Origin of the sequence: uncultured Parabacteroides sp. (assembly GCF_905196875.1) — a bacterium.
Taxonomy (GTDB): domain Bacteria; phylum Bacteroidota; class Bacteroidia; order Bacteroidales; family Tannerellaceae; genus Parabacteroides.
The window spans coordinates 1-57,671 of sequence record NZ_CAJJWO010000014.1 but is presented as its reverse complement, the minus strand read 5'-3'; the positions used below and the strand labels follow the sequence as shown (position 1 = coordinate 57,671).

The 57,671-nt window shown below is 45.1% G+C and carries 43 protein-coding genes (1 of these 43 running past the window's edge); 11 read left to right on the top strand and 32 right to left on the bottom strand.

Annotated elements, in window-relative coordinates:
• The 31 genes from QZ076_RS07260 to QZ076_RS07110 all read right to left on the bottom strand — a co-directional run.
• Window positions 1–2,070: the 5' portion of a SusC/RagA family TonB-linked outer membrane protein gene (locus QZ076_RS07260; RefSeq protein WP_293711846.1), read on the bottom strand. Its footprint begins 1,233 nt before the window's first position; the window shows 2,070 of its 3,303 coding nt (coding positions 1–2,070); its start codon is at window positions 2,068–2,070; its stop codon lies off the left edge, out of view.
• A 138-nt stretch (window positions 2,071–2,208) separates the two neighbouring features.
• Window positions 2,209–3,006, bottom strand: a complete 798-nt coding sequence (locus QZ076_RS07255) for an IclR family transcriptional regulator (protein ID WP_293711844.1) — start codon at window positions 3,004–3,006, stop codon at window positions 2,209–2,211.
• Window positions 3,007–3,195: 189 nt separating this feature from the next.
• On the bottom strand, window positions 3,196–3,774 hold the full coding sequence (locus tag QZ076_RS07250) for a hypothetical protein (protein ID WP_293711842.1): 579 nt from the start codon (window positions 3,772–3,774) through the stop codon (window positions 3,196–3,198).
• A 27-nt stretch (window positions 3,775–3,801) separates the two neighbouring features.
• Window positions 3,802–5,097, bottom strand: coding sequence for an AMP-binding protein (locus tag QZ076_RS07245; protein WP_293711839.1), 1,296 nt, complete (start codon window positions 5,095–5,097; stop codon window positions 3,802–3,804).
• A gap of 5 nt (window positions 5,098–5,102) precedes the next feature.
• Window positions 5,103–6,761, bottom strand: a complete 1,659-nt coding sequence (locus QZ076_RS07240; protein ID WP_293711836.1) for a C45 family peptidase — start codon at window positions 6,759–6,761, stop codon at window positions 5,103–5,105.
• Between the two features lies 1 nt (window position 6,762).
• Window positions 6,763–8,265, bottom strand: coding sequence for an NAD(P)/FAD-dependent oxidoreductase (locus tag QZ076_RS07235; protein WP_293711834.1), 1,503 nt, complete (start codon window positions 8,263–8,265; stop codon window positions 6,763–6,765).
• The gene (locus tag QZ076_RS07230) at window positions 8,258–12,127 is read right to left on the bottom strand and encodes a 1-acyl-sn-glycerol-3-phosphate acyltransferase (RefSeq protein WP_293711832.1); all 3,870 of its coding nucleotides are present in this window, start codon (window positions 12,125–12,127) and stop codon (window positions 8,258–8,260) included. Before QZ076_RS07230 ends, QZ076_RS07235 begins: the two co-directional genes overlap by 8 nt.
• A complete protein-coding gene (locus QZ076_RS07225; protein WP_293711829.1) occupies window positions 12,124–13,320 on the bottom strand; it encodes a DUF2062 domain-containing protein in 1,197 nt (398 codons plus the stop codon). Before QZ076_RS07225 ends, QZ076_RS07230 begins: the two co-directional genes overlap by 4 nt.
• A 10-nt stretch (window positions 13,321–13,330) precedes the next feature.
• On the bottom strand, window positions 13,331–13,684 hold the full coding sequence (locus tag QZ076_RS07220; protein WP_293711827.1) for a hydroxymyristoyl-ACP dehydratase: 354 nt from the start codon (window positions 13,682–13,684) through the stop codon (window positions 13,331–13,333).
• Between the two features lie 105 nt (window positions 13,685–13,789).
• Entirely contained in the window at window positions 13,790–14,428 is a 639-nt protein-coding gene (locus tag QZ076_RS07215) for a hypothetical protein (RefSeq protein ID WP_293711824.1), read from the bottom strand.
• Window positions 14,406–15,041 carry an outer membrane lipoprotein carrier protein LolA gene (locus tag QZ076_RS07210; protein WP_293711822.1) on the bottom strand — a complete coding sequence of 212 codons (636 nt, stop codon included), beginning with the start codon at window positions 15,039–15,041 and terminating at the stop codon, window positions 14,406–14,408. The genes QZ076_RS07215 and QZ076_RS07210 overlap by 23 nt, the downstream gene beginning before the upstream one ends.
• A complete protein-coding gene (locus tag QZ076_RS07205; RefSeq protein WP_293711819.1) occupies window positions 15,034–15,747 on the bottom strand; it encodes a polysaccharide deacetylase family protein in 714 nt (237 codons plus the stop codon). The genes QZ076_RS07210 and QZ076_RS07205 overlap by 8 nt, the downstream gene beginning before the upstream one ends.
• Window positions 15,748–15,750: 3 nt before the next feature.
• Window positions 15,751–16,611, bottom strand: coding sequence for a beta-ketoacyl synthase chain length factor (locus QZ076_RS07200; RefSeq protein WP_293711817.1), 861 nt, complete (start codon window positions 16,609–16,611; stop codon window positions 15,751–15,753).
• Window positions 16,612–16,614: 3 nt separating this feature from the next.
• On the bottom strand, window positions 16,615–17,814 hold the full coding sequence (locus QZ076_RS07195) for a beta-ketoacyl-[acyl-carrier-protein] synthase family protein (RefSeq protein ID WP_293711814.1): 1,200 nt from the start codon (window positions 17,812–17,814) through the stop codon (window positions 16,615–16,617).
• Window positions 17,811–18,071 (bottom strand): phosphopantetheine-binding protein, encoded by a 261-nt coding sequence (locus QZ076_RS07190; protein ID WP_293711811.1) that lies wholly within the window; start codon window positions 18,069–18,071, stop codon window positions 17,811–17,813. Before QZ076_RS07190 ends, QZ076_RS07195 begins: the two co-directional genes overlap by 4 nt.
• A gap of 32 nt (window positions 18,072–18,103) precedes the next feature.
• The gene (locus tag QZ076_RS07185; protein WP_293711894.1) at window positions 18,104–19,951 is read right to left on the bottom strand and encodes a beta-ketoacyl synthase N-terminal-like domain-containing protein; all 1,848 of its coding nucleotides are present in this window, start codon (window positions 19,949–19,951) and stop codon (window positions 18,104–18,106) included.
• A complete protein-coding gene (locus QZ076_RS07180; protein WP_293711808.1) occupies window positions 19,936–20,379 on the bottom strand; it encodes an acyl-CoA thioesterase in 444 nt (147 codons plus the stop codon). The genes QZ076_RS07185 and QZ076_RS07180 overlap by 16 nt, the downstream gene beginning before the upstream one ends.
• On the bottom strand, window positions 20,376–20,825 hold the full coding sequence (locus QZ076_RS07175) for a hydroxymyristoyl-ACP dehydratase (protein WP_293711805.1): 450 nt from the start codon (window positions 20,823–20,825) through the stop codon (window positions 20,376–20,378). Before QZ076_RS07175 ends, QZ076_RS07180 begins: the two co-directional genes overlap by 4 nt.
• 2 nt (window positions 20,826–20,827) lie before the next feature.
• Window positions 20,828–21,913, bottom strand: a complete 1,086-nt coding sequence (locus tag QZ076_RS07170) for a methyltransferase (protein WP_293711802.1) — start codon at window positions 21,911–21,913, stop codon at window positions 20,828–20,830.
• A gap of 20 nt (window positions 21,914–21,933) precedes the next feature.
• On the bottom strand, window positions 21,934–22,833 hold the full coding sequence (locus QZ076_RS07165) for an acyltransferase (protein ID WP_293711799.1): 900 nt from the start codon (window positions 22,831–22,833) through the stop codon (window positions 21,934–21,936).
• On the bottom strand, window positions 22,826–23,071 hold the full coding sequence (locus QZ076_RS07160) for a phosphopantetheine-binding protein (protein ID WP_293711796.1): 246 nt from the start codon (window positions 23,069–23,071) through the stop codon (window positions 22,826–22,828). The genes QZ076_RS07165 and QZ076_RS07160 overlap by 8 nt, the downstream gene beginning before the upstream one ends.
• Window positions 23,072–23,089: 18 nt before the next feature.
• Complete coding sequence (locus QZ076_RS07155; protein WP_293711793.1) at window positions 23,090–24,313, bottom strand: beta-ketoacyl-[acyl-carrier-protein] synthase family protein; 1,224 nt, start codon at window positions 24,311–24,313, stop codon at window positions 23,090–23,092.
• 11 nt (window positions 24,314–24,324) lie between these two features.
• Window positions 24,325–25,053, bottom strand: a complete 729-nt coding sequence (gene fabG / locus QZ076_RS07150; protein WP_293711791.1) for a 3-oxoacyl-ACP reductase FabG — start codon at window positions 25,051–25,053, stop codon at window positions 24,325–24,327.
• Window positions 25,050–26,522, bottom strand: a complete 1,473-nt coding sequence (locus tag QZ076_RS07145) for an aromatic amino acid ammonia-lyase (RefSeq protein ID WP_293711893.1) — start codon at window positions 26,520–26,522, stop codon at window positions 25,050–25,052. The genes fabG and QZ076_RS07145 overlap by 4 nt, the downstream gene beginning before the upstream one ends.
• 219 nt (window positions 26,523–26,741) lie before the next feature.
• Window positions 26,742–28,244: a hypothetical protein gene (locus QZ076_RS07140; protein WP_293711788.1), complete on the bottom strand. Its 1,503-nt coding sequence runs from the start codon at window positions 28,242–28,244 to the stop codon at window positions 26,742–26,744.
• Between the two features lie 13 nt (window positions 28,245–28,257).
• A complete protein-coding gene (locus QZ076_RS07135) occupies window positions 28,258–29,295 on the bottom strand; it encodes a hypothetical protein (protein ID WP_293711785.1) in 1,038 nt (345 codons plus the stop codon).
• A 12-nt stretch (window positions 29,296–29,307) separates the two neighbouring features.
• Entirely contained in the window at window positions 29,308–30,381 is a 1,074-nt protein-coding gene (locus QZ076_RS07130; RefSeq protein WP_293711782.1) for a FimB/Mfa2 family fimbrial subunit, read from the bottom strand.
• Between the two features lie 42 nt (window positions 30,382–30,423).
• On the bottom strand, window positions 30,424–31,296 hold the full coding sequence (locus QZ076_RS07125; RefSeq protein WP_293711780.1) for a FimB/Mfa2 family fimbrial subunit: 873 nt from the start codon (window positions 31,294–31,296) through the stop codon (window positions 30,424–30,426).
• A 382-nt stretch (window positions 31,297–31,678) separates the two neighbouring features.
• Window positions 31,679–32,086 carry a DUF3244 domain-containing protein gene (locus QZ076_RS07120; RefSeq protein ID WP_293711777.1) on the bottom strand — a complete coding sequence of 136 codons (408 nt, stop codon included), beginning with the start codon at window positions 32,084–32,086 and terminating at the stop codon, window positions 31,679–31,681.
• A gap of 153 nt (window positions 32,087–32,239) precedes the next feature.
• On the bottom strand, window positions 32,240–34,096 hold the full coding sequence (locus QZ076_RS07115) for a tetratricopeptide repeat protein (protein ID WP_293711774.1): 1,857 nt from the start codon (window positions 34,094–34,096) through the stop codon (window positions 32,240–32,242).
• A 28-nt stretch (window positions 34,097–34,124) separates the two neighbouring features.
• A complete protein-coding gene (locus tag QZ076_RS07110; RefSeq protein ID WP_293711771.1) occupies window positions 34,125–35,393 on the bottom strand; it encodes an ATP-binding protein in 1,269 nt (422 codons plus the stop codon).
• Between the two features lie 1,350 nt (window positions 35,394–36,743).
• On the opposite strand from QZ076_RS07110, the gene QZ076_RS07105 reads away from it, so the two are divergent.
• The 11 genes from QZ076_RS07105 to QZ076_RS07055 all read left to right on the top strand — a co-directional run bounded on the left by QZ076_RS07105 (window position 36,744) and on the right by QZ076_RS07055 (window position 55,945).
• Window positions 36,744–37,331, top strand: coding sequence for an HU family DNA-binding protein (locus QZ076_RS07105; protein WP_293711768.1), 588 nt, complete (start codon window positions 36,744–36,746; stop codon window positions 37,329–37,331).
• A gap of 16 nt (window positions 37,332–37,347) precedes the next feature.
• On the top strand, window positions 37,348–40,161 hold the full coding sequence (locus tag QZ076_RS07100) for a M16 family metallopeptidase (protein WP_293711765.1): 2,814 nt from the start codon (window positions 37,348–37,350) through the stop codon (window positions 40,159–40,161).
• Window positions 40,162–40,258: 97 nt separating this feature from the next.
• Window positions 40,259–40,900, top strand: coding sequence for a hypothetical protein (locus QZ076_RS07095; RefSeq protein WP_293711762.1), 642 nt, complete (start codon window positions 40,259–40,261; stop codon window positions 40,898–40,900).
• 171 nt (window positions 40,901–41,071) lie between these two features.
• Window positions 41,072–42,784 (top strand): DUF6377 domain-containing protein, encoded by a 1,713-nt coding sequence (locus QZ076_RS07090; RefSeq protein WP_293711759.1) that lies wholly within the window; start codon window positions 41,072–41,074, stop codon window positions 42,782–42,784.
• Between the two features lie 214 nt (window positions 42,785–42,998).
• Window positions 42,999–46,208 (top strand): TonB-dependent receptor, encoded by a 3,210-nt coding sequence (locus QZ076_RS07085; protein ID WP_293711756.1) that lies wholly within the window; start codon window positions 42,999–43,001, stop codon window positions 46,206–46,208.
• Window positions 46,209–46,229: 21 nt separating this feature from the next.
• The gene (locus tag QZ076_RS07080) at window positions 46,230–47,759 is read left to right on the top strand and encodes a RagB/SusD family nutrient uptake outer membrane protein (RefSeq protein ID WP_293711753.1); all 1,530 of its coding nucleotides are present in this window, start codon (window positions 46,230–46,232) and stop codon (window positions 47,757–47,759) included.
• Between the two features lie 33 nt (window positions 47,760–47,792).
• A complete protein-coding gene (locus QZ076_RS07075; RefSeq protein WP_293711750.1) occupies window positions 47,793–49,229 on the top strand; it encodes a PKD domain-containing protein in 1,437 nt (478 codons plus the stop codon).
• Window positions 49,230–49,289: 60 nt separating this feature from the next.
• Entirely contained in the window at window positions 49,290–50,150 is an 861-nt protein-coding gene (locus tag QZ076_RS07070) for a glycoside hydrolase family 16 protein (protein ID WP_293711748.1), read from the top strand.
• A 32-nt stretch (window positions 50,151–50,182) separates the two neighbouring features.
• Window positions 50,183–52,435 (top strand): glycoside hydrolase family 3 N-terminal domain-containing protein, encoded by a 2,253-nt coding sequence (locus QZ076_RS07065; protein WP_293711745.1) that lies wholly within the window; start codon window positions 50,183–50,185, stop codon window positions 52,433–52,435.
• Window positions 52,436–52,438: 3 nt separating this feature from the next.
• On the top strand, window positions 52,439–53,704 hold the full coding sequence (locus tag QZ076_RS07060) for a glycoside hydrolase family 5 protein (RefSeq protein ID WP_293711741.1): 1,266 nt from the start codon (window positions 52,439–52,441) through the stop codon (window positions 53,702–53,704).
• 36 nt (window positions 53,705–53,740) lie between these two features.
• Window positions 53,741–55,945: a glycoside hydrolase family 3 C-terminal domain-containing protein gene (locus QZ076_RS07055; RefSeq protein WP_293711891.1), complete on the top strand. Its 2,205-nt coding sequence runs from the start codon at window positions 53,741–53,743 to the stop codon at window positions 55,943–55,945.
• Between the two features lie 82 nt (window positions 55,946–56,027).
• Here QZ076_RS07055 and QZ076_RS07050 read toward each other — a convergent pair.
• The coding region (locus tag QZ076_RS07050) for a response regulator (protein WP_293711739.1) at window positions 56,028–57,671 on the bottom strand (1,644 nt) is incomplete at its 5' end.

The window sequence follows — 57,671 nt, the reverse complement described above, 5'->3', positions numbered from 1 at the left end:
TTTTAAATAATTCAGGTAATCATCTATTTTCAACTTCTTGAAATAGGACTCATTGGTGATGATATAAGCTGCTCCTACTCCATAGAAATTATTCCATCGATGTCCCGGTGCAAATCGTGAACTGCCGTCTCTTCTGAAATATCCTTCCACAGTATATTTGTCTTTATACGTATACCCCACATTGGCTAAAAGACCTTTTAAAGTATTTTCCATCTGAGTATCGGAGACTAAGTTTTTGACAGGATTTCCCAGATTAAGCGTAGAAAGACCCAGATAAGCCAGGTCACGCGCCTGGGCTGTGGCGCGGTCATACTGAAATTCTTCATGTGTAAAAGCGGCAAAAGCACGGATAGCATGGTCTTTCAGGAAGGTATTTTTATAATCTGCCGAAACAGTCATATTCAGTGATTGGTCAAAATTATTTCCATAATAGGAATAGGTATCCGCATTCCTGTTCGGGAGAGAAGGATAGGCGAAACTTTCATTCCAGTAATAGGTATCAAACCATTTCATGGTTGCCCTGGCTTTTATCCCATCATAACTTTTCTGGCCGACAGCACGGATCTTTAAGTTTTTGACCGGGGTGATATCTACATAGAATTGTGCAGACATCATATATCTCTGTTGCTTATTCTCTCCTCTTTCCTGTGCAAGCCCAATGGGATTCGGAGGTCCTCCCCAGGAACAGTAACGGCCTTCCGGAGTATAGGGAATATCCCAACTCGCACGATTGGCTATTGCACCTTCCAATCCTCCAAGATCTATGGGTTCAACCAAATTATTATAACGCAGGTTGATATTCGAACCGACCGTAATCCAGTTATTGAACTTATAATCCAATTTCACGCGGGCAAACATGGTTTTATTGGAATTATCGCCATAACGTAACATAGATCCTTCATCTATGTAACCGACAGATGTGTAATAAGAGGCTTTCTCCGTAGAACCGGACGCTGTCACATCATAATTATGAGTAATGGCAGTTCCATACATCATATCAAACCAATCATAATGGGAGAAAATCAGAAACGGGGTATCAGGAAAAGGAGCCGAACCTGAAACGATATGCTTATAATCATTGTTTTTGATATCGTTAAAAGTCAGATTGTTGTCTTTGATATAATTAATGACGGTGGGATACCCTAATATATTGTCAATACCACTCATATTCCAGGCTTTATCCATCAAAAGGTAAGTATCTATGACATTCGCCTTTTTCGTGTAAATGGAAGGTGTTTTGAATGAAGCTGTATAAGAAGCTTCCACCCTATTCTGCTTTCCTGATTTTGTAGTAATAACGATCACTCCCGAGGAGGCACGCGAACCATATACCACGGCTTCACCATCTTTCAGTACACTGATGTTCTCGATATCATTCGGATTTATACTATTGATAGCATCTATCGAACCCAGTGGTTGAGGTACTCCATCGATAACAATCAACACATCGGAGCCTGACCTGGCTGAAACACCCTGTATCTCGATTCCAACACCGCCCCCCCCTACACGTCCCGGATTAGTGCGAGAGATGATCAGGCCGGGTGCAACCCCTTGTAATAAATCCGTACCTCTCGCTGCCGGACGATTCTCCAGCATTTTTGTATCGACTGTTGCAACGGAACCGGTCAGATTTTTCCTTTCTTTAGACTGATACCCAACGACGACAACCTCGTCTAGCTTATGAGTATCTTCCTGTAATGTGATAGAATAAGTAGCAGGATCGCCAACTTCCAATATTTCTTTCAAATATCCGATATAAGAGATCACCAATACAGCGCCTTTGGTAACTTGCAAAGAAAAGAATCCTTCAATATCAGTTATTGTCCCGATAGTTGTCCCCCTAACCGAGACATTTACTCCGACGAGCGGTTCACCTTCTACGTCTGTTACTTTACCTGTAATCTCTTTCTGCTGCTTTACATCCTGCATTTCAGAGGGATGTGGTTTCTTTTCTGCATGGACTATATCTGCATAACATAATAATACAGATAATGTAGAAACTCCAAACAAAACACGTAGTATAAGACCGATTCTAGGTCTTATACCCAAAGAAATCAAAAAAAATTTCATAACTTTGTTTCTCCATTATTAAAAGGTTAATTTATAACACATCCTTCCTGCACGACCAAATGAAGAGAGGATGTTATTTTTTAATGAGAAATAAAGGCAGGAATAATGCGCAAAATTATTTCTGCCTTTTATTTTTTCCTATCCCTGATATCCTAATTTCGAAGATATCAAAGCGGAAGCTTCCTGCAATTTTCGGGCTACTCCCGAAAAATCATCTTCTGTTAAACGACCTGAAGGTCCCGAAGTCCATAAAGCTGCGACAACCATTCCAAATTGGTTGAAAACGGGTGTGGAAACACAATGCACCCCTTTCATTTCTTCTTCCAGGTCGACAGCATATCCCAGAGAAAGTATTGTATCTATTTCCTTAAGCATTTCATCACGGGATGCAATTGTCCGATCGTTATAGATCTTATACTCAATAGAATCCAATAATAAACTTTGACTTTCCTTATTCTTCGTATAAGCAAGAAAAACCTTTCCGGGGGCAGATGAGTGTAAATTGAATGTATTGCCTGAGCGTAGAAAGAAAGTAAAACTATGAGATCCGATTGCTTGCTCCAGCAACATAACCCGGTTTTCGATCAAAACTCCTAACATTATGCTCTCTTTTATCTCATCACGCAGTGTTTGCATAATAGGCAAAGATATTTCTACCATATTGGCTTCGCCCAAAGCCTTTAATCCCAAGCATAATAATTTTTTGGTCAAATAATAACGGGCAGTCGCTTCATTTTTTGTGATATAGCCCATCTCCTGCAAAGAACCTAAAACCCGGTATACCGTAGTTTTAGATAACTGTAATATTTGAGTGGCATCCAATAGGGAAACTCCTTCGGGGTAAACAGTCAGTAGTTCCAACAAATCGAATCCTTTTTTCAACATCGGTATGGAATAATTGAATTCCGAGCTATTTAGAGTTTGATTTATTTTCATGGTTTCATATATGAATATCAGGTTTATATTTCACAAAATAAAATACATATAATGAATAATCAAAGCATAAATACAATTATTGGCATATTTAGCAGCATTATTAACACTGATTAATAAAAAAATGACTCCCCGGATTTATTTAAAATCCAGGAAGTCATCCTTGCTTTTTATCTATTTCTATAGAAACAGTTACTTGATCTTCTTTATTTTATTCAGTGTCTTATAAACGGAATAAGCCCAGAAATTACGAAGTCCGAACCCTCTGGCTTTCTCTGTAAATTGCTTATTAAAAACAATATCTTTAGTAACGATATCAAACACTACAACATTATAAGTTGCTTGTCCTTTTTCTTTATTAAGCAGGCCGGCAATAAAAACAGAGCCAAACCCCTGAGCATTTCCTGTATCAAAATGACGGATATGCTCTGCAATTTCTTCATTAGTCAATTCATAACCGGCATTCTGAGCCACAAAATCAGCTTTCTGTATCTGTTCGATAAGATCCTGGGCGGTTGTTAGGTCCAACGTAACTTTTGCATCGAAAGCCTTATCGAGATCATACTTTTTAGGTTCACGCTGAAACAGCGTATTTATCCCATAAAACGCGTCTTTAAACTGTCCTGTCGTTTCATCGGCACCGTACACCTTAGCCATAGAAAAGTCAACCCCGAAAAAAGTCAATTCTTCTATGTCCTTCAAATTTGCTTTATCCTGCGCATTCACAAAGCTTGCCAGAAATAAAAACATCAATACCATCAACTGTTTCATACGATTACATTTTAAATTAGTACTAAATTATCGCAAATCTATAAATTTAATTGCTTTCCTGCTCATCTGCGGCATCTGAATTTTAGCCACATAATCAGGAGAGGCAAACTGAATGGTCGGTGCCACCCGTACTTTCGACCGGAACAGATCCTTGATTTGTTTGGCGAAAGCCTCCGTTTGCAAATCGCTTCCTACCCGGATCAGAATATCGTCGGTCCCCAGATCATTTGTATAGACTTCTACTACATAATTTTTTACTCCGGGAATATTGTCGAGGATATCATATAAAGCCGGTGGATAAAGAGTGGTTCCTTTATACTTTATCATTTGCCCCTTACGCCCCAATACCGAACTAAGCCGCATCGTATTCCTCCCGCAGGAACACGGCTCCGTATAATGATAACAGATATCGCCTGTTTTAAAACGGAGCAGAGGCATTCCTCGTACACCCAGTGTAGTGATTGTCACTTCACCTGCTTCCCCTTCTGCAACAGGCTGGTTCTTGTCATCCAGAAATTCGACAATGATCAACTCTGGCTGCAAATGACCTCCCCGGCATGCCTCACATTCTGTAAAAGAAGATTGCATTTCCGTGGATGCATACGTGGATTGCAATAAAGGGGTCTGCCATTTTTCATGGATACGTTGTCCCAATGTATTCAGGGAGAAATCAGGATTACGTAAAGCCTCTCCGATACAAATAGCTTTCCTTATGGAAGAATTGTTATAATCGATCCCGTTAGCCTCTGCATATTCAATCAGTTTTATCAGAAAAGAGGGAACAACCATACAAAAAGAAGGATGTATCCGATGAATCGTGTCCCACTGTAATTCAGGTATCCCGTTACCGACGCGAACGACTCCTGCCCCCAGTTCACGGGCTCCCATATAATAGGCCAGGCCCGCCATAAAACGCCGGTCGAGCGTGGTCATCAACTGCATGACATCTTCCCGCGTGCACCCCGCCGTTGTAAACGATAGATATTCGTTATAAGACAGACGGTCCAGGTCACCTGAAGTCAGAACAAATGTAACCGGATCACCCAATGTCCCCGAAGTTGTCACATAATCGATAATCTCTGCCCTATCCACACAAATAAAGTCTTCATTATGCAGTTGCAGGTCTGTTTTGGTCGTAACAGGCAATTGCTGTAAATCTTCCAATGTGCGAATACTGGATATATCAATCCTCTCCTCGCGGAACATACGTTGATAAAAGACCGAATGTCTATTCAGGTATTCCAGTTCATCGGCAAGCCGAAGTTCCTGATACCTTTTGATCTCCGCAGGAGTTTTGAATTGTATGTCGCTAAACTTCTCCATTTCGTTTATTTTTTAATTCTTTTTTCCAGTACAATACGTTCATCTTCTTTTGGTATTTCTTTTGTTAAAGCGGTCTGCCAACAAGAAACGGCCTTATCTGCAGCACCGAACAGATGATAATAATCTCCTGCCAACTGCCAGGTATAATAGAATTCCGGGTTGGATATTATAAACTGACGGACCGTCTCTTCATCGAGAGGGATACCGTTACCGATACTGTGCCGAATCTCCTTCGCCAACTTCTTATAGGTCAATAATTGCTGATAAACCGGACTATTCAAAAAGGTATCCGCAGGCAAAGAAAGACTATCGATGCATAATTCTTCCGTATCAGACGGATGGGCAAAAATCGCATTCAGATCATAGGCAACATATTCACCTAATTGCCAGGGAGCAGTCGACACCCACATCAGTCGTTTAGCCGGTTCAAAGATCACCGAATGATGGGCTATAAACTGGTTAAGTGCTTTCTCGTTGGTCAATCCGATATTCCGGCCTTCCTTTCCGAACCGATTACGTAATATAGATGCAGCTTTCGAAACATCTACCGGGATATTTTCATCCAACAATTCATCTAACCGGGCATACCGGTAGGGACTATCGGAAGTGGCTATATTCTCCTTATTCCGGACATCCTCTTTAAATATGTCCGACTGATAATGGTTCGTACAGATAATACGATTTGTTTCCGAACCGAACAGGGCGATCCGGTCGGTCGATTTCTCGATGATGGCGGCCTTCCCGTCTTTTGCCGAACCAATCAATAAAGACTCGGCAACAAAAGTTTTATGTTTCTGTGCAATCGCATACGCCTCTTCTATGGTGGAAGCATATTGAAGGATCTCGCGTGCTAATAAAGAGATAGGCATGGCTGCCGATACCGGCATGGTCGATTTAGCAGCATTGATGGTAACTGTCAGTCCCGTTTCATTCATCCCCGACAACACACCGGTCATGCCCGCCCAACCTACGGATGCAAAACAATATCCATCGGATGGCCGGTAAAACGAAACCAGTTTATTACGGGCAAAATCATCGCCCACATAAAAGTCGAAATTACGCCCTATCAATAAAGTTGAATCCGCACTTTCATTTCCCCAGACACCAAAAGAGCTACATCCGACCAGCATATAGTCCTGCATAGCATGGCCGATATCATGTGCGGCATGATAATTCAACTGACGTTCGTAAGGAGTACCGATCGCATCATATTCGTGGGAACAAGAAAGAGATATTCCATAGATCTCCGTCCTGTATTCTTCCGGTATATATTCGCCCAGATTACGGTTAAAGAGGATCAGGAAGAAACGCAAGAACTTCAGATAACTGTCTGAAGGAATGATCTGGCGTATCTGATCGACAAAAACCTCTTCCTGGTAATGAAGCAAATCTTCTGCCAGTTTCCCGAAAGCAACTCCCCTTTCGACCGGATTCCCCTGCAACGACATTTCCCACAACCCGCTTTTGCTCTGTCGCAGATGATTCGGGCCATACGTACGCAAGCTATCTGCCTTTACCAGAGAATAAACTGGCAACGATTGTCTGTCGATAACCGGTTGTTTCATATCCGCCGTCAGATAAAGGACAGAGGAGGCGATCAAAAGCAGTCCGACAAAACAAAAAACGGACAGGATCAGGTATTTTATTATCTTCTTTATTTTCATATCAGGCATCTCCTATCTTCCGGGCCAGATATTCCGCCCCTAACAGTTCCGCACAAGTCAGCATTGAAGTCAACGTTACCCCTAAAGCACCATGTACATTCAGACTTTGTCCGGTCAGGAACAAATTAGATATACGCGTACGGGGTGGAATCAATGTTATCAACGGATTTTTATAACTCTTCATTATTCCATAGGCCGAACCACCGGGAGTACCGGTATAATCCCTGTAAGTAAGAGGGGTAGTAGTCACTATTTTCTCGGTATTCTGCGAAATACCCGGACAATATCGTTCGGCAAAAGCTATTAACTGCTGTGCTTTTTGCATTTTAAACTCTTCATAATCGGCACCCCGTCTTCCGACAGTCGTATCTTCCCAGTTTTCCACCTCCGACAGATACATGGGAGAAAGCAGACAGATCACATCGGTATACTGCTCCTGGGCAGAAGACGGTTGCATCGAGACCATACAAGTATTAATCCGGGTATCTTCGGGATACCGGGTGTTATACCAGGCATTCTGATCTCCCAACAAAAAGAGATTCCGGTTACAATACCGTGTACTCTCCCGTTTCTGAAGGAGATAGACAGAAAACAATCCGTATGAATTAGGCAAATGTTGCAAACGGGATAGGGTAGCCTTCCGTATCAACGGAGATTTCTCCACCAGGCTCAACGTATTGAAAGGATGCAGGGAAGAGATAACATACCGGGATTCCAGTTGTTCCGAATGATTGATCTCTACGGCTTTTATTTCGTTTCCGGACAAACAAAGTTTACTAACTTCTGCGCCGGTCAGTACTGTCCCACCGTTTTGCCGGATCATGTCAACCAGAGCATCTGCCACCTGCATACTTCCGTCGACAAAGCGCCAGGCTCCCTGAAGGTACGAATTCGTAATGATGGCATGATGATAAAAAGTAGAAACCGACTGATCGCCCCCATACAATAGAACGCTACCGGATAACACCTGTCGCAAAGTTTCATCCGGAGTAATCCCCCTGATCTGTTCCCAGGCAGAGACATAAAAATTATCCATATTGCCGGAAGATAGTTTTCCTTTCCTCAACTGTTCCACACTGATCGAATGACCGACAGCCTCCAGCATATCGATATAGCGGTAAAGAGCTTCTTTTTCTTTCGGGAATTCACAGGCCAACGTATCTGCAAACCGCTCATGCCCCATAGCAAAAGGATAAAACTTATCTTTATAGCAGATCATATCGAAAGCCTCTTCATCCATCCGCCGCATCTTCAACTTATCCATTATTCCGAAATAAGTGAAGTATTGTCGCATAATTTCACCCTCATCCATACTGCCGATATAATGAATGCCGGTATCCAACATCCTGCCATACCGTTTAAAAGATTGAAAGCAACCACCGGGTAAAGGATTCTTTTCGAGCACACAGACATTATACCCTTCTTTACTCAAAGTTACACCACAAGCCAGACCACCCAGTCCGCTGCCTATGATAATAACATCATATCGGCTACTGCTACTCATGCACACACTCCTTTCTTCGCAGAACATAGATCATATTGGATGTAAAACGATCGTTAGCCTGCTGCTCTATCTCCATCCGATGTCGTTCTGCGAGCCGGATAAACATTTCATGCGTCGGAAAATAAAGATCATTTTCCCTTTTATTGAATTCCAGTAAACGGGTAGAAAGCAACTCAGTAAACCGGGTCACCCGGTGTTTAACCGTACCTCCGGCATCACCGTCGCGAATAACCAATATACCACCCGGCAATAACTTACTGATACAAGCGTCCAACAAACGTTCCTGGGATGAATAATCCATATAATGGAGTATATCATTCATTATAAACACATCACTGGGCGGAAGATCATAGTCCACCGCATTAACACAAACAAAACAGATACGGTCATTCCTGGAAAAATTATGATTCGCAACGGCAATCTTATCCGCATCATAGTCAATACCCAGAACAGTCCGTTCTTCCGAAAGCATGGCAAGCATGTAAGAAAGCGGCCCCAACCCACAACCGATATCTGTAATACGGGCTTTACGCGGAATAATCCGGTTAAAAAATTCATATTTATCCTCCATGAGGACTTTAATACGAATATACCATTCCTCCACCGGGCCTTTATAAATATAATTGGCAACCAACTGCCTGTAAAAATAAGGATTATCCGAATTCGAATAAATATCGCAAGTCTCCTGATAAGCATTACGGAAAACGGCTGCGATGGCTTTGGAACGTTCCTGATACGTCACGCCAAAACTTGTATCAGCATTGGCTATGCGAGGCAATATACGGGTACACAATACCCCTCGCTTCACATAGAACGGCTGCCGTTTCGAAATGATCATTCCCGTTCCGTAGAGAACGACCGGCAGTATATCCAACTGTAACTTTTCAGCCAGATAAAAAGCACCTTTATGAAAACGATGTACTTTACAGTCTGCCGAACGCGTCCCTTCCGGGAAAACAACCACCGAATATCCCTGAGAAACCTTATCACGAAGATGGTGCAGGACCTTTTCATACCCATCTTCCGTCTGCACAAAATCAGCATATTGCACAATTTTTCCAAAAACAGGGGAATGCCATACCCACCTGTTCGTAACCATCACCAGCTTCGGTGCCAGGGAAAGCATGACCAGTATATCTACAAAAGACTGATGGTTAGCAATGATCACCGACGGCTTCTCAAAAGTTTCATTACCCGGATTTATTTTCTCACGCCGGGCTATCCAGGCAGCTTTCAGGAAAATACGGAGCATATACATCATGATCCGGCTGAATAACCGCTTTTTTCTATTCCTTCCTGCAGGTAGCAATATCAACAGAAGCGCTACTCCCATCATCAATAAACAGCCGGTGACAAACAAGCCAAAAAACCACACTGTGACCAAAAGTGCGGACAAAGTATACGGGAAATTTCCTTTTGAGGCAGGCCGGGAAATAAAAAAGCGGAACAGGATCGGCAAGATCGTATAAGAAACCAATACGACAGAGATCATTCCCAGGATCGAAATTACTGAGATCGACTGTAATGCAGGATGTTTCGCAAAAACCAGTACTCCAAGTCCTACAACCGCAGTAAATGAAGAGAAAAAGATAGCTGTCTTATGGGAAGTAAGCATCTTTTTTCCCGTCCGGTATTCCTGTTGCAGACCATCCATGATAAAAATACTGAAATCATCTCCCAAACCGAAGATAAAGGTCGAAAGGATGATATTCACAATATTGAACTGCGTACCAGTCACTGCCATCAGCCCCAGGATGATCACCCAGCTGACAGCCATCGGAGTAAAAGTCATCAACGTCAATTCGATCCGTCCGTACGAGATTAATAAAGCGAAGAAGATCAGAAACGAGGAGATATAAAGGATCAGATAAAAGTCATCATTGATAGCCGAGACCCACTTATTAGCAAAATAACCGCGATCAAAAATCACCAATCCGTCATTATCGTCAAAACGGTCATAAACAAACTCTTTATCATCCTCATTCAAACGAACCTGCGTGATAAACATGGAAAGTGAATCGGCCGAAGAAGCCCAACTGTCGAGCAACGGCAAAGAAGAATCGCCGGAAGTAAAGTCGCAAGGGCTATATTGTTTATCCAGAAGGGTAAAAAAGTCATCAAAAGTATCGGCCCGGAAATGATATTTCCCGGCTTTCTCCCTGATCTCTTTATCGACCAATGCTTTCCGTTCAGCTGTCCAGTAGCTGTTCCAGCGGTCGATACGCCGCTGTTGCTCTGCATAAGGAATAAATATTTTTTCTGCCGAAGCAAACTCTTTAATCTTACCTTCTGCTTTCAAGGTTTCCAGTTCACGATTCGTTTCCGCATAATGTTGTAATCCTTCCTCAGAAGTATTACCTACCGAAACGAAAAGTGTCGTTTTATTATCCGACTGGAAAAGATCGTTCAAACGTTGTTCCGCCGCCTTCAGGTTAGCCGGTTCGAAGCTCAGGTTCATCATATTACTATCGAACGTCACCTTTCCCGACATATAAAGAGACAAGAAAAAGACGATCACAATCGTAATGACCAGCGGCTTATTTTTTTCATAAGCATATCCGTTGATCTTCTCAATAATACGAAGAACCCGGCCGGCCTCTTCATGTCCTTTCTTTATCTTCAGGAAATGCGGTAGGAACACCAGGCAAAAAAAAGTTGTCCCGATCAAAGCCAATGAAGAAAACAAGCCAAAGTCACGTAGCAGGTCCGAACTGGTGAAAACCAACCCAAAGAAAGCCCCGACCGTTGTAAAGCTCCCCACTGTAAGCGGATAGGCCAGCTCCTCAATCAACTGCCGAATGGACGATACATGATTAAAATGCGACAATACATGGATCGAGTAACTCAATGCCACCCCAAATACAGCGGCACCCGCCCCGATCGCAATGGCCGACACAGCACCTTTAATGAAAAAGATCAGAGCCAGTGAAAATACAGCTCCATATAATACAGGCAGTATGATCAGGATCACAGCCGAACGGCTTTTGAATACCAATGTTATAAAACCGATAATGATGATCAGGGCGATCGTCATGGTCAACATGGTATCCGATTTGATCTGCCGGGCATTATAGACACCGACCGACGGTCCCCCGAAATATTCCGCCTTTACACCGGGATAGGCGTTCATCGTTTCTTTCAGTTGCTTTTCGATCGTATCGATCAGGAATTCATTTTTCCCTGTACTCCCTGTCCCGTAATGCGGAGTAATAAAAAGCAACAGGGTCGACATATCCTTTGAAAAAATATGCCCGTCATACAACTCATAATTAGCCGTCATCTGGAAATCGCGCAGTTTTTCCAGAGAAGAAGTACCCAGACCTACCGGGTCACGGGGCAGAATATTCTTCAGTGCCACCCCTGCCGGAGAAAGCAGATTCAGATAATTACTACGCATACGGTGTTCTATTCCCTCAGGGGTCAATACGGAATCCATCCGGACATAATCAGCCTCAGTCAGGAAAACAGGCAGGTTATCATAAATAAATCCGGTCACCTCCCCTATCATGTCCTCACCCACCTCCGCAAATATATCCGTTATGTACTCAGTTCCGGCCTCTTCCAGCAAACTATCTTTCAGATTTTCTCCTGCTTCAATCAGGCGATCGGAAGAAACTGTGCCGGATACCGTATCGGCAGACGACAACATAACGATAATCTTATCTTTGATCTTCAGGTTTTGGAAAACAATCTCCGTACTCCGGGCATCCTGCGTATCTGGGAAAAAGCGGGTTACGTCTTCTTCAAATTTCACCTGTACAGCAAAGAAAAGTAATAGCAGGAAGCTACCGACCAGTAGCAGGTAACGGACAGCTACATGGCGTTCCAGATAATTATATATATGGATAAACAGCTTATTCATCCGGCAGAATGCTCAGGCTTCCGAAATAACGAAAGCAACATTAGACAAACAACACCGGCCAATAACCCGCAAATAACGGCAAAGACCATACTTCCAGCCAGATACTGAACGAACGAATCCCTGATCGTATCGAATGTCACTTCATGTACACTCAGCTTTACAGGACGATCCAGTATCCACCCTCCCGTCACATAACTCCCGAATAACAGGAAGGGAATCATTGGAGGGATACTGATATTCGATGCAACGATCGTGATCACTTTGTTCAACCCCATCAAATGGGCCAATATACCGGCAACAATCATCTGGTATCCCCAGATAGGCACAATTCCCATAAAAACACCGAACATAACCGCTAATGCGATCCGTATATTCGACTCCGGGGAATGAGTGATATTCTTCGATATGAATTTCTTTATATTCTCCTTCGTTATGCTTCGTACGCATTTCCAGGGCCAGAACCATAACAAAGCAATGGTTACGAGCACTGAGTTCAATAAACTGATACGTGTAAAATCCCGCAACGGACGAAAATGACTAACCCGTTCTCCTGCCGGTGGATAATACACTTTCACCGGAACATTCGCAACCCGTATATTCCGCCAGGCAGCCTGTACGATTATCTCCAGTTCGTATTCGTATTTTGTTGTGAAAAGACGTACTTTCTTCAGCTTGTTCAAAGGATAAAGCCTGTAACCCGACTGGGTATCAGTTAAGCGGATGCCTGTCTCCAGTGTAAACCAGAAATTAGAGAACTTATTGGCAAAGGTATTTTTTCCGGGCATATTATCAGAAGCCAGATTACGTGCTCCGATCAATAGGCTATCCGGATGCAATTCTATTTCTTTCAGGAAAACAGGGATATCGTCTGCGTAGTGCTGTCCGTCCGAATCGAGTGTAATAACATAACGGTAACCGATCTCCATAGCTGCTTTCAGTCCGGTATTCAAAGCATAACCTTTTCCCCGGTTGTTCGGATAACTGATAACACCGATTTCGGAGAATCCTTTCAGCACTTCCGCTGTATGGTCTGTGGAACCATCGTTCACCACTATAACAGGAAATGAATAAACCAATACATCCGTGAGGACCTGGCCAAGAGTAATAGCGTTATTGTACGTTGGAATCACAATAGCCAATTGCCCCTCCCGCCGGAAATGATCCGGAAATGTATATGTAGTATCTGTTACCATTTATTCGTTATTACTCCGCAACAATCGTTGCTTTTAGTTTGAGTACAGTCGTCTCACCTGCACTTACAATAGCCTGTAGCCTGTTGGTATTACCTAAAGAGAATGCAAACGTAAGAATACCATGTTCCAGCGGGTTCACGACAGAGAGGAATTTACAACTATTTATAGCTTGAAAACGCATCGGAGTATTCAACACCATCGATACGCATTCTTTCACTATGCGGAGCATACAAACACCGGGTACCACAGGCATACCCGGAAAATGCCCTTTATAAACATTATGCTCCGGATTCAGCCGGATTACACAGGTATATTCTTCATCTTGTCCCGCAACGGTTTCTACTGTATAAAAGTCAGTCAACATCCCTTTTACTATGCATTTAGTGGGACAAAGGTAGGGAAGTTTTTCTATTATTTTGGTCTGTTTCGAATCTTTTTCAGAGTATTAACCCTTCTCTGACAAGAGTTCCTACTTTATGGCATCCAAACCGATTGAAAGCCTTAATCCCGTATGTCTTATACGGATCGCTTCTATCCCGATACTGTCCGGAAGGGAGCGGAATGTCGTTTTACGAAGGCCGGCTCCCAATTTGATCTCTTGTATGCGGTTTGTTATATCGTCCACACGATAATATCCGTTGAAGCCGGGCAGGAACAATTTATAAACAATATCCGTTTGTGGTTTTGTGCAGTTGTAAACGACCGCTTTATTTTCGGGCTGTATGTTCAAACCGAAGAGGACCGAGAAGTCACGATAAAACAGATCCAGTATCTTCTTTTTATTCAATGGTTCAATACAATGATGTACCATCAAACCGTCTCTCCCGATTTCCAAATCGAAAAGGCTCAATCCGAAATGGGTGCTGAAAAGCGTACGGTAGGTTCCCTGATCCGTTTCTTTGACTAACAATAGCCCACTGAAATGCTTCCGCATGAAATCGATTGTCATATTGTATTTACACAACCCGGCAGAAGCATCCACCATAGGAAGAAGCTGTTCTTTTCCTATCCGTAATGTTTCCCCTTTCCGGCAGTCCCGTGTGATGGACGGAGCGCACGAACAGCAGATCAGTAAAAGACAGAGACTAACGGATAACAAACTTTTCATCACCGGTCAGTGTATTATATTGCTGGTTTGTAAAGTGATATTCGGTATAATCTTTTGCATTCTCCGACAGGCGCAGCGTTTGTACAGCCATATTTTTCTTATCTATCGAGATAACGATCTCTGAGATATAAGCCTGTACACTTTTAGAAACCGGACGGATCTTAACCACATAAAGAGAAGGCGACTCATAATATTCCAACTTATACGCTGATGTCATACTACTCAAATCGCCAACCATACAGGCAGCCAGCATCCCTTTCATTTCATTCATCATCTGGTTGGAACCCAGATTGACAACATTACTTTTCCCTTCGGATACGATTTTTAGTTTTTGACCATTGATAATAATCTGATAATCGACCGGTGAGGTATAATCCATCCGGATCATATTCTCCTGTTTATAATAGAAACGTCCCTTCGAGAGAATCTTCTCATTAAAAACGTCCAGAAACTTCTCCTGTGTAAAATCACTTTCAATAGAAGAGAGCGAAGCCGCTTCCTTCTTCAGCCGCTCCTGAAACTCAGCTGTCGAAACCAATGGTTTCAGATCCTTTTGAGCCACCATTGGCAAATAAAAGGCCAGAAGCAACAACAGGCATATATATCTATTCATTATCATACTCTTTTTCAAACGGACGAGGTAAATAAAACATTGTATCGAGTGGAATGACCTCATAATCGATTGTCTTTAAATATTCCAGTAAACGAGCTACCAGAGAGGCACAGCCGGGCAGGCGATCATGCAACAAAATTACAGCCCCCGGTTCGATCTGCCTGATGATACGGCGGAATACCCTATCTTCAGATTCTCTCCGCGTATCAAAAGAACGAATGCTCCATCCGATTATTGTATAGCCTAGTTCATCCGTCACGCGGGCGATAGTGGGATTCGTTACCCCAAAAGGAGGACGGAAAGCTGATAACGGGTCTGCATACGTGTACAAGGCATCTTCACCTTTCAATACTTCGTCATACATCTCATTGAATGAAAGGAACGGGAACTTCCAGGAATGGTGGTACGTATGATTTCCGATATAATACCCTTCCTTTACCATACGCTTGAAAAGTTCCTGGTTTTCCAGTACTTTTTCCCCTACACAAAAAAAGGCGGCCGGTGCCTGATACTTCTTAAGAACATCCAACACCTGCGGTGTATGTTTCGGGTCAGGACCATCGTCGAAGGTGAGACAGACCACACGTTTATCGGTTTCTCCCTTGCATAAGGCTTTCACATATACTCCCGAACGAATGCTGTAAGAGGCATAAAACAGAAAACCTCCGACACAAACCAATACGACTATCAATATCAGCCATCCCATATATTACCCTTTCTTTATTAATAAAAACGAATGATTGTCCAGGAAGGAATTATACAATAAAACAGAGTCGGAAGAACCGGTCTCCTGCATCCGGGAACACGCATACCACAAAGCAAACGACATAGCTGTCGGGAACTCTCCGCAATAGCGTTTGTATTCATCCGGTAAGACCACGCAGGCATCCGTAGTTCCATTCCGAAATAGAAAAGCTTCCATGCGCTTATCGATCTCTTCCTTCGTGAAAGAGCCGCTGAAAAACTCCATATCCCGGAGCTCCGCCATACATTTCGGCGACGGATCTCCCGACAATAGAAAGAAAGCCGCACCTTCACCGAGTTTTGCCTTTTTCCAAAACCCCAGACGGCCGAGAATGACCTCTAAAGCTGGCGTCATTTCATCGACAGCTCCGACCAAAACAGACGAAGCTTCCCCTTCCTGCAAAAGTAAAGCCGCATCCAACAAAGCACTTTCCAAAGAAAAGGCACGATGTACGTAAGTCGTATTATAGCTATGATTTCCGGTAAGCAGAGCGATCTGTGCCCCGATCGTATTAAACGTAGACTGGATAAATGCCGTGGGAGTAAGCAATTCCTCGTTATGCTCCAGTATCGTATTCATAAACTTCTCCGTATCGGCCAGGCATCCCAGCCCTGTGGCGGTCAGGATCGCATCCACACGAACAGCTGTTTCCCCGATGCATTGCAATCCGGTAGCCACCCCCATACGAACCATACGACTCATACGGCGGCGAAGGGTTGCATTGGGGATCAGGAGCTTGTAGTCAGGTTCCCTGAGCTGACAACCGTCGGTCGTCCGTTCAAAAGAGGCTGCTATTTTTTCTATATAAACCGGCTTTGTAAACATAGTTTATCGATCGAATTGCTGGAAAAGCAGAGAAGCATTGTTCCCTCCGAAACCAAAGGAGTTAGATAATACAGAGCGAAGAGTCAATCCTTCCTGATAACGGGTAACAGGGATCAATCCTGTTTCCTCTACCGGAGCGGAGAAATTCAGATTCGGATAAAGAATACCGTGTTTCAGGGAAAGCACACTGAATACAGCCTCAATCCCACCAGCGGCACCCAATGTATGGCCGGTACATGTTTTCGTAGAACTGAACGGTGGTATCCGGCCTTCGAAAAGGCGGAGAATAGCCCGGCTTTCGGAAGCATCATTATTCGGGGTCCCTGTTCCGTGAGCATTGATATAGTCTACCTCCTCCGGCCGCACTCCCGCTTTATCCAGAGCACCTTTCATGGCAAGGAAAGCACCGGTGCCTTCGTCGGAAGAAGCCGTCTGGTGAAAAGCATCGTTGGCATTCGCATAGCCTGACAACAGGCAATAGGGAGGATTGGCAAGAGTCGCTTCCGATTGAAGTACCAGGTAACCGGCCCCTTCCCCCAGATTCAACCCGGCGCGTGAGCTGTCGAAAGGGCGGCAAGGTTCCTTGTCCAGGATCATCAGGGAAGCGAAACCATTTAAGGTGAACTTACACAAGGCATCCGTCCCACCGGCAATCACCACATCGAGCATTCCCTGCCGGATCATCCGGGCTCCGAGCATAATTGCGTTGGCGGCAGACGAACAGGCCGTACTGACCGTTGTCCGAAATCCGGTAATTCCCAGGAAAGAGGCGATCCGTTCCGTACTGTCGCCGGCATCGTGCGAGGCAACATATCTTAATCGCCCATGTGCCGGATTCTCGCGGAAGGAAGGGTAAAAAGACTCCGTCAGGTCCATTCCCCCGGTAGAGGTGGAAGAAATCATACCGATACGTAATGCGCTATGCGGATCAGACAAGTCCAGCCCGGAGTCGGCCAATGCCTCGAAGGCAGCCGTCATCCCCAATAAAGCAGTACGCGATAATTCGGCGGATACCGGAATACCGAGCGCCTGCTTCAGTTCCTCATTCGTCCGCTTTACTTCGGATACAGGTTCCTTACGCGAGGTAGGAAAGAGCGTAACAGGTCCCAGCCCATTCCGCCCGTCGCGGAAAGCGCGAAGATGTTCCTCCACATTCATGCCGATACCCGACACGCAACCGATACCTGTGACACCTATTCTCATTTCGTACGGTTTGCTGTGATGTAGTCAGCCAACGTTTTTACAGAGTAGAAGATAGATTTCCCCTCCCCCGGATTCGCTATACGAATACCATAGTTACGTTCGAGTATCAGAATGATCTCGAGAGCGTCGATCGAGTCGAGTCCCAGTCCTTCATCCCCGAAAAGAGGCGCTTCGTTTTCAATCTCCGCCGGAGTTATGTCTTCCAGGTTCAGCGATTCGATCAGCGATTCTTTCAATTCCTGCATTAATTGTTCCATATTGTCTGTTCTATATTATTATTCGTTTAAAATCATTTTTGTTCCAGCCAGTCGAAACGGGCTTCATACGTATCACCCAGTAGTTCGCACCAACCGGTCAGGCAGGCACGTAGTCGTTGTTTTTTCATCACCAGCCGGGCATATTCCCTGATAAAGGACTCCGGGTAGCGGTCGTTGATAAAAAAAGTATTCTCCCCTTGTATCTTATAGCGGATGCAAATTTCGCCCATCACCACATTCGGCAAGGTGTAAACAAACACGGCCGGGCTGGCCTCCCGATCGCCCATCGTATCGATAAGACGCTGATGCTTCCGATCCGGATCCAGCGAAGACGAGGCATTGACCAACACGATCCCGACTTCCCCCGGAGCATAGCCGGTAGTTCCCCCGTTCTTTGCAAAAAGACAGGCTGCCGCTATATATCCGAGTTTACAAAGATCGTCCATCTTATAAAACTTCCGGTCATCCAGCGATAACATTTTGTAAGCCCTGCGGATAAATGTTCCAAAATCTTCTCCTGATACAGCCTCCAATAAAACTTCTCCATCCAACAGAATCCTCCCTCCTTCAACCGACACCTTGCGACAAGAGCATCTTTTCCCCTCTCGAGAGGGGGCAGGGGGTGTGTCATCTTTTCCTGTCTCCAACGATAAAACAACAGCCGCATTGCATCCTCCGAATCCTGAAGCCGTTTTCACACAGCTATTCATAGGGATCCCCCTATGCGCCGCACTTACCGACAAAGGAAAAGGAACACCGCAAATCTCAAACCCCAACGTCGCGAATACTTCTCCGCTGCGAAGTTGCTCCATGCAGGCGATCGATTCGATGATACCCGAAGCTCCGAGCGTATGTCCCCAGTACGACTTCAGGCTGTTGAGCGGCAGATGATCCAACCCGGCCAGATGAAGTGCTTTCGACTCCATCTCGTCATTATACAAGGTAGCCGTCCCATGCGCATTGACGAACGATATGGCATCCGGCTGTAAACCGGCCTCATCCATTGCCTGGCTGATCGCATAATACAGGCCATCGCCGGTACGCGAAGGGCCCGAGATATGATTGGCATCATTTGTTATCGCCCCGCCCCGGATAATCACAGGGCGATGCTCTTTCACCCGATGCGGGTCGGAGGTTATGAGTACAGAACCGCAGGCTTCCCCCAGCGACAGGCCGCCGCGTGCTTCGTCGTAGGGCCTGCATATCTCCGGACTGACTGATTTAAAAGATTGAAAGCCGGTGACAACAAAGCGGGTCAACAGATCCCCTCCGGCCACCAGTATATGTTTATATTTCCCGGCTTCTATCAACCGGGAAGCCACTATCAATGCAGATACACCGGAGATACAGGCATTGGAGATAACGATCGGTTCATTCACACAACCGAAATAATCCGCCACACGCATCGCCATCCCGAAAAGCCGGAAGGGGGTGGTCATGCTTTCCCCGATCGAGTGTCGATCCCGACCGCAATCGGGTATCGATTCCGACCGTAATTGAGTGTCGATCTCGACCGCAATCGAGTGCTCATTCCTGCCGGCGGATAATACATCGATATTTCCTTTCGTCGTGGAGAGAATCAGTCCACAGTCCGGATCGGCAGGATCGATACCGCTTTGACGGATCGTGTCCGACAAAGAGAGGATAAATAATTGCTCCATCCGGGTGTACCCGTCCAGCTTCTGCACCGAAGCGGCTTCTTTTAAACGGGTATCGTCTATACATGCAGCCATGAAAGGAGTGTCGAAAAGGGCAGCGTTTTCTACCCGCTTGATACCCGAATGGTACCCGCGGATATGGGAGAAATTCTCTTCCGTACCGAAGCCCAGCGAACTGATGATCGAGCCGGCCGTTATATAGTTGTTTACCGGATCTCCCATTTTTCTTTCCACATTTTATAAAAGTCCGGATTATTCAGTTCCAGTAATCCTGTCGCTTTGTTTACAAAGACCTGCATACTGGAACCCATAGCCACCACAGTCTCGTCGCTTTCCCGAAAGATAACGTATTCAAAAAGTATCTTAGCCGCATCCGTCCGGATATATCGCGTTTCCACAATCGCAGACTCGCCGTACTTGAGAAATTGCTTGTATTGTACGTCCAGTTCGACGATCGGTACCACATAACCTGCATCGCGTATATCCGTATAACCGATACCGTACTGTCGGCCGAAAGCCTCCCGTCCGTCTTCCATATAACGGACATACTCCCCGTGCCAGACCACCTCCATCGAATCTACTTCGCTGAATCTGACCCGCAAGGTCGTGCGGTTGGTAAGGGCTGCCTCTTGTAGTTTTCTCCGTTTCATGCGTCTTTTTTCAAAAATATTTTAAGCTGACCTTCGGCGACCGGGTTTCCGTTCACCTGCACAGTGGCCGAGATCAGAGTGATATCGAATATTTCCTGTTCCACCCGGATCGTGGTCCGTAACTCATCCCCGACCTGCGGCAACGTCTGATAGTTCATCTTATCGACCGAGCCGATAAAACCGACAGGCACTTCTTCACCGGCATTCTTATACAGATACCCCACCCGCACGGCTGCCGATTGGGCGATATGTTCCGTAATGCCACATTCATCGAGTTGCCCGTCCCGACAGAACAGGTTGGAGGCTTCCACCTTCAGCCCGGTATACGAACCGTTCTGGTCCATGCCGAAGAAACGGTCTACCATCACGATCGGCGGACGTTGCGGGATCAGTTCCAACAGCTCGTCGCCGGCCAACAGAGGGGTATCGAATGAGATTGCAGCCATATTTACTTGAGTTTACATTGCATAATACTATGTCCCAGGCCGAGCCCGTCGTGCATCCGTTCGATTGTGAGTCCGGCTTTTTCCACCAGGCGAGCCATATCACCGGAATAATACATCTTGCTGTTGCCATTGGCCATTGCCGTGAAATAAAGGCTAATCTGCGCCAGGCAATAAGAGGCCGTCTCGAAACGCTGGCGGTCCCAGAATGTCTCCATGATATACAAACGGCTGTCGGCGTTCATCGAACCCGCGACGCGTGTCAGGATACTCAGTACCTGTTCTTCCGAGAAGCAGTCGAGGAACTGGCTCATCCAGATGGCATCGAACGGTTCCGGAAAACGGGTCTCCTCATCCAACAGGTTGGCGGCATACCCATGAATACGGTCCGCTCCTTCCAGCCCCTTTGTCTGCTCCCGCATCATCTCCAGTTGCTGGGGCAGATCCATGATGGTGACCTCTACTTCCGGTGAACAGGCTACACATTGCGTCGCCCAACGCCCGGTATTGCCACCCACATCCAGCAACGTACGTACCGGACTTGCGAAAACAACCTCCAACGCTTGCTTAAAAGAGTTGTCGGAATAAAAATGGTCGAAGCCGAACCAGCTCTCCTGCACCTTTTCGGGCAGGCTGGACAAACCTTCGTAGACGGTCGGCCAGTTGCCGAACACTTTCAGGCCTTCGGGCTTGCCGGTGAGCAGGGCCTCTTCCAGGTGGAAAAGTCCCAGATAGTTCACGTCATGGTTGAAATCCATATTCACCCGTGCCATTTCATCGTTCAACAGGAACCAGCCGGCTTTCCCGAGGGAGAAACGGTCGTCTTTCAACAGGATGGTTCCGATCGTCAGCGACGATTCCAGCAACACCTGTACTGCATAGCGGGAAAGGCTTGTCTTTTCCACGATGTCATCCATCGTCAGGCCGTCCTGTGCTTCGCGGAGCATTCCGAATATCCCGAACTTGACCATCAGGCGCGACACCTGAAAGACTACCGGGCCAAAAGCGATCTCCTGTGCCAGACGTTGCGCCTGTACAGCCGAGAAACGATCCTTTGCGTATATTTCTTTTTGAGGAGATGATAATTCCATGTTCTCTCTTATTCTATCTGTTATTTCCAGAAGTCATAGTAATTAAACCATTGTTCCGGATATTGTTTTACAACCGACTCCAACGCTGATACATATTGCTTCAGCAACTCCTGCCCCGGCACTTTCCCTTTGACACGCTTTTCCGGCTGTGCCGGTACGAAGTTAAACTTATAATGCATGCACTTCTCACGGACAGCAAAGTAAAATACGACAGGTACTCCCAGACGGGAAGCCAACAGGAACGGCCCTGCCGGAAAAGAGGCTTCTTTTCCAAGGAAAGTCTCTGTAAAGACCTGCGAACCCTCCACATAACGGTCGCCCTGAAAACAAACATATTCTCCTTTACTCAATACATCCCTGATCCGGAATATATGTGTCAGGTTATCTTCATTCACGGGAATGACTTTGTAGTTCTTCCCCTTCGTGTTCTTCTCCAACAGTTCTTTGATCTTCTGATATTCGGCATCAAACATCACGATATTCATCTTCTTCCCGTATTCATCGAAAAAAGGAGCGCCGATCTCCCAGTTGCCTACATGAGCACCGATCATAACTACTCCTTCGTTTCCATTCAATACCTCCAGGAAGTCTTGATACCGCGTACCGAAATCGAAGGTATATTGTTTGTCCATCCCTGCACCGACCGCCACCTTATCGATCAGAGTTTGCCCCAACCGGTAATAATTGACCAACAGAAAACGGGCGGAACGAAGACGTCCATATCCTAACCGCTGCCGTGCATACCTCCAGATCGCACGGGTCGCCTTCGGAGCAAACGGTACAAAATAGACCACGACCAGACAAAGAAACGCATACGCCGCCTTTATCCCCAACCCTTTTATCAAGAGAATAAAGAAGAGGTAGCCGAAAGAACCTCCGCGCGTTTTACCTTTCCAGCCTGTGTCGTTGTCGTTACTCATTCACACGTAAGTCAATGAAATCGTAAAAGTCCTGGAACGTTTTGATCCCGACAAAATCCTGTGCTTTCAATGTAAACCCGAAGTTGTGTTCCACCAGTACGACCATATCCACCAGGTCAAGGCTATCGAGTTCGAGCGTCTGCATCAACAGGGCATCGGGCTGTATCAGTTCTATATCTATTTCGAACTCCTCCGATAATTTCTCGTTGATCTTTTGAATTAATTCTGTATTTGCCATTTGTTTGTTTATTGTCTGTTAAGATTTGAATTTCTTGATTATTAATGTAGAGTTGGTTCCTCCGAAGCCAAACGAGTTGGACAGGAAGGTGTCGAATTCGAGTTGTTTAGTCTCCGCCGGAATGTTCAACAAGGCGGAAGCCTCGTCGGGTTCCGTAAAGTTCAGATTGGGAGCGATAAATCCGTTCTGCATCATCAGCATGGAATAGATCACTTCGCTCGCGCCTGCCATCCACATCTCATGTCCGGTCATCGACTTAGTAGAAGCCACATACGGGGCTGTTTTCCCGAAAACTTCGGCAATGGCTTTCGCCTCATTCAGGTCGCCCAACGGGGTGGAAGTAGCATGGGCATTCACATACTGTATGTCGCGAGCTGCCATACCTGCGTCTTTTAATGCCATTTCCAACGAACGTCGCGGCCCATCTACGTTCGGGACGGAAATATGTTCGCCGTTGGAAGAAAAGCCATAGCCTACCACTTCCGCCAGGATATTTGCTCCCCGCCGCTTAGCCGACTCGTAACTTTCTATAATAACGGTTGCACCTCCCCCGCTGGGAACCAAACCGTCGCGATCCTTGTCGAACGGACGGGAAGCCTGTTCCGGCTGATCTTCCCTGACAGAGAAAGCGGCCAGTCCGTCGAAACTGCCGACCGAATACATATTTACTTCCTGTGCTCCCCCGCATACGATACAATCCTGCATACCCGAACGGATCAGGAAATATCCCATCCCAATGGCATGCGAACCGCTGGCACAGGCACCGGAGATCGTAAAGTTGACTCCGCGCAGCTTGAAAATAACCGACAGGTTCATCGTCACCGTCGAGTTCATGCTCTGAAATATAGAGCCGGAACCGACCAGTGCCGTATTCCTTTTCTCACGGATGATATCCACCGCATTGATTACAGGAGCCGTACTGCTGTCATTTCCGTAAAGGATACCGACTTCGTGGTTCAGCAGATACTCTTCGTCTATCCCCGCCTGTGCAAAAGCCTCGGCCGTTGCCAGATAGGCATATTCGCCCTGTTCAGGAAGGCCGATACGCTGGCGGCGATCCAGTACGCCTTTCAGGTTCGGTTTATCCAATAGTCCCGTTAATGCCGAGCGGTATCCAAATTCTTTGCGAACCGGATCGATACCGATACCCGATTTCCCTTTATATAAGGAAGTCTTTACCTCCTCCAGATTCTTTCCGATGCAGGAGTAAATACCCATTCCCGTAATAACAACTCTATTCATATATCTTTCTATCAGGTATATAATCCACCGTTTATTGAAATCACCTCCCCCGTAATATAGGAAGCGGCAGGCGAAACAAGGAAAGCCACCAGGTCGGCCACCTCTTCCGGTTCACCGAAACGGCCTGCGGGCACCAGCTTCTTCAGCTCCGCTTCATCCAGGTCGCCGGTCATATCGGTACGGATAAAGCCGGGAGCCACCGCATTTACCGTGACTTTCTTCTTGGCCACTTCCTGTGCCAGCGCTTTAGTTGCGGCAATAATACCGCCTTTAGCCGCCGAATAATTGGTCTGTCCCGGCATTCCTTTTATTCCTGACAGGGAAACGATATTGACAATCCGCCCGAAACGTTTTACCAGCATGTCTTTCAATAAAGGCTGTGTAACGTTAAAGAAACCCGACAAGCTGATATCGAGCACACGGTGCCATTCCTCTCCGGTCATCCAGAGCAGGAGATTATCTTTGCGAATACCTGCATTGTTGATCAACACTTCGATATAAGCATCCGGATGCTTATCCATCCACCCGCTCAGGGTGGATGTCACCGCCTCGGCGTTCGTGACATCAAATTTCAGCAGTTCGCCGTCCGATCCTTTTTCGCGGACAAGTTGCAGGGTATGTGCTGCTTCCGAATCGTTACTCTGGTAGTTTATCAATATGACATATCCCATTTCCGCCAGTCTGACACTGACGGCACGCCCTATGCCGCGGCTTCCGCCTGTTACTAATGCGTATTTCATGCAATCGGTTCTAAATTCTTGTTCTTCAACCACTCGATCATTGTTTCGATCTCCTTGTATTTGGGAGTATCTTCGGTAAACACGGGGAAGAAAGAACGTATTTCGTTATAAATATCCTTTGTACGGGGAGACAACCGATCCTGTATCTTCAGGTAATCCACCGCTTGCACGATGGCCATAAAATGGATTGCCATCACCTGGAAACCGTTCTCTATAACAGTTTTAGCCAACAGGGCGGAATTTGTCCCCATACTGACAATATCCTGGTTATCATTATTATTCGGAATGCTGTGCACATACATCGGATTCGACAGGGTCTGGCTCTCTGCCGTTGTGGAAGTTGCCGTAAACTGGGAAGCCTGCAATCCGTAGTTCAGTCCCAATACGCCCAGATTGACAAACGGCGGCAGAATGCCGTTGATACGGTCGTGGAACAGATAATTCAGCTGGCGCTCGGTCAGCATGGTTAACTTCGTGACAGCTATCTTCAGTTTGTCCATCTCAAAAGAGATATAATCGCCGTGGAAGTTACCTCCATGATATACATTTTTCGTTTCGGGGTCAACAATCGGGTTATCACAGGCCGAGTTCAGTTCATCGATCAGTACCTTTTCCGCATTGACCATCTCATCGAACACAGGGCCCAGTATCTGGGGGACACAACGCAGCGAATAATAAGGCTGCACCTTATGTTCAAATATCTTTTCCGTATGGCGACAGTATAATTCATTTTCCCGTTTACGGATAGAAGAACTTCCCGCCACCCATTCACGCATGGCACGGGCAATCGTTTGCTGCCCTTCATGCCGTTTAACGCCGTTCAGGGCAGGCGACATGAAATCGTCATACGAAGACGCGATCTCGTTCATCATCACGGATGCTATTACCGACCAGGTAAGCAACTGTTTGGCATAGATCAGGTTGACCATACCAATTCCGGTCATGACCGATGTTCCGTTCGTCACGGACAGGCCTTCACGTATCTTCATGGTAAAAGGTTTCAATCCGGTCTCCTTCATCAGCTCTGCCGTATCACGACGTTCACCTTTATAGAAAACCTCCCCTTCTCCGATCAAGGTCAAGGCCATATGTGCCAGCTGCACAAGATCGCCACTGGCTCCCACACTACCGTGTTCGGGAATATAAGGGCAAATATCCCGGTTGATAAACTCAACCAGCAATTCGACCAACTCTACATGTACACCTGAATAACCTTGTAAGAAAGTCATCAGTCGTGCAATCATAGCCGCCTTAACATACAAGGGAGACAGCGGAGCACCCGCCCCGGTCGAATGACTGCGTATAATATTATATTGTAACTGTTTCAGGGAATCATCCTCTATGCGGTACTGGGCCATCGGACCAAAACCTGTATTAATCCCATAAATGATCTTATCCGCTGAAAAATCTTTCAAAAAAGTATAGCTATGATCCACCTTTGCCAAAGCCTCTGTGGATAATGTAAGCATTCTCTGTTGAAACAACAAAGCCCGTACTTCATTCAGGGTTAAGTTAGCATTGGGGTTGTATAATACATCCTTCACCATATATTCCTTTATATTCTCGTGCAAAAGTAGCTTTTTTGCTCAAGTATACAAAGCTAAGTAACACTTTAACTTAAAGTTATAAGCCTCATCATTCCCCACAACCTCTTTTCCCGGAAAATATGAAAGTCATAGATGGACAAATCAATAAGATGTCACCGCACTCCAGCTACCCGACAATTGCAGGTTATCCACACCTAGCAAAGGTAGATTAACAGGGACGGAAACTGTAATATTTTTTATAGAGGTCAAAACTGTTCCCAATATAGCACCCAGCAGAGGTATTCCTCCCAGTATGCCATCGATATTCGCAATATTTCCAAGTTTTACACTCAGCGTAAGCGAATGGTTTCCATCGGTTTGCTGGGTATATGATTTAAGCCCTAAGTCAACAAAGGAGTAATCGGCCTTATAACGCATATTCGTCGCCACATTAGCCGTTACCGGATCTGTAATATCGATAAAAGCACCATTCAGCAAAAGAGGCCCGTCAATCGTATTCTCAATCAGAAAACCGGATATAAGCCCGTCACGTATGGCACTGATACGGCGTACATCAAAACTACCATGAAAACCACGGATAAGGATATCTTTTTCACTGTAAACACTTCCACCGGTAAAATTAAACCTGAATCTGTTCACTCCGGTATAGTAGTCTGTCACGTTATTGCTCAGATCAACCGATTTCGGGAAATTATTGATACTGACAATGGCCGTACGAGCAGAATCGCCCACCCAAGGATTCAATAAAACACCGATTCCGCTAAGCGCACCCTGCTGATTAGCATTTCCGGTCAACGCCAACCCGATCTGATTGACCAGTTGTTGCAACAAAATGTCGTAAAGAGCATTTGTTACGGGGATCAGTAAAGCATCGGCAACAACATTTACCGTAGCATCAAGAAGCGCAAGAGCCGGGATCTGTTTCAATAAATATCGCAATGAGCCGGGAGCGGTTCCTCCCACCGTTGTCTGTATATAATTCTTATAATTGATCTGTGTAACAATATTGTTAACAAGTTGGTTAAGGGCTGTCTGTGCATCCACAAAGTTACGATGCACCTTGAACATTCCAATGATCCGTTGTAACACGATATTCGGGTTCGGCACAGCAGGAGAAAAACTCACCTTTGCCTCATAATATTCCGACGTATCGGAAAAAGGGCCGTTGGGCAATACGATACGCGCATCCGACATCTGCCCTTTATAGTTCAGTAACACATCTGCCACTCCCTGTCCACCACCCGTAACAGGGTAAGGGAATAAGTTCTTATCCGTGTTTGCCAGAAAAACAGCCGTATAGACTCCCCTTGGCAAAGTATCTCTTATAGCAGATAATGGCCAGGTTGTTGTTCCGGAAGTCAGCGGTAACACCTCTTTTTCCTTTACAAACGTTCCTGATTCATTATAAACAAGGTAACGAAGATGACGAACCCGCCCATCGAGGCCACTCACAGGTGTCCGGGTCATACCGCTTTCCGGTGAGAATGTTACTACAAAATATCCCTCCGGGACAACACCGGAGCCTCCGTCATCAGGAGTCTCTGCCGGCTTTTCCGTTTCAACGGGCACCAATTCTTCCTTCTCACAGGCAGCAAAAAGCAAGAGCGGAAGCAAACCAACCCAAACAAGAATAAATGTCTTCATCTTCGTTACTCTTTTAATAGTTTTGAATACCATCCCAGGCATTATCATCCAGATTAATATTATTGGACAAGGTAAAACCCAGGTTGATTTTGTTGTAATCACCATCAATCCGTACCCAATGGTTCGGTGAGAATATTATTCGATTGCCGGAGACAACATTGGCGACATCAGCAATCTTCACCGTGTACTGCTCCGTAATACCCGCATAAATAACATCCAGATATAAAAGCGTTTTACGTGCATCCAAAGTAGGCAACATAAACGTATTGAATGTGACTTTACCGGATGCGGGAGCTAATAACCCCAGTGTCCTTACCCCGGTGTCACCGACAACCTGCCATTGAACAGGCGTACCATCGGCAGCCTTCACTGCCGTAACCAGCTGTTCGGCTCTCAAACGGATAGAGCTCACATAGGCGGGAATATTGGTAATATTCAGCGTTAATCCACTGGAAATCCTGTTTAACGTCCCTTTTATATTATTTATCTGCTCGGGTTTAAATAATCCTCCAACCGAAACAGTTCCATTATATCCATTCCCCATACAGGAAAACAGTTCGGGAACATCCGTTGCATTGATCAACTTCAAATTCACATCGGCCAGGGTTGACGGACGACCGGATATTCCCAGGTCGAAACGTCTACCGGAAGCGGCCGGATTAGCGAAGTCATAATCATTCCGGTTATAACCGATCACCATTAACTGGTATGTCGAGCCGGTAGTCATCCGGAGCATAGCCGTATTCAAAGGGAATGCATTTAGATCTATCTGTTTGGCGGACGTATAATCCGGTACAAAATTGACCGGATCATTCGCCAGGGATTCATTCGTCTTTTTAAACGGCAGGATCAATACCCGATTCACAGAAGGGGTAGCATCTCCCAACGCACGGGTGAGATTGCCCCCTTCTTCCATGATCGACAAAGGAACAGAAACCGTTCCGACTTCCTGATCGAGAGGAATATCATCCGTAGAACACCCTCCCAGCCATAAAGAGGCCAGGAGAGCGGCCCCAAAATAAAGATCTATTGTCCGACGCATAATATTCATACGACATTCAGTTTAAGGAGTCTGTAAAACCAAATCGTGAATAGCCACCCAGTTAGGAGAGATAGTGATGGTGATTGTTTGATCTGTCAGCAAGTCGATCGGATTATCGTCATCGTTCGGATCATCCGGATCTCCAACTGTACTGCCTGAAGTCACTTTTCTACCTAACGTATAAAAATGGTTAGCCAGAATATCAAAGCTCGTACCTGTTCCTGGAGAAGAAACTGCCCATGTCCTGAGTGCTGTTCCACTTGCATCGTACAAGCCTAAAGTCATTGTAATAGCACTAACAGGAACCAGATATTTACCGCTAAGCTGTGAATTCGCAACTTTGACTACACCAGACCCAACCGTATTTCCGGTATAAACATCATTCGCTGTACCTTGTATAGAAAGGTCGATATCGATAATATTGTACGGACTGGTTCCCGCTGTCGATCCGGCACCTGTAGAAAGGTTCGTCACTTTATTGGTGGCCGATACAGAAAGCCGCAGGTACTTAACAGCAGTTCCGTCTACCGTTGTCGGTACATTCTTGAAATATCCCAGAACACCGGCAATCTGACGAGTCATCTGGATACTGACACGGCTACCCTGGGCGATGATCGTATAAGGGGTAGAACCGGCAAATATCTCCGTTTCATTACCTGTCGTAGCAATAGTAGCCACCATATCTTCAAACTTAGTCGTGGAAGCAGTAGGTGATGTTATCGCAAACTGATTATCCGCTCCGACTCCAACCGCCAGGAACTTATAATCTCCCATAGCCAGTTTATTCTCTTCCGGAACGGAAAAACGTTTGAAAGTCGTACCGTCCGTCCAGCCTGCAATATTGTACGATTTCTCAAAAAGATAATCTGAACCACTCTTTTTAAAAGCATACACATCCACCTGGGTTACATGCTGAGTGGCCTCCTGGCTATAAACCGGAGCACGTGTCACCGAGCCACTCTCTATTTCATTCACTGCTGACAGTTCAAAAGTCACTGAACCGTTTTCACTCTCTACAGGATCTACGTTGTCTTCATTTGAACATGAGGCAAACATCAGTAAAGAAATTACTGATAAAAAAACAACACTTTTCATAAGCCGAAATTATTAAAGTAAATAACTAGAAAAAAGAATATATTATTTGGTGTTTAAGATATCCAAATGATGGATCATAGTCCACTCACCATCGACATACGTCCATATCTCCAATGCGTCGGTGATCTTATTATAGTTAACCTCCACCGCAGTTACCTGATTTCGATTCATTATAAGAGGTATTTCCGGAACAACAAGTTCCTTAGATGCATTCCCGGAAGTATCGGAAAAGAAACGAAGGTTTAACTTCGAACTTCCCCCCGCCACAGAAGGTGCCAGCACGGTCTCAATAAGAGGTTTAACAGGCCCAGTTTTGAGAACAGTCGTATTCCCCGTATACTTCAAATAAGGATCTACCGTATCATATAATGAAGTCACTTTTTCTTCTACCTGCGTTATCTCAGACGGGAAATTCGAACAAAGCAGAAGCAAATCACCCTTAGCTCTCTCCAGCATTAACAGGTCGGAAGAAGGCTCGGAAGTAAAAGTGATATTTTTATTGGCAACATAAGTATCTGTCAACTCATTACCATTATTATGTAAAATACCGGTTGCCGTATCCGATTGTATATTCCCCCACACAGTAAGATTATAATTACCCTGAGGCAAATTATTGAACTGAATTGTATAGAACTGGTCACTTCCACTTAATGCATTATCTGACGTTTCTTCAACAATCTGTCCGGTTTTTATATCACGTAACTGATAATGCACTGTACTAACAAATGCACGATAAGGCAAGTTTTCATCTTTTTTTACCAGCTGAAAAACACTCTCTATATTTGAATAATTCTTATCCTTTACATATACTTTTACAGTGTGTGTTATCACACAATCATCCATATCTTCTTTTATACAAGATGACAACAAAAAAAGCATACCAATGGCATGAAGAAAATACACAATTCTTCCCATAATAAAACAAATTTATCTTGTGATTAACTTAACACCTAAAATACCGACCAGAGTCATTTTAATACAAGGAAAGGACAGAGGAAGTATATTTTTGTAAATTTGAGTATAGAACAGATGATGAAAAAGTTTTGTTTAATAAGTAAATCCCCTTTTTGGTTAAATATCAGTCGTATAAAAGTTAAAGTAATAGACATTCAATTATAGCAAAAAATCATTAGAAAAAACCATTAAAACGCAAGGTAAATCAGATATAAATGATCAATATAAATAAAAAAATAGAGCCTATATATGAAATATAAACTCTATTCACTTGATTTTACCACTACCTAAATAGCTAGTCGGTTTCACACACTCTCAAAACACTTTGCAAACATCTTATTACCTATAGACTATTACTTCCTTCTTTTTCAAATATTCCATATAGGTGATCTCCCCATTGGTTTGTCAGATCCAGAACATACGTATCTGCATCTAAACCGCCTAAATCAATCATAGTATATTCTGCTTCTGAAGCCGAAACCCTCGCTTCATAAAGAACTATGCCATCTTTCGATATTCGTACAATGATATCGGAACGTTGGCTGCTACTTTGAATAGATAAGATATCACCATTAATAACAGCAGAAATAGGAACAACTCCCGAAGCAGAACGATGTCCTTCTGTCCACCAACCGCCAAATGTAACTGCGGACATTGTCTTTGCAGACAAATCCTGTACTATTAATCCACCAAAAATAAGTACAAAAAATACACATACAATCCATGTAAACATTTTTTTACCCTTTACCATGATTTTAACTATTTAAAATGATTAATACATAACAAAGATATGTATTTTGCAACAAACAAGGATAGAATCAATGTGGACATCCATAAATCGTAAAACACTATTAATAAAACAATTACAATCTATTATATCCGTAGAATACGGACAAATCAATTTTCAGTATTCCCAAATAAAAGCGTCGACTGAAATTTCCCTATCCAGGGGAGAAACCAAATGTTGGCTGATACGTTCTTTTAAACGCTGTTTCCGTTTAGTTACGGAAGAAGAGGAAATTCCCGTTAAGGTGGCTATAACGGAGTTGCCCAAATGTAATTTTATCAGGCAACAAATCCGGAGATCACTATCCGTTAATGTGGGGAAATCTTTCTGCAGACGATAAGTTAAATCCTCATAGACCATATTTACTAAATCGAATATTTCAGTCCACTTATCATCTGTTATATAACGAGGAGATACTGCCAGGTTATTTAATGTTTCTATTCGTTTTACCAATTCGTTACAAAGAAACTTTTCACGGTCATGCAATACTGTATTTTGAACTGCCAAACATTCATAAGTCTCTATCTCAATTCCTTTTTCCTGTAACTTATAAATGTAGTTCTCTATATTCTCCTGTAAAAGCTTATTTTGACCAAGTAGTGATTCATTCTTTTGGCGAATACATTCAATTTCAAAAATCCTATCCTGCAAAGATTCCTGTAGTTCCGTATTCTCTTCTATTTGCAAAGATAATGATTTGATCAGGTCTTCATTCTTTCTGATAACAGATTCATTCTCATGCAAATGAACTAAATGAGACTGTAACTGTTTTTTCGTTTCCAGAACATCACGCTCTTTACGTAATAATTTACGTTGGTAGACAAATATCAATGAACCGATTAGTATAAGCAATAAGATCAGAATGGACAAAGCACTTTTTATAAAATGACTTTTCTGAATCAACAATTTATTATTTTCATTTAAAAGCTTTTGCCGGTCATATTTTACCTGTATTTCAGCCACCTTCATACTACGATTAATATTCTCTACCGAATCCATATACATTCGATATAAATCATTATGCGCTATCGCTTCTTTATATTTTCCGAAATCCCGATACAAATAGTATAATTCCTGGCTTGCATTTTTTTTGACATATACATTCGTCGTATTCAACGCACTTTCTAAATAGTAATAAGCCGAATCAAACTGCTCCATCAACCGATATGTCTCTCCTATACCCAAACGTATCTGTGAAACATCAAGGGAACCAGATCTTTCAGCTATACCTAGCGATTTTACCTGATAATACAAAGACGAATCCAACTCCCCCATTCTGGTATATGCCATTGCTATTTCTGCACAAGCCGAAGTCAAAGCCCTTTGACTTCGACATTGTTCGGCAATATCTATTGCTTCCTTATAATATTCCACAGCCTTTTCCATATTGCCACAGATTATAGAAGCACGCCCCAAATAAGAAAAAGAGTATGATATAGTTGCGCTGTCTCCCAATAACAGGGAGTAATCATGAGCAAGCTTATAAGCTTCAGTTGTTTGAGTACATAAGTCCCTATGAAGATACAATGTTCCCAAATGGGAATTTATCAAACAGAGCAAATTATAATCCGTTGTATTCTTTGCTACATCCCGTGCACGTAAATAGAATGTTGCAGCTTCCTCTGCCCTATTCATATCGTAATTTACACGTCCTTCATAATACAAGGCTGTTGCCTTCCTCAGCGGATCATCCTGCTTTTCAAAATATTCGAGAGCTCTATTTATTAAAGAATCCGATGTATGTTTCAGGTAATTTTTATCTCGAGCCTGTGTGGTAAGCAAACACCAGGTAGCATACTGTAATTCATCTTCAGGAGACGGTATCTTCATTGAATCAAGAATAGCCAGAGCACTGTCCGGATGGCTCAACATTAAAGATTCGGCATGCACTAACTCAGGCGGCAATACTTCAGAGCGTTTATTACACATCACAAAAGTTAACAGACAGAATATAAGGTAAAAAGCGCTTTTCATTCGTTTGTCGTGTGTCATTATAAGTTAATCAGATAATTTCCGCCAGCTTCCAAGCCTGAATATGCTGTATCCCTTTATTGGAAGGAAAAGAAAAATCATCAAGAGACACAACATACTTTTCATAGTTATCCTGAATCGCTTCCAAAGAAGCATATTCGCGACGGACAGTTTGTTCGTCCGAAAGCAGATACGTACTTTGCAAATAAATAATACGATCACCTTTACTGGCCACAAAATCGACCTCTTTATCCCGCATCGCGCCCACATACACATTATATCCGGAACGTCGCAATTGTAAATAAATAAGATTTTCCAGTTTATAACCAATTCCATAGGCAAAACCAGAATAAAGATAATTCTTAAAAGCAAGATCGTTAATATAATACTTACAATTACCCGATACAGTATCTTGCCCTTTTATATCATAGCGTTCAGTCTTATGAATCAAAAAAGTATTCTCAATATAACCTATATAGTTAGATATTGTATCATAAGTAGTTTTCCTTTTATTGCTTTTAAAGAAGTTCAGAATATTAGTGATCGAAATCAGGTTGGAAGCGTTATTTACGAGATAAATAAAAATATCTTCCAGCAACTTCGGATCTTTTATACTGTTTCGTTGAATAATATCCCTTAATAAGACAGTATCTTTTATTGCCGCGATATAATTACGCTTGGTTTCATTATTGGGCAAAATAAATAACTCCGGCAACCCCCCGCTTTCCATATATTCAATATAACTTTGTCTACTCTCACTTTTACCGGTTATGCCTGCATATTCTTGAAAGTTAAATGGAAATATTTCAAAATTCACATATCGCCCGGACAGAAGGGTAGCCAATTCTCCCGATAACATTTTCGAGTTCGAACCACTGATGAAGATTTCATAGCTATCTATAAAATTCTGAGAGTAAGAGTTTACAAAATGCTCCCAGCCAGATATATTTTGTATTTCATCTATGAACAACCAAACTTTCCCATCAGGATTCAAAGCTTCTTTATACTGTTTCAACAAAGTTTCCAAATCATGATAATCCTGTACACAGTCAAAATCAGTAAATTCTTTATTGATATAAAATATATTCCGAGGATTTATTCCACTTTGAATTAACCGGTAAGCAATTTGCCGAAGCAGATAGCTTTTCCCTACACGACGCTGTCCTACAAGAACTTTGATCAGCCTATTTCCTGTGTAATCAAAAATCTTATCTGTATAACCAACCCGTATAAAACCTAATTCAGGAACATTCCCATGCCAAAAATTGTATCTACTCAGCAATGCAAAATTTTCTTCCATACTCGAAAATATTTCTTCAAATGTAAGAATATTCTTCCATACTCGAAAATATCACAGCGTCAAAATCATGTTTTCGGTCTTATTTGTGATTTGTCTACTTTACAAAAGCTCCTTTTTCAGGAAATCCGAAAGATGAAGATGCATAATCCTTTCCACATCACTCCCTCTGTTGAACTCATCCAGACTAACTACATACACTTTCTTCCGCCTGCAGACTGCGTAGTACATGTTCATTTACCCACTCGGCGTTGGCCAGCAAGTACTTTAATAATACCTTTACCAATAAAAGGTTTTATTCGTTTGCTACAAACAGGCCGCTCTATTATCTTCACAATTTTATAAGTTATACTTGATAAACGAAATAAATATAACACTTTTATCAATCATAACTTATAGAGCCATCTATTTTGTATTTTGATCTGTTCAGATCTTTTTTCTTATCTGGCTCAATCTTTGTGGCGTTAAACCGATGTATGATGCTATATATTTCAATGGGATATTTTGAATTAGTTATTTATCTCTGGCTATAAGATCTTTGTATATTTTCTCACTAGAGTACCCCAGTATTAAAGTCTCTCAGGTTATTTTCCTTATCAAAACATCTTCTAAAACAATTCTGGCAATTCTATTTATGTTTAAAGATGTTTCATATATATCTATTAAATCAGTCTTATCTAATTTCCAAATCACACAATCGTTTGAAAGGGGTATAGATTGACATTTAATAAAAAGTATAATTGTGCCAAAGGTATGGTCTTTCATCGTTTTTCTTAATGAAACTATTTTAATTAATCGGTCTATGTACGTTCATTCAGACACAATATGATTAAAACAAAATGTTCAGCATTTAAGTATTTTATAATCGGATTAATATGTTAAAAAATATTAGTCGCTTGACTATTTCATTTTATCCGGTATATTAATCCCAATTAGTCGCTATACTAGTGTCATTTTGATAATTGCAGAATTAAATTAAAGCACTAACATCTTACGACGATAATTCAGTCGATATCCAATATTGTTTTTTCAACTCCTCCGATAAGAACGAGCGGTTTATCAACTCTTTTATTAGAGGATTTTCTTTCGCATTCACAATAAAGTGTGATTCTTATAAAAGAATTCCATAATTATCCCTACCCAGAGTACAAATCCTGCTATTGTGTCGTATATTTGCTCTCATCCTTTTTTCCTACCGATAACCATCGGTAAGCTTGCGCACAATTATCGGCAGGCTTACACATAATTATCGACAGGCTTGCCGACAATTGTCAGCAGGCAATTCCGTCGGAAGGAAAAGAGGAAAGCATCGTATTGTTTTTTCAAGAACACCAGTATAAAATAAAAATAAAAATGGGAATCAGATTCAAAGTCCACGAAACGCCACAACCGAAAGGCAGAAAAGGCCCGAAGCTAAGCCATGCACGGGCATTGTGCGACAGCACGGTAAAAATGGATTATCTATGCAAAATGATTTGCTCACGGTCGACGATCTCTTCGGCTGATGTAAAGGCCGTACTCGATTCGTTTGTATGGGCGATCGGCCTTTCACTAAAAAGCGGGCAACATGTGGAACTGGAAGAACTGGGACATTTCTCGCCTTCACTACGTACACAGCCATCCGCCGACGGAAAGAAAATGATGGTAATGGTAGACAACGTAAACTTTCGTTGCTCGGAAAAGCTAAAAGAAGAACTGAGGAATGCAGAACTGGAACATATCAAAACGCCTAAAAAATTAACGTTCGATGAACGCAAAAAACGGATGTTGGATTTTCTGGAACGAAACAAACGGATTTCAACACCGGATTATGCGGGACTGAACGACTGTTCGCGTTATCGCGCAGCCGCCGACCTGAAACTATTCGTAGAAAAAAATGTTCTATCTAAAATAGGAGGCGGCACGCATGTTATGTATATATTACCGACAAATAATGAATAAGCTAATTAATATACAAATGAGACAAAAACGATCTTTTATTTTCCTCCTGTTAAGCTTCTTCAGCCTCTTTCAGCTGGCAGCACAACAGCAGGAACTGCAACCACTACCTATCGATCCGCAGGTTCGTTATGGTAAGTTACCCAACGGATTAACGTATTATATCCGTCACAACGAACTGCCGAAAGAACGGGCGGACTTCTATATCGCACAGAACGTAGGTTCCATGTTGGAAGAAGAGAACCAGCGCGGACTGGCTCACTTCCTGGAACACATGGCCTTTAACGGTTCGAAAAACTTCCCCGATAAAGGAATGGATGAATTTACCGAAAGCGTAGGTATGCGCGGCGGCGAGAACTTCAATGCTTATACCAGTTTCGATGAAACGGTGTATATGATTATGAATGCTCCGGTTACCCGCGAAAGTGTGGTCGACTCCTGTCTATTGATCCTGCACGACTGGTCGAACTTCATTACGCTGGCTGACTCCGCTATCGAAAAGGAACGCGGCGTGATCCGTGAGGAATGGCGTACACGACAGGATGCACAGGCCCGTCTCTGGGAACAACAGTTACCGAAAATGTATCCGGACAGCCGTTATGCCCACCGGATGCCTATCGGAACGATCGATGTGATCAATAACTTCAAACCGGATGAACTGCGTGATTATTATCATAAATGGTATCGTCCCGATTTGCAGGCTATTATCATTGTAGGAGATATTAATGTCGACCAGGTGGAAGCTGCCGTTAAGAAGATCTTTGCCGACATTCCGGCTCCGGTCAATCCGGCTCCCCGCAAGATGTTCGAAGTAGCGGATAATGATATGCCGCTGATCTCCATCGCGACGGATAAGGAAGCATCAAACACCATCTTATCTATCTTCTATAAACATGAGAAGATGCCGCAGGATATGTATGGAACGATTGCCAGCATGGTAAAAGATTATATCCAAAGCGTAGCGGCCACGATGATGAACGAACGTTTCAGCGAAATGGTACAGAAAGCCAATCCCCCGTTCGTTGCAGCACAGGCTTCAGACGGCGATTATATGATCTCGAAGACGAAAGGTGCCTGGTCGGTTGCCGCACTGGTAAAAGACAATGAGGTGGATTCTGCCATGAATGCGCTGGTGACAGAGACAGAACGCGTAAAACGTTTTGGCTTCACGCCTTCGGAATACGACCGCGCCCGCATCAATGTGTTGAAACAATACGAATCTATTTATAACGACCGCGATAAACAGCGCAACAGTGCCTTTACCAACGAATATGTACGTCATTTCACGGAAGGCGGATATATTCCGGGGATCGAAACCGAATATGCACTGATCGGTCAGATCGCCCAGGCGGTTCCGGTAGAGCAGGTAAACAAATACATTCAGGATATGATCGGTGACCAGAATATCGTCATCAGCCTGACCGGACCTGAAAAAGAGGGCATCACGTATCCTACGGACGAGGAATTGCTTCGCGACTTTATGAAAGCGCAACGTATCCCAGTTGAACCCTATAAGGAAACTCTTTCCAACGAGCCGCTGATCTCTGAATTGCCTGTCGCAGGTAAGATCACGGAGAGTAAAGAAGACCCGCTGTTCGGTGCAACCGTGCTGACATTAAGCAACGGCATCAAAGTGGTTTTAAAACATACCGACTTCAAAAAGGATGAAATCGTTATGACGGCAACCAGCCCGGGTGGGAGCACGTTGTTCGGTAACAAAGACATCGACAACCTGAAGGTATTCAACGAAGTCATCGATCTGGGTGGTCTGGGTAACTTCTCCTCGACCGACCTCAATAAACTTCTGGCGGGAAAGAAAGTGTCCTGTTCTCCATCACTAGGAATGGATAGTGAAAACATGAACGGTTCCTCCACACCTGCCGACCTGAAAACGTTGTTCGAACTGATCTACCTCTATTTCACCGCTCCACGAACAGACGAAGAGGCATACGCATCGTTCGAAAACCGTATGATCGCCCAACTGAAAAACGTGGAATTGAACCCGATGGTAGCTTTCAGCGACTCGTTGACCAAGGCTATTTACAATAACAACCCACGCGCCATGCGTATTGAGCCGGCTGATTTCAAAAACATCAGTTACCCGCGTATCATGGAAATGTATAAAGAGCGTTTCGGTGATGCTTCCGGCTTCGTATTCACTTTCGTAGGAAATATCGATACCGATAGCATTCGTCCGCTGGTAGAACAATATCTGGCAACCTTACCGGCCAACGGTAAAATTGAAAAAGGGAATATAAAAGAAGTCCCGCCCATCCGTAAAGGCGAATACGTGAACCGTTTCAAACGCCAGATGGAAACCCCGAAAGCTTCTGTTGTGAACTTCTATTCCGGACAGATGGATTACAACCTGGAAAACATCCTTACAGCAACCATGTTGAAGCAGGTGCTCGACCTGGTGTATATGGAAAAGGTGCGTGAAGAAGAAGGCGGCACCTACGGTGTACAAACTTCCGCCCGTATCTCCACTTTCCCCGAGGGACAAACCTTCCTGCAGGCTTACTTCGATACCGACCCGGACAAACGCGAACAGATGAACACAATCGTCCGTAACGAACTGAAACGTATCTCCGACATCGGCCCGCGTCCGGAAGATTTCAAAAAGACGCAGGACAATATCCTGAAACGCCATGCAGAAAACCTGCAGGAGAACGGTTACTGGCTGAATACACTGGATAACTACTATTATAAAGGATTCGACGGCGAAACAAAATACGTTGAAACACTGAACGGTATTACTCCGGCTAAGATACAGGCCTTTACCAAAAAGCTGCTTGGTCAGGGGAATAGTATCGAGGTGGTGATGGAGCCATAAGATTATATAACATTTTCGCCAAATTTAAAATAAGAGAGCATTTCATACGAGCTCTGTCATATTTTAAATTTGGCGATTTTATTGGAATATTTGAGATATGTATGCACAAGTAGAGAAACGTAAAGAGAATAAAAGTAGAGCAGTTGCTAATTCTGTCGCTCAAAAGAAAAGAGGTGTGAAGCAAGATTTGGGGTTTGTGGATAATCGAGTACCGGTGAGCCATAATATCGAGACTATACAACGGATCAAAACAGTGACTGTTACTAACACTATCAATAATTACGACAGTGGGTGGGTTCAATCAGAAACACTAAGTCAAGGAGTAGAAGCAGGACCAAGGGCAGAAGCACAAGCGGTGGCAAAAATCGCAGGAGGATCCTGGGTAGGAGGGCATATGGTGAACGATCGCCTGGGAGGATCCGGAGGATTCAGTAATATTGTCCCCATAACCTCTTCAATGAATAATAAACACCACACAATAGAAAATGACGCACAAAAAAAAGTAGGGAATGGAGGAACACCCTACGAAGTCAGATACTACATGGCTATTTTGCATCGAGATGACTATACCTTTACGCCATCTGGAGACAAGGTGAACAACCTTGCTGACCAATTTCAGCAAAGTTACGAGTGGAGAACAAAGGAGGTGCAAGCCGGAGGAAGTTCTGGTCGACCGAGACCATACCAAGCACCCGGACCAATAACCAGAGTTAATGGAGCCGTTCTCGATATGGATTAAAATACCTCAAAGTACAGCTGTGGGAAGACACAATAATAAATGAGCTGGAAAGTTTGAAGATCAGATAAGATGCTATAATAAAAAAAAGCAGATTGTTTATAAGTAGTAAAAAAGAGGATAAATTCATCCTCTTTTTTTATCTTTGACCCGTAAACCTTAAATTACACAACAATGTATATCCGGATAATACTATTATTTATCATTTCTTCATTCGTTTGTTCGGAGTATGCCGACGGGCAACCGGTGTCCGGCAATATCGAAAAAATGCTACAAAGCCTTGACTCGCTGCTTGCTAAAAAAGAGACCTTTGTCGTTGCTAAAGAGAAGCGGATCGAAGAACTGAGAAAAATGGAACAGAAAGTTCAGACGGAGGAAGAACAATACTGGATGAACAAACTGTTTTATGAGGAATATATGGTATATGACAGCGACTCTGCCCTGAACTATATACATAAAAATCTGGACATCGCCCAGCGACTGAATAATCGGCAATGGATAGCACAGTGGAAAATAGAACAATCTTTTATATCATCGGCCACCGGATTCCTGAAAGAGGCACTGGATGCCTTAAGTGAGATAAATGTCGAGAACCTGTCATCCTATGCCAAGACGGATTATTACGGACAGATGATGTATCTCTATTCCCATTACGGCCAATACTCCGGTGAAGATTCCCAACAAAGTTTACTTTATTATGCACAGGAAAAGATATATCGGGATTCCATTTTTTCCAGTATACAGGATAATCATCCCTATTATCTATGGTACAAAGGATGGCAATATAACGGAACTCCTATGGCAGAAGAGGTAAAAGAACAGTTAAGATTATCACTGGCTTCCGCATCGTTCGATTCCAGGAAGGAGGCTATGAATGCATACATTTTAGCTATAATGAATAGAGACGAAGGTAACGAAGAGGAATATCTTCGTTACCTTATCTTATCAGCCATGGCTGATATACGGTCGGCCAACCACGATATCGCTTCATTGGAAGAACTCGGAAAGACCCTGTATGAAAAAGGGGCCACCGACCGTGCCTATTCTTACCTGAACTATTGCCTCGGATGTGCACAACTGTATAAAAACAGGATACGCATGATCGGTATTTCTTCTGCACTGGACGCAATCCATAAGACATACGAACAAAAGAACAAAAGACAGGAGGCCGATTTGCGCCGCTATCTTTACATCGTCAGTACCTTATCGCTGGTCTTGCTAGCTGCACTGTGCTTTATTGGGCTACAGATAAAGCGACTGAAAGAATCCCAGAGAAAACTGAACGATGCCAATCAGACACTGAATACACATGTAAACGAACTGGAAAAAGCTCATACGCAACTGGCGGAAGTAAACAACCAGCTCCAGTCACTGAACAAACAGTTGCTAGACACCAACTCCAAACTGACGGAGTCAAATTACGTCAAGGAAGAATATATCGGTTATGTATTCAATATCTGCTCCAACTATATCAGTAAGCTCGATGAATACAGAAAAAATATAAACCGGAAAATCAGAACCGGTATGGTGGATGAAGTCAAGAAGATGACGGACACTTCTTCAATGGCCTCCAACGAGCTAAAAGAATTTTACCGCAATTTCGATGCTATCTTCCTGCATATCTATCCGGATTTCGTATCCGACTTTAATGCCTTACTCGAACCGGATAAACAGATCATGCCCAAAGAGGGAGAATTACTGAATACCGAACTCCGTATCTATGCACTGGTCCGTCTCGGGATCAGCGATAGTGTAAAAATAGCCGAGTTCCTCCATTGCTCCGCCCAGACAGTCTACAACAACCGGCTGAAAACACGCAGTAAAGCAGTCGTCCCCAAAGAACATTTTGCAGAAATTGTAAAATCTTTAGGGAAAATAGAGCGCTGAAACGAAGATCAGAGCCTCCTTAACTTCATATAACAACTTACTTTTTATATACGCATAAAACAAATAAAAACCTATATATCAGAAACATAGAAAACACGGATACTTACTTATCCTGTTTACCAGGCTATTGAAGCCCACAAACCACACTTTACTTTTGCCAATACAAAAAAAGTAAAAAACGATTTAGTAGTTAACTTTAAAATGTATTTATCTTATGAAGAACATTTTATTCAAACGGAGGTATTATGGAGGTATGATCCCCATCTTATGCCTGTTATTATTATTCCCGACACTTGCATTCGCTCAGAAATTCACGATCAGTGGACAGGTAAAAGACACTCAGGGCGAACCAGTCATCGGTGCAAATGTTATTATTAAAGGAACGACCAACGGGACAATTACCGACCTGGATGGTATGTTCACTATTCCTGACGTCGAGCAAAGTTCTGTCCTGGAAATCTCTTTTATCGGCTATACGCCCCAACTGGTAAAGATCTCCGATAACAAACCGTTAATCATAACACTGGCAGAAGACAGCCAGGCATTGGACGAAATTGTCGTTGTGGGTTACGGTGTTCAGAAAAAGAGTGTGGTAACAGCAGCTATCAGCCGCGTAACAGCCGATGAACTGAATGCAGCCAAGCCTTCCCGTGTAGAAGATGCACTGAAAGGAAAGGTATCCGGTGTACAGATCACGCAAAGTTCCGGCCAGCCCGGATCAGACTCAAAGGTACGTATCCGCGGTATCGGTACGGTCAACAACAGCGATCCGTTATATATCGTAGACGGCATGCCGGTAGACGGTGGTATCAACTATCTGAACCCGGTGGATATCCAGTCTGTCGAGATCCTGAAGGACGCAGCGTCAGCAGCCATTTACGGAGCCCGTGCCGCCAATGGAGTTGTACTCGTAACGACCAAGAGCGGTAAAAGCGGCAAAGCGACGATCAACTACGACTTCAGCTACGGATGGCAGAATCCCTGGAAAAAGAAAGCGGTCCTGAATGCACGTGAGTACATGACCATCATGAACGAAGCGCAGGTAAACGACGGTAACGCTCCTCTTTACTCACAGGAAGAAATCGCTTCGTCCGGTAACGGAACCGACTGGCAGGATGCCACTTTCAATTACGACGCTCCGGTTCAGCAACATCAGGTAAGTATTAACGGTGGTAGCGACAAAATGCAATATTTTCTTTCTTTAGGTTATTTCAACCAGGAAGGTATCGTAGGCGGCGACTATGGTAAATCCAACTACGACCGCTGGAGCCTTCGCTCCAACTCTACCTATGAAGTGTTTGAAGCACAAGACCGTAAATTTCTCAACAAATTGAAGGTAGGTGTCAATATCGGTTATTCGAGAGGTACGAATTCTACTGTCGAAAGCAACTCGGAATACGGTTCCATCCTGGGAAGTGCCATCACTTTCTCCCCCCTGGTTCCTATTTATGCCAACGAAAAGGAATCGGCTGAAATTCTGGAAAAATATCCGACAGCTGTCGTAGATAAAAACGGACGTGTATTCTCACTGCCGCCTTCCGGTTATCAGGAATTAGCCAACCCGGTTGCCCAGCTGAATTCTCCTTCCGTAACGAAAAATAATGAAGACAAATTCGTCGGTTCTTTCTGGGCTGAACTGGATGTACTTCCCGGACTGAAGTTTAAAAGCAGTTATGGTGCCGACCTCGCTTTCTGGGGTGCCGACGGCTACGGTTTCGAATACTATATGGGCTCGATGAAGAAAAACGAACAGAGCTGGGTACAAAGCGAAATGAACCGCGGTTACAGATGGCAGGTAGAAAACGTATTTACCTACAATAAAACATTCTTTGAAAAGAACAACCTGACAGTCGTATTAGGACAGTCGGCACAAAAATACTCAGTCCGCAAACTGGGTGGCAGCGATTACGACCTGCTTGAAACAGACCCGAACAAGGCTAATATCAACTCGGCCACCGGCAGCCGCGACGACGAACGTACATGGGGAGGCACGGATGGTTACAACTTTACTGCCCTGGCTTCTTATTTCGGCCGTATCGATTATAACTACGACGAACGTTATATGTTACAGTTCACAATGCGCCGCGACGGTTCTTCCCGCTTCGGACCGAATCATAAATGGGCTACATTCCCGGCTTTGTCTGTCGGTTGGAATGTATTGAACGAACCTTATATGCGACAATTTCAGAGCGACATATTCAATTCTATGAAAGTACGTTTCAGCTGGGGTAAAAACGGTAACGAGAATATCGGTAACTTCCGTTATACTGCCTTGATGGACGGAGGACAAAACTACTATTTCGGCGGAGGTTACAGCGTAAAGGACAACGGCAAGACCGGAAATATGCAATATGGTTCTTCACCGGCGGCTATTGCCAATCCGAATATCAAATGGGAAGAGTCTGAACAGGTCGACCTCGGTTTCGATGCCCGCTTCTTCAATAACGGTTTGAATTTCGGCTTCGACTATTTCAAAAAGAAAACAAACGGTATGTTGATGGATAAACCGATCCCAAGCTACGTAGGACAAAGCGCTCCGATGAGTAACGCAGGTAAAATGCAAAACTGGGGACTTGAATTCGAACTGGGTTGGAAGTCTTCCGTCAAAGATTTCAACTATTCAATCAGCGCCAACGCTTCTTACCTGAAGAACAAGCTGATCGACCTGGGTAACGCTTCCGGCCTGGCCACTTACGAAAGTGCCGGTGCATCCGGAGTAGGCGAATATGTACGTGCTACGAACGGAGATGTCTGGCCCTACTTCTACGGAATGAAAACAGACGGTATCTTCCAGAACTGGGACGAAGTAAATGCTTACAAAAACGATAAAGGCGAATTGTTGCAACCGAAAGCACAACCCGGCGACGTTCGCTTCGTGGATACGAATAAAGACGGAGTGGTAGACGATACCGACAGGACAAAGATCGGTAAAGGGATGCCCGACTGGACATTCGGTTTGACACTGGGTGCAGACTGGAAAGGATTCGACCTGAATCTCTTCTTCCAGGGAACTTTCGGAAACGATATATTCGACTTCGCACAACGTGGCGACATACCGGCAATGAACCGTCCGACATGGATACTCGACAGATGGATGGGTGAAGGTTCTTCCAACTCTATCCCCCGCATGACCGCGCAGAACCCGAACGGAAACTGGCGTTCTTCCGACCTGTATGTAAAAAACGGATCTTATGTACGCCTGAAAACCGCCCAGCTGGGATATACCTTGCCTGCCATCTGGACAAAGAAAGCATCCATACAAAGACTGAGAGTATACGTATCGGCAGAGAACCTGTTCACATTCACCGGCTACGACGGTTTCGATCCGGAACTGGCCTCCGGAAATTATACTACAATCGGCGTGGATAAAGGTATCTATCCGCAATCAAGAACGATCTCTTTAGGTGCTAATATCACTTTCTAACATTTAAACGTATTTATCATTATGAAAAGATATAAATTATTCGCTTTTGCATCTTTTTTGGCGACTGCCGTCATGACCACTTCCTGTGGCGACGATTTCCTGACAGCCGGGCCGACCGAAAAGCCGGAAGCCGGTGCAGCCGCAACCGAAGGAACGATCCTGTCCAGTCTGGGTTCGGCTTATCAGATCCTGATGTTTGACAGCTACGCAAACAACAATTATAATGCTGTGTTACTTATGTCAGACCTGCGTTCCGACGACTTGTTCAAAGGAGGAGGCGATGCCGGCGACCAGCATCAATTATACGTACTGTCGCAATTCAGTTCCAGTGCGGCAGAGACTCTCGACGGATTGTGGAGCATCTATTTTACCGGTCTGGCACGTGCTAACAATGCTGTGATAGCTTGTCAGAATGCAGTAAATGTAACGGATGAAAAAGTAGCCCAATATACCGCAGAATCTCATTTCTTACGGGCCTACTATACTCATCTGTTATGGAAGTTCTGGGGAAACATTCCTTATTTCGAAGCTCCGCTGGATGATCCTTACCTGGCTCCTCAGATGAGTGCAGACGAAATATACCAGAAGATAATGGCCGACCTGGAAATAGCCTGTGGCGAAGGTATGCCGATGAAAGTCACCGCAGCCAACCTGGGACGTGCCAACAGAGCAGCCGCCCTGATGCTGAAAGCACGTGTAGTGATGTATCAGAAAGACCAGTCCAAATATGCCGAAGTAGCCAACGACATGGCCACGATCATCAAAAGCGGCGATTACGAGCTGATGGATGATTTCGATGCCATGTGGCAGGACGAAAATGAATTCTGCAAAGAATCCATCTTTGAAAGCAACCAACTGCCGGAAGGCAAAACCTGGGATACAGGCTGGCAGGGATATGGTACGAACTTACCGGCATTTATCTCGCCGAATGAATTGAAAGATCCTGACGGAGTGTTCAAAGGAGGTTGGGGATTTGCTCCCGTCCGTTTGTCTGCCTACCAGATATACGAAGAAGGAGACCTGCGCCGCGACGCTTCTATCAACGACTGGCGTGAAGGCAGTTATTCAAAACGTTTCCAGGATACCGGCCTGTTCCAGCGTAAATATGCTGCCCGTGAAGGATATAACCCTCCTCCCGGCGACCAGGATCTGAATTACTGTAACAACCTGCGTATTTTCCGGTATGCCGAAACATTGTTGAACTATGTGGAACTGGTAAAGATGGGAGGCGCCCCCGAAGCCCAGGGTGTAAATGCAGACGAATGCTTCAACCAGATACGCCGTCGTGCTTTCGGCACCGATAAACCGCTTGCCGCCACAGCCCAGAATATCAAGAACGAACGTCGTAAAGAGTTCCTGGGCGAAGGGATGCGTTTCTGGGATCTGGTTCGCTGGGGAGACGCCCCAAGCGTACTGACGGAAAACAATTCCGAATTCAACTCTGTCCGTACCTTTGAAGAATGGATGAAATATCTTCCTATTCCTCAGGGAGAAATGACAAAAACATTGGGAACCGAATTTGAATTGAAACAAAACGGTAACTGGAAATAACCGAGTGGCTAACACGATAAAACAGACAATAATATGATAAGAAATATATTCAAATCAGGAATCATCGCCTTGATGGCTATTTTAGCCATGACCTCTTGCGACCCGCAAGACAATGACGACCATGCATTAGGTGCAATGCCGGAAGAAAGCCAGCTGGCTTTCTCCGCCACACCGAAAAGCGAACAACCGAATGTGATCGCATTGAAAAACGAATCGAGCGTGAAAGGAGTCGTCACCTGGGACATGGGAGACGGATCGACAGCCAAAGGGGAAACGGCAGAAGCGAAATATGCGTTCAAAGGAACTTATGTGATCTCGATGACCATGTATACGACCGGAGGATCGGCAACGATCACGAAAGAAGTGACCGTAGCACAAGACGATATGTCTTTACTGAACACCCCTATGTACAACGCCCTGACAGGAGGTGCCGATAACCTGGAAGGTAAAACCTGGGTATTCGATCAATATCATAGCGGACACTTCGGAGTCGGCCCGAGCACCGACGAAGCTCCTTCATGGTGGTCTTGCCCGGCCAACGGCAAACTGGAATCGAGCCTTTATACGCAGGAATTCACCTTCATCCAGGTGGGAGTGAAAATGATCTGGAAGAACAACGGGTATATCTACACGAATGAAGCCGGTAAAAATGCATTGGGAGGTACGGCTGTCGTTCCCCCGGCCGGAGACTTCGACGTACAATACGAGCCTAAAGATGCATATACCTTTACACTGAATGAAACGGCTAAAACGATTACGCTGAACAACGGCGCTTTCTTCGGTCATTATGCCGGAACATCCACTTACGAGATCCTGAGCCTGACGGACGACGAACTGTACCTGAAATGTGCCAGCACCGTTGAAAGCGGTAATGGCTGGTGGTACCGTTTCATTCCGAAAGAAAAGAATGTGAAACCCGAAGTAGAGGTTAAGCCTGTGACACTGGCTGAAGATTTCGAAAAAGATAAACTGTCCGTAGAATTCATCCCAGAACTAATGGGAGATATGGGCCCTGTCTACTCGAATCCGGCACCGGTAGGTATTAACACGTCTGCCAAGGTATATCTCTATCAGAAACCGGAAGAATTCTATTCCAATATCTCATGGGTATCGGAAGACAGCAAGTTCGACCTGTCGGTAAACAACAAGATCCGCATGAAAGTATATATCCCGTCTTACAACGATTATACGACAGCTGCGGCCGTTGCAGGCGATTGGATCACGGTCAATAAACTGCAAAAACAGGTGGCCGTCAAATTGCAGAATACCGAAGCCGGCGACAATGCCTGGGAAAGCCAGACCGAAATTGTAAAAGCAGACCTGGAGACAGACAAATGGATCGAACTCGAATTCGATTTCAGCGCGGTAAAAGACCGTACCGACTATAACAAGGTTGTTATCCAGTTCGGTGCAGAAGGTCACGCAGCCCCGGGAATCTTCTTCTTCGATGATTTCTCATTCAATAAATAGTAACAACAGACAGAGAGTTGCCGATACAGCGACTCTCTGTCTACTCATTCAAACCGGAAGATGAAATATTCAATAACATACTTACTGCTATTCGGAGCTTTTCAGTTGTCGGCTTGCAACGGACAAGATGCAGAGATTCCCTCCCCGGACAACAAACCGGAGACAGAGATCGTTACACCACCGGGATACACGCTGGTATGGCATGATGAATTCGACGATGACCGGTTGCCCAACGGTAAACCCTCCATGCCCGACACTAAATTATGGTGGTATGAAACCGGAAATAACGGTTGGGGTAACAATGAAATCCAGCGATACATCTCCGGAGTACAGAGTAAAGACACCTGTGCACGCATTGTAGACGGTACATTGGAGATCATCGCCCGGAAAGTACATAATGAAATTTTATCCGCCCGCCTGAACTCCACTGAAAGTTGGACATACGGCTATTTCGAAGCCCGCCTGCAACTCCCGCAGGGGAAAGGTACATGGCCGGCATTCTGGATGATGCCTGAAAAGTTCACTGCCTGGCCGGACGACGGGGAAATCGATATCATGGAAGAAGTAGGATACAACCCTAACCAAATATTCTCCACCATACATTGTAAAGCCTACAACCATTCGATCGGCACACAGAAAACAGGCGAGATTCATATCGCCGACGCTGAAGAAAAGTTCCATGTATACGCCGTGGAATGGACAAAAGATTTTATAAAAGGATATGTCGATGGCGAATGTTATTTCACATTCAATAATGACCATCAGGGAAACAAAGACACATGGCCGTTCGATGCCCCTTTCTATATTAAGCTGAACCTGGCCTGGGGAGGCAACTGGGGAGGAGCCGAAGGGGTGGATGAATCGCAGCTTCCGGCCACTTACAAGATAGATTACGTAAGAGTATTCCAGAGAACAAAATAGATACAAATTAAAAAACATACATAAATACCTCCATGAAAACATATAAACGAAATATCTTCTATGCCGGCCTGCTGACTCTCTCCATGATGGCGTGCAGCCAGCCTTCCGGATCAGGAAAAGGAGACATTGTTGAAAAACAGGTGGAAGCCTTGTTAGACCAAATGACTTTGCAGGAAAAGATCGGGCAGATGAACCAACTCAGTCCGTTCGGCAGCCCGGAAGAGATTGCCGGACAGATACGCAAAGGAGAAGTCGGTTCCCTGCTGAACATCACAGATCCGGCCATCGTCAATCAGATCCAGAAAATAGCTGTGGAAGAATCGCGGCTTGGTATCCCCATCTTAATGTCACGTGACGTTATTCACGGGTATAAGACGATCTTCCCTATTCCGCTGGGACAGGCAGCCACTTTCAATCCGCAGATCGTGGAAGACGGTGCCCGCGTGGCGGCTATCGAAGCGTCGGCCGACGGGATCCGCTGGACATTCGCCCCGATGATCGATATCTCGCGCGATCCCAGGTGGGGACGCATAGCCGAGAGTTGTGGAGAAGATCCTTATCTGAGTTCTGTCATGGGTGTAGCCATGGTGAAAGGTTTTCAGGGCGACTCTCTGAACGATCCTACCTCCATTGCAGCCTGTGCCAAACATTTTGTAGGCTACGGAGCGGCAGAAGGGGGACGCGATTATAATTCGACCTCCATCCCCGAACGCCAGTTGCGCAACGTCTATTTTCCCCCGTTTGAGGCTGCGGCCAAAGCCGGATGCGCCACCTTTATGACCTCTTTCAACGATAACGACGGGGTACCTTCGACCGGAAACACATTCATTCTGAAAGATGTGTTGCGCGATGAATGGAAATACGACGGCATGGTCGTAACCGACTGGGCTTCGACCGCCGAAATGATCTCCCACGGCTTCTGTAAAGACGAAAAGGAAGCAGCCATGAAATCCGTTAAGGCCGGTATTGACATGGAAATGGTGAGCGGTACGTTTATCCGTCACCTGGAAGAACTGGTAAAAGAAAAGAAAGTATCGGAAGCAGCTATCGATGAAGCGGTTCGCAACATCCTTCGCCTCAAGTTCCGTCTGGGACTGTTCGATAACCCCTATGTAAACACAGACCAGAATGTAAAATATGCCCCTGCCCATCTGGCTAAAGCCAAAGAAGCGGTCGAACAATCGGTTATCCTGTTAAAGAACGACCGCGAAACCTTACCTTTCACCGATAAGATCCGTAGCATTGCGGTTGTAGGCCCGCTGGCGGATGCTCCTCACGACCAGATGGGCACCTGGGTATTCGACGGGGAAAAAGCACATACACAGACCGTGCTGACGGCCTTGAAAGAGATGTATGGCGACAAAGTACAATTCATGTACGAACCGGGACTGGGTTACAGCCGCGACAAAAGTACGACGAATATCTCCAAAGCCGTCAGTACCGCCACACGTGCAGACGCCGTTCTGGTATGCGTCGGAGAAGAGTCCATCCTTTCGGGTGAAGCCCATTCCTTAGCAGACTTACATCTGCAAGGAGCACAAAGCGAACTGATCGCCGCCCTGACCAAGACAGGGAAACCTATCGTAACTGTTATCATGGCAGGCCGCCCGCTAACGATCGAACAGGAAGTAAACCAGTCGGATGCCGTTCTCTATGCTTTCCATCCGGGGACAATGGGTGGACCGGCCATTGCCGACCTGCTTTTCGGCAAGGTGACGCCGAGCGGCAGAACGCCGGTCACCTTCCCGAAGATGGTCGGACAAATCCCTGTTTACTATGCGCACAACAACACAGGCCGCCCCGCCTCCCGCCAGGAGACATTGATCGACGCTATTCCGTTGGAAGCCGGACAGACCTCACTGGGCTGTACCTCCTTCTATATGGATGCCGGTTTCGATCCGCTGTATCCCTTCGGTTACGGATTGTCGTACACCACATTCGGATACGACAACCTGCAACTGGCAACCGATAAGCCGGCAGCCAACGGGACTCTTGAAATCAGCTTCGACCTGACAAACACCGGCAAATACGACGGGACAGAAGTGGTACAATTATACGTACAGGATAAGTTCGGTTCCGTCACCCGTCCGGTGAAGGAACTGAAAGGCTTCCAACGTATCTTCCTGAAACAAGGTGAAAAGAAAACGGTCACCTTCTCTCTTCCCGTCGAAGATCTGGCATTCTGGAATATAGACATGCAGAAAGTAGTGGAGCCGGGCGAGTTTAACCTCTGGGTAGGCCCCAACAGTGTAGAAGGATTACAAACAACATTCACAGTAGAATAAGATATGAAAAAGAATATATATATACTGATCACGCTTCTGCTGGTATCCTTCGCAGGATGCCGGCAGGACACCGGCACAACGGACACAGACACGACCGGTCTGCCCCCGGAAGCCTTTATGCGTATCTCCGGAACCGATTTGATTACTCCCAACGGAAAAAAAATCCTGATCAAAGGTACGAACCTGGGTAACTGGCTGAACCCCGAAGGTTATATGTTCGGCTTCAACAAAACGAACTCACCGGGACGTATCGACCAGCTGTTCTGCGAAATGGTAGGCCCCGACTTCACCGCTGAATTCTGGAAAGCCTTCAAGGACAACTATATCACCCGCGAAGACGTGCAGTTTATCGCCGGGACAGGCGCCAACACCATCCGCCTTCCTTTTCACTATAAACTCTTTACCGACGAGGATTATATGGGACTGACTGCCAACCAGGACGGATTTGCCCGCATAGACAGTGTGATCGGCTGGTGCCGCGAAACAGGCTTGTACCTGATCCTCGACATGCACGATGCCCCCGGCGGACAAACCGGCGATAATATCGACGACAGCTATGGTTACCCCTGGCTGTTCGAAAGCGAAACCAGCCAACAGCTTTTCTGCGATATCTGGAAAAAGATTGCAACGTATTATAAAAACGAACCCGTTATCCTGGGCTACGAACTGATGAACGAGCCGATCGCCCCCTATTTCAGCAATATGGAAGAGCTGAACGGCAAACTGGAACCGCTGTACAAACGCGCCACAGCCGCCATTCGCGAAGCCGACACCAACCATATTATCCTGCTGGGCGGTGCGCAATGGAACGGCAACTTCCGCCCGTTCACCGACAGCACCTTCGACGATAAGATCATGTATACCTGCCACCGCTACGGAGGGGACGCTTCCAAAGCAGCCATTCAGGAAATCATAGACTTCCGCGACCGTGTCAACCTCCCGATGTATATGGGTGAGATCGGGCACAACACAGAAGCCTGGCAGAATGCCTTCTGCCATGTCATGGAAGAGAATAATATCGGTTGGACCTTCTGGCCTTACAAAAAGATCGACGGTTCATCGTTTATCGGTATCAAAGCGCCCGGAAACTGGGATCGCGTCGTTGCTTTCTCCGAAGCTTCCCGGGGCACTTACAAAGAAATCCGTGACGCCCGGCCCGACCAGGAGGAGGCCAAAGCCGCCCTACTGGAATTTATAGAGAACAGCCGGTTGCAAAACTGTATCATCCAGAAAGAATATATCCGCTCACTCAGTTTAAAAGTAAAATAACAGATGAAACTTATTAAGTATATCGCTTGCTCATTCATGCTGTCGCCCGTCTTCATGCAGGCGCAGCAAACGATTCCGGTTTATCTGGACAACAATAAACCGGTCGAAGAACGCGTAGAAGATGCCCTGTCGCGTCTGACACTGGAAGAAAAGGTAGCACTCACGCATGCCCAGTCCAAATTCAGTTCGCCGGGAGTGGCCCGTCTGGGTATTCCCGAATTCTGGATGACCGACGGCCCGCACGGTATCCGCCCCGAAGTACTGTGGGACGAATGGGAACAAGCCGGATGGACGAACGACTCGTGTGTCGCCTTCCCGGCACTGACCTGCCTGGCAGCGACCTGGAATCCCGAAATAGCGAGGCTGTACGGAAAAAGCATCGGCGAAGAGGCCCGCTACCGTAACAAAACCGTATTGCTGGGCCCCGGCGTAAATATTTACCGCTCGCCACTCAACGGACGTAACTTCGAGTATATGGGCGAAGACCCTTACCTGGCCGGGAAGATGGTGGTTCCCTACGTACAAGGCGTTCAACAGAACGGTGTAGCGGCCTGTGTGAAACATTATGCACTGAACAACCAGGAAGTGAACCGCCACACCACCAACGTAATCGTAGACGACCGTGCCTTGTATGAAATCTACCTGCCGGCCTTCAAAGCCGCCGTAGAGGAAGGAAAGGCCTGGGCCATCATGGGCTCTTACAACCTGTACAAGGATCAGCACGGTTGCCATAACCAATATCTGCTGAACGACATCCTGAAAGGCGAATGGGGTTTCGACGGTGTTGTCGTTTCCGACTGGGGAGGGGTTCATAATACGCAGGAAGCAATCACTAACGGACTCGATATGGAGTTCGGGAGCTGGACCAACGGCTTATCCAACGGTTCAAGCAATGCTTACGATAATTATTACCTGGCAGATCCTTATCTTCAGTTGATCCGGGAAGGTAAAGCCGGAACGAAAGAACTGGACGACAAGGTGAGACGTATTCTTCGTCTGGCTTACCGTACCAATATGGATAAAAACCGTCCGTACGGAGCACTTTGTTCGGAAGCACATTTCGCTGCTGCCCGCCAGATCGGCGAAGAAGGTATCGTGTTGTTACAGAACAATAACAACTTGCTTCCTATCGACCTGAACAGTGCCAGGAAAATAGCCGTTATCGGCGAAAATGCCATCAAGATGATGACTGTAGGCGGTGGTTCTTCTTCTCTGAAAGTGAAATACGAACTTTCGCCGCTGGACGGTATCAGGAAGCGGGTCGGCGACAAAGCGGAAGTCGTTTATGCCCGTGGTTACGTAGGCGACCCGAGCGGCGAATACAACGGCGTGAAATCCGGTCAGGATCTGAATGACGATCGTTCGCCGGAGGAACTGATAGCTGAAGCCGTAGCCGTAGCCAAAGAGGCCGACTATGTGATCTTTATCGGCGGTTTGAACAAGAGTGCACATCAGGATTGCGAGGATGCCGACCGCAAGGAACTAGGCTTGTCTTACGGACAAGATCAAGTAATTACCGCCTTGGCCCAGGTTAACAAAAACCTGATCGTAGTAAATATTTCCGGGAATGCCATCGCTATGCCGTGGGTAAAAGAAGTGCCGGCCATCGTGCAGGCATGGTATCTGGGTTCGGAAGCAGGTAGCGCCATTGCTTCGGTATTGGTAGGCGATGTAAACCCCTCCGGTAAGCTGCCATTTACTTTCCCCGCCTCTTTGCAGGATGTAGGTGCACACAAACTGGGCGATTATCCAGGTACTCCCAGAAACGACGGCAGCAACATCGTAGACGAGAAGTACAACGAAGGTATCTTCGTCGGTTATCGCTGGGCGGATAAGCAGAAAACCAAACCGCTATTCCCCTTCGGACATGGCCTGAGCTACACGACTTTTGATTACGGCAAAGTAACAGCCGACAAGAAAACGATCACCACAGGCGAACCGATTACCTTCACCCTGACCGTCAAAAATACGGGCAACCGTGAAGGAGCAGAAGTCGTGCAACTGTATATCAGCGACAAGAAGTCATCCCTGCCTCGCCCCGTAAAGGAGCTGAAAGGTTTCCAAAAGGTCTACCTGCAGCCGGGAGAAGTAAAACAGGTATCTTTCACCATCGGTACGGATGCACTGAGTTTCTTCGACGACGGTAAGCACGAATGGGTTGCCGAACCGGGACAGTTCGAAGCATTGGTGGGAGCTTCCTCGACCGATATTCATAATAAGGTCGTATTCGAATTGAAATAACCAATCCCCCTTTTCTCTATTTTGTCCGGATATATTGCTTAACAGCACATATCCGGACTATTTTATGTATATCCTTATCGGATCACTCCGGTTTCATTCGCCTTAGATATTCAGAAGGTAGTACGCCGAATTCTTCTTTAAAGCACTGGCGGAAATAGACAATACTATTGAAACCGACCATGAAGGCGACTTCGGAAACATTATGTTTCCCTTCAAGCAACAGGCGTTCGGCATATTGCATCTTCACCTTGCGAATATATTCGTTGGTAGAAAGTCCCATCAATGCTTTCATCTTCCGGTAAAGCGTAGAGTGGCTCATACACATCTTATCTGCCAGATATCCGATATCGATCTTTTCGGACGACATACGCTCTTCGACCAGCTGGTTGATCTTTTCCAGAAACTCATTATCCAGTTTGTTGAGCGACTCCTCGATGACGGCACGCTTATCACCGACGCCGGAAGTCGAACTGAACCGTTCGGCCAGCTTTTTGCGCATATCGAGCAGATTCTGAATGCGACTGTGGAGCAGTGTGGCACTAAACGGTTTGGTCAAATACGAATCGGCTCCTATCAGGTATCCTTCCTCTTTATCCTGCAACGAGTCTTTTGCTGTGAGCAAAACGACAGGGATATGGCTGGTACGGAGATCTTCCTTCAACGTTTTACACATATCCATTCCGTTCATCACCGGCATCATAATATCGCTGACGATAATATCCGGTATGTAGTTGAATGCCTGCTCCAGTCCCTTTTCCCCATTCTCCGCCGTTTTAACGTCGAAAGTATCAGAGAATGAGTCGACAATATAATCGCATATATCCTGATTGTCCTCTACGACCAGTAAAATACGCTTTCCGCTGCCCGAAGGTTCGGGAAGAACCTCCTGTATCTCTTCCTCTTTCGTTTCCTCCTTTTCATTCGAATCGGCATGAAGAACATGCGGATATGTGTTATCGGTCAATAAGCTGATGTAGAAAACACTTCCTACATTCAACGCGCTTTCCACCCGGATATCGCCTTCATGCAGCAAAACCAGATTCTTTACCAATGCCAGGCCGATACCTGTCCCTGAAGCCTGGTGTCCGCTTCCTTCCTGATAATAACGATCGAAGATGTGCGGAAGCGCTTCCGCACTGATACCGTAACCGGTATCACTCACCTTTATTTCTGTCTGGGCAAGCCCGTCGCGCACGACATTGTAAAGACTCAGGGTGATAACACCTTTATCCGTATATTTGACCGCATTCGAGATCAGGTTGTCGAGGACGATCGTAATCACCTCCTTATCGAAGAACAGGGGCATATCCTCTTTCTCCAATTCGATATGAAACTCTATACCTGGTTTCCGGTTCAGTTCCTTGTATTTCAGTCCGATCTCATAGATCAGGGCAGCTATATTCCCGCGGCTGACACAGAGCTTCTTGTTCTGCGTCTCCGTCTTCCGGAATTCAAGTATCTGGTTGATCAGGTTCAGCAGGCGGATCGCACTCTGGTGGATCACGGATATCTTTTGCGAATCGCCGGAAGAGAGTGTGTTACGCTTCAACAGATCTTCCAGCGGCCCTAATATCAGGGTAAGCGGCGTTCGGAGTTCGTGGGTAATATTCGTATAGAAACGAAGACGCTCGTTGTTCAACTCCTGCTCCTGTTCGTGCTTCTTCTTTTCCAGGTTATACAGAGACTCCATTTCCACTTTCCGCTTATAGGCATAAGAAATCAGAAG

What these genes read in the sequence shown, in the direction of transcription:
- QZ076_RS07255 (WP_293711844.1), bottom strand. Translation starts at nt 3,006, where the DNA reads ATGAAAATAAATCAAACTCTAAATAGCTCGGAATTCAATTATTCCATA.
- QZ076_RS07250 (WP_293711842.1), bottom strand. Translation starts at nt 3,774, where the DNA reads ATGAAACAGTTGATGGTATTGATGTTTTTATTTCTGGCAAGCTTTGTG.
- QZ076_RS07245 (WP_293711839.1), bottom strand. Translation starts at nt 5,097, where the DNA reads ATGGAGAAGTTTAGCGACATACAATTCAAAACTCCTGCGGAGATCAAA.
- QZ076_RS07240 (WP_293711836.1), bottom strand. Translation starts at nt 6,761, where the DNA reads ATGAAAATAAAGAAGATAATAAAATACCTGATCCTGTCCGTTTTTTGT.
- QZ076_RS07235 (WP_293711834.1), bottom strand. Translation starts at nt 8,265, where the DNA reads ATGAGTAGCAGTAGCCGATATGATGTTATTATCATAGGCAGCGGACTG.
- QZ076_RS07230 (WP_293711832.1), bottom strand. Translation starts at nt 12,127, where the DNA reads ATGAATAAGCTGTTTATCCATATATATAATTATCTGGAACGCCATGTA.
- QZ076_RS07225 (WP_293711829.1), bottom strand. Translation starts at nt 13,320, where the DNA reads ATGGTAACAGATACTACATATACATTTCCGGATCATTTCCGGCGGGAG.
- QZ076_RS07220 (WP_293711827.1), bottom strand. Translation starts at nt 13,684, where the DNA reads ATGTTGACTGACTTTTATACAGTAGAAACCGTTGCGGGACAAGATGAA.
- QZ076_RS07215 (WP_293711824.1), bottom strand. Translation starts at nt 14,428, where the DNA reads ATGAAAAGTTTGTTATCCGTTAGTCTCTGTCTTTTACTGATCTGCTGT.
- QZ076_RS07210 (WP_293711822.1), bottom strand. Translation starts at nt 15,041, where the DNA reads ATGAATAGATATATATGCCTGTTGTTGCTTCTGGCCTTTTATTTGCCA.
- QZ076_RS07205 (WP_293711819.1), bottom strand. Translation starts at nt 15,747, where the DNA reads ATGGGATGGCTGATATTGATAGTCGTATTGGTTTGTGTCGGAGGTTTT.
- QZ076_RS07200 (WP_293711817.1), bottom strand. Translation starts at nt 16,611, where the DNA reads ATGTTTACAAAGCCGGTTTATATAGAAAAAATAGCAGCCTCTTTTGAA.
- QZ076_RS07195 (WP_293711814.1), bottom strand. Translation starts at nt 17,814, where the DNA reads ATGAGAATAGGTGTCACAGGTATCGGTTGCGTGTCGGGTATCGGCATG.
- QZ076_RS07190 (WP_293711811.1), bottom strand. Translation starts at nt 18,071, where the DNA reads ATGGAACAATTAATGCAGGAATTGAAAGAATCGCTGATCGAATCGCTG.
- QZ076_RS07185 (WP_293711894.1), bottom strand. Translation starts at nt 19,951, where the DNA reads ATGGGAGATCCGGTAAACAACTATATAACGGCCGGCTCGATCATCAGT.
- QZ076_RS07180 (WP_293711808.1), bottom strand. Translation starts at nt 20,379, where the DNA reads ATGAAACGGAGAAAACTACAAGAGGCAGCCCTTACCAACCGCACGACC.
- QZ076_RS07175 (WP_293711805.1), bottom strand. Translation starts at nt 20,825, where the DNA reads ATGGCTGCAATCTCATTCGATACCCCTCTGTTGGCCGGCGACGAGCTG.
- QZ076_RS07170 (WP_293711802.1), bottom strand. Translation starts at nt 21,913, where the DNA reads ATGGAATTATCATCTCCTCAAAAAGAAATATACGCAAAGGATCGTTTC.
- QZ076_RS07165 (WP_293711799.1), bottom strand. Translation starts at nt 22,833, where the DNA reads ATGAGTAACGACAACGACACAGGCTGGAAAGGTAAAACGCGCGGAGGT.
- QZ076_RS07160 (WP_293711796.1), bottom strand. Translation starts at nt 23,071, where the DNA reads ATGGCAAATACAGAATTAATTCAAAAGATCAACGAGAAATTATCGGAG.
- QZ076_RS07155 (WP_293711793.1), bottom strand. Translation starts at nt 24,313, where the DNA reads ATGAATAGAGTTGTTATTACGGGAATGGGTATTTACTCCTGCATCGGA.
- fabG (WP_293711791.1), bottom strand. Translation starts at nt 25,053, where the DNA reads ATGAAATACGCATTAGTAACAGGCGGAAGCCGCGGCATAGGGCGTGCC.
- QZ076_RS07145 (WP_293711893.1), bottom strand. Translation starts at nt 26,522, where the DNA reads ATGCTTACATTATCCACAGAGGCTTTGGCAAAGGTGGATCATAGCTAT.
- QZ076_RS07140 (WP_293711788.1), bottom strand. Translation starts at nt 28,244, where the DNA reads ATGAAGACATTTATTCTTGTTTGGGTTGGTTTGCTTCCGCTCTTGCTT.
- QZ076_RS07135 (WP_293711785.1), bottom strand. Translation starts at nt 29,295, where the DNA reads ATGAATATTATGCGTCGGACAATAGATCTTTATTTTGGGGCCGCTCTC.
- QZ076_RS07130 (WP_293711782.1), bottom strand. Translation starts at nt 30,381, where the DNA reads ATGAAAAGTGTTGTTTTTTTATCAGTAATTTCTTTACTGATGTTTGCC.
- QZ076_RS07125 (WP_293711780.1), bottom strand. Translation starts at nt 31,296, where the DNA reads ATGGGAAGAATTGTGTATTTTCTTCATGCCATTGGTATGCTTTTTTTG.
- QZ076_RS07120 (WP_293711777.1), bottom strand. Translation starts at nt 32,086, where the DNA reads ATGGTAAAGGGTAAAAAAATGTTTACATGGATTGTATGTGTATTTTTT.
- QZ076_RS07115 (WP_293711774.1), bottom strand. Translation starts at nt 34,096, where the DNA reads ATGAAAAGCGCTTTTTACCTTATATTCTGTCTGTTAACTTTTGTGATG.
- QZ076_RS07110 (WP_293711771.1), bottom strand. Translation starts at nt 35,393, where the DNA reads ATGGAAGAAAATTTTGCATTGCTGAGTAGATACAATTTTTGGCATGGG.
- QZ076_RS07105 (WP_293711768.1), top strand. Translation starts at nt 36,744, where the DNA reads ATGGGAATCAGATTCAAAGTCCACGAAACGCCACAACCGAAAGGCAGA.
- QZ076_RS07100 (WP_293711765.1), top strand. Translation starts at nt 37,348, where the DNA reads ATGAGACAAAAACGATCTTTTATTTTCCTCCTGTTAAGCTTCTTCAGC.
- QZ076_RS07095 (WP_293711762.1), top strand. Translation starts at nt 40,259, where the DNA reads ATGTATGCACAAGTAGAGAAACGTAAAGAGAATAAAAGTAGAGCAGTT.
- QZ076_RS07090 (WP_293711759.1), top strand. Translation starts at nt 41,072, where the DNA reads ATGTATATCCGGATAATACTATTATTTATCATTTCTTCATTCGTTTGT.
- QZ076_RS07085 (WP_293711756.1), top strand. Translation starts at nt 42,999, where the DNA reads ATGAAGAACATTTTATTCAAACGGAGGTATTATGGAGGTATGATCCCC.
- QZ076_RS07080 (WP_293711753.1), top strand. Translation starts at nt 46,230, where the DNA reads ATGAAAAGATATAAATTATTCGCTTTTGCATCTTTTTTGGCGACTGCC.
- QZ076_RS07075 (WP_293711750.1), top strand. Translation starts at nt 47,793, where the DNA reads ATGATAAGAAATATATTCAAATCAGGAATCATCGCCTTGATGGCTATT.
- QZ076_RS07070 (WP_293711748.1), top strand. Translation starts at nt 49,290, where the DNA reads ATGAAATATTCAATAACATACTTACTGCTATTCGGAGCTTTTCAGTTG.
- QZ076_RS07065 (WP_293711745.1), top strand. Translation starts at nt 50,183, where the DNA reads ATGAAAACATATAAACGAAATATCTTCTATGCCGGCCTGCTGACTCTC.
- QZ076_RS07060 (WP_293711741.1), top strand. Translation starts at nt 52,439, where the DNA reads ATGAAAAAGAATATATATATACTGATCACGCTTCTGCTGGTATCCTTC.
- QZ076_RS07055 (WP_293711891.1), top strand. Translation starts at nt 53,741, where the DNA reads ATGCTGTCGCCCGTCTTCATGCAGGCGCAGCAAACGATTCCGGTTTAT.